Raw genomic sequence first — 55,750 nt, forward strand, 5'->3', positions numbered from 1 at the left:
CACTCGGTAGCGCTGGTGACCTGCTCTCCGAACCGAGCCGAACCCGGCCTGCCCTGCCCGCTCGACAAGTAGCCCCGCGGAAGGACTTTGGTCCCGTCGCCGGCATGGCCGAAGGTCCTCGGGCTCACTCCAGGGGGGCACCGTACTTGGTAAGCCACAGCTTCTCGTACTCCGGCCCGAGCATCGCGGCGTAGTCCCGCATCCGCTGAGCCACCCGCAGCTCCTCGGCATCCTCAACGTCATCCATCCAGTCAGCCATGACCTACTCCATCCCCGGGGTGTACTTGCGGCGCCGGGACGGCGCGGCCTGAGCCGGCTTCTGGACCAGAGCCAGCATCTTGTCCGCCTGCTGCCGAGACTGGCGAGCCTCAGCAATCGTAGGGTGGAGGACGAACACACCGTGGCGATTACCGCCCGGAATCATCTCCATGCGCTTTTGTTTCGATGGATTTCTCGCACACTTCGAAACTTCGAGAACATTTTGAAGTGGATCCTGACCTCGTGTTCGCCCGTGACGGCTTCAAGCTGCACCGGGGCGAGGCAGGGGGCCCACAGGACCCCGAGAAGGTCTCTGCCCGCTGGAGGACTCTGCGGACGCGTCTGGGGCTGCCGGAGGACTTCCGTATCCACGACTGGCGGCACAGTAAGGTCACGAACGATCTGGAGGCCGGGGAGAACCCCGTAGAGGTCTCCGCGAACGTCCGGCACCACTCGCCGGGCTACACCATGGCCCGGTACGGCCACAGCAGGAAGAACGGGGCGCGGCGACTGGCCGCGTCCAGCGCGGGCCGTCTCGGCCTGTCCGCCCTGGTCTAGGGCAAGATCGCTGGGCTGTTGGTCACGTGGTTGGTCACGCCACACCCCAGAAATGCAAAAAACCCCAGATCAACTGGAGTCTCTGCTGGTGTCCGAGGGGGGACTTGAACCCCCACGCCCGATAAAGGGCACTAGCACCTCAAGCTAGCGCGTCTGCCATTCCGCCACCCGGACAAGGTGGTCGGCCGCGGTTTCCCGTGGCGACAAGGACAACCATAGCAAAGCTTCGGAGTGCTCCCCGCCCATATAAATGGTGGTCAGCAGCCTGCGGGGCGGCGCACCGGGCGTCGGACTCCCGTGCGGCCGTCGGGCGCACAGCCTGTTGCGCTGCTGGTACGCGCAGTGCAACACGCCGTGCGCCCGACGGGCCCGATGGAGTCACGGGCAGTGGGTCACGCGCGGAGTCACGGGCAGTGGATGACCTGGCCCGCGTAGGAGAGGTTGCCGCCGAAGCCGAAGAGCAGGACGGGGGCGCCCGAGGGGATCTCGCCGCGCTCGACCAGCTTGGAGAGGGCCATCGGAATGCTGCCGGCCGAGGTGTTGCCCGAGTCGACGACGTCGCGGGCGACGACCGCGTTGACGGCTCCGATCTTGGCGGCGAGCGGCTCGATGATGCGCAGGTTCGCCTGGTGCAGGACGACTCCGGCGAGGTCCTCCGGGGTGATCCCGGCGCGCTCGCAGGCCTTGCGCGCGAGCGGCGGCAGCTGGGTCGTGGCCCAGCGGTAGACGGACTGACCCTCCTGGGCGAAGACCGGCGGGCTGCCCTCGATGCGGACGGCATGGCCCATCTCCGGTACCGAGCCCCACAGAACGGGGCCGATGCCCGGCTCCTCGCAGGCCTCGACGACCGCGGCGCCCGCGCCGTCACCGGTGAGCACGCAGGTGGTGCGGTCGCTCCAGTCGGTGATCTCGGTCATCTTGTCGGCGCCGATGACCAGCGCGCGGGTGGCGGACCCGGCGCGGATGGCGTGGTCGGCGGTGGCCAGGGCGTGCGTGAAGCCCGAGCAGACGACGTTGATGTCCATCACGGCGGGGTTGCCGCCCATGCCGAGCTTGGCGGCGACGCGGGCCGCCATGTTGGGCGAGCGGTCGATCGCGGTCGAGGTCGCGACGAGAACGAGGTCGATGTCGTCGGGGGTCAGCCCCGCGCTCGCCAGGGCCTTGCCCGCGGCCTGGAAGGCCAGCTCGTCCACGGGCTCGTCGGGACCGGCCATGCGGCGGGTCTTGATCCCCACCCGGGAGAGGATCCACTCGTCGTTCGTGTCGACCATGGCCGCGAGGTCCTCGTTGGTGATCACTTTCGCGGGCTGGTAGTGCCCCAGAGCCACCACGCGTGAACCGGTCATGGGCAGGATCCCCCTCGTACGGCAGTCAGGATCACCCAGCTTCGCCTGCTACTGACCGGTACGGGGGCGCGTGACCCGACAGGTTCGTGCGGCGGAATTTGGAGATTCCGGAGGATCTTCCTGCGGAGCACGTGTATGGAGCGATACGGGAGAATGGACCTGACAGGCCGGTGCCGGCCTCCGGACCGGCGAGAACGAGAGAACGGGTGGGCTGATCACCATGGGACGGGTCACCGAGCGTCGCCGCGTCGTCCGGATCCGGGACGGGGTGGTCGGGACGCGCCCGGACACCCTGGTCGCCGAGGAACCGCTGGAGATCCGGCTGAACGGGAAGCCGCTGGCGATCACCATGCGCACCCCCGGCGACGACTTCGCCTTGGCGGTGGGCTTCCTGGTGAGCGAGGGCGTGCTGGCGCACGCCTCGGACGTCCGCGCGGTGACCTACTGCGAGGGTCAGGCCGAGGACGGCAGCAACACCTACAACATCGTCAACGTCCAGCTCGCCGCCGGGGTTCCGGTACCGGACATCACACTGGAGCGGAACGTCTACACGACGTCCTCCTGCGGGCTGTGCGGCAAGGCCAGCCTGGACGCGGTGCGCACGGCGAGCCGCTTCCCGGACATCGGCGCGGACCCGCTGCGCATAGCGGCGGACCTCCTCACGGAACTGCCGGACCGGCTGCGCGCCGCGCAGAAGGTGTTCGACAGCACCGGCGGGCTGCACGCGGCCGGGTTGTTCACGGCGACGGGCGAACTGGTGGACGTGCGCGAGGACGTGGGCCGCCACAACGCGGTGGACAAGATCGTCGGTCGGGCGCTGCGCGAGGGTCGGCTGCCGCTGGCCGGGTCGGTGCTGCTGGTGTCGGGCCGGGCCTCCTTCGAACTGGCGCAGAAGGCGGTGATGGCCGGGATCCCGATGCTGGCCGCCGTCTCCGCGCCCTCCTCGCTCGCCGTGGACCTCGCGGTCGAGTCGGGACTCACCCTGGTCGGCTTCCTGCGCGGCCGGAACATGAACGTCTACGCGGGCGAGGAACGGATCCTGCTGCCCGAGCCCCGGTAGCGGCGCGGACCATCACCGCGGGACCGCCACTGCGGACCGCCACTGCGGACACTGCTACGGACCACTGCTACGGACCAAGACTGCCGACCACCACTCGGGAAAGTTAGAAGGTATCACGCAAACTATTGCCCTTCGCTGCGATGGAGTTATATCCTCTAACCATCGATTGAGCCACTAAGTGAGGGGAACTCCATGTCCGACATCCGCCGCCAGGGCGGCATCCGCGCCGCCCTGTTAGCCGCGCCGCTCGCCATCGGCCTGCTCGGGACCACCGCGGCCCCCGCCGGGGCGGCCTCCGTGTCCGACCTCCACCTCCGGCCCGCCGGGTCGCTGACCTGCCGCGGGGTCGGCGTCGACCCCGACGCCCGCGTGCGACACCGGGCCGAGATCCTCATCGACGCACCACTGAGCACGGTCTGGAAGCTCCAGAGCGACGTCGAAGGCTGGCCCGCCTGGCAGGCTCCCGTGACCACTGCCGAACGCCTCGACCACGGCCCCCTCCGCAGGGGCTCGGCCTTCCGGTGGACCACACCGGTGCCCCCCAACCCGACTCCGGCACGGAGCCTGGAGATCACCTCGACGATCGAACAGCTCAGCCCTCGTTCCTGCATACGCTGGACGGGACCCGCGGTCGGCGAGGGACTGCACATCGACGGCGTGCACGTGTGGACCTTCACCGCGACCCGCGACGGGGTCCGGGTCACCACCGAGGAGACCCATACCGGCCCCCAGGTCGACGCCGACGTCCCCACGGCGACCGCCCTCCTCCGCCAGGGCCTCGAAGCGTGGCTGAAGGACCTCAAGACCACCGCCGAAGCCGGGGCCACCACCGAAGCCGGAGCCGGAGCCGGAGCCGGAGCCGGATCCGACCGCGGCGTGTCAGCGCTGATCCGAGGGGGGCCGTGACGGGAGCGTCGGCCGGGCGGCGTATTCGTCGGTGAGGATGCTGCAGGTGCACCAGTCACCCGCGCACGGAGCGCCCGCTTCGGCTCCATAGGGGCCGAGACCGGCCATGACCGCGAGCACCTGCGCACGTTCCGGGGCGCTCAGCACCGGGAGCGCCGACCGGGGCGAGAGCTGCCAACCGGTCGGGGCATCGTCCACGTCAGCGATGACCTGCGCGTCGTTGAACAGGGTGTACAGGGGATGCTCGGGAAAGTCATTGAGGCGCAGGACCAGCCAACGCCCCTCGACCCGCGCCGCGTAGAGGAAAACACCGGTGCCCGTGCTGTGCCACGCGACCTGCGCGGGCACCGCGGGGAGACCGCTCATCACCAGAGCTCCGGGGTCGGGAGGGACTGACCGAACGGCTCGGCGCACGGTCGGCCGGCCAGCCGATCGGTCAGCCATCCGGCCAGCCGATCAGTCAGTCGGCCGGCCAGCCGATCGGTCAGTCGGTCAGTCGGTCAGTCGGTCGGTCAGTCGGTCGGTCGTCGGTCCCACGGCTAGAGTCTGCGGCCGCGGGCGGTCTTCTTCGGGGCGGGGGGCTCGATGCGGTGCAGGTCGAGGGCGTCCGGCGGGAGGGCGATGCCGGGGCCGCCGGCCAGGGCCCAGTCGACGATGTCGTCGGTCGCGGTGTCGTCCATGACCCAGCCGAACCAGGTCGCGCGGGCGCCCCTGCGGCGGGCCTCGGTCGCGGGCTGCACGACGATCACGTTGGCCTGCGCGCAGGGGCCGAGGCAGTCGACGGTACGGACGGCGAGGCGGCCTTCGGAGTCCTCGGCGGCCGCGCGGAGCCGGGCCAGTTGACCGGCGTGGTCGGTCCCGGGGTTCTTGCGCGGGTCGCCGCAGCAGCAGCCGCGGCACACCACCAGGGTGCAGGGGCGTTCGGCGCGGGCGGAGTGGGGGCGTATCCAGGTCACCGACGCACGTTACCGGGCCCCGGGGGCGGGGTGTTGGGCCGTACGGGAGACCTCCACCACACGGTCGGAGGGGAGTTCGGGGTCCGCGTCGGCCGCCCGGCGGCGGGCGAGCACGGCGCAGACCATCAGCTGCATCTGGTGGAAGAGCATCAGCGGGAGCACCGCGAGGCTCGCCTGCGCCCCGAACAGCACGCTGGCCATCGGGAGTCCGGCCGCCAGGCTCTTCTTGGACCCGGCGAACTGGATGGCGATCCGGTCCGCCCGGTCGAAGCCGAGGCGGCCGGCGCCGTACCAGGTGACCAGCAGCATGACGGTGAGCAGCGCCGCTTCGACCGCCATCAGGGCGCCGAGCCGTGCCACGCTCACCTGGTGCCAGATCCCGGCGACCATGCCCGCGCTGAAGGCGGCGTAGACGACGAGCAGGATCGAGCCGCGGTCGACGTAGCCGAGGACCGCCCGGTTGCGGGTGAGGAAGCCGCCGACCCAGCGGCGGAGCGACTGACCGAGGAGGAACGGCAACAGCAACTGCAGGACGATCTTCAGCAGGGAGTCGAGGGAGAAGCCGCCCGCGTCGTGGCCGAGCAGCCCGGCCGCGAGGAGCGGGGTCAGGAAGATGCCGGCGAGGCTGGAGAAGGATCCGGCGCACATGGCGGCGGGCACGTTGCCGCGGGCTATGGAGGTGAAGGCGATCGAGGACTGGATCGTCGAGGGGACCAGGCAGAGGAAGAGCAGGCCGCTGTAGAGCGGGGGTGTCAGGAGGGTGGGGACCAGGGCCCGAGCGGCCAGGCCGAGCACGGGGAAGAGGACGAAGGTGCAGGCCAGGACGGCGAGGTGGAGCCGCCAGTGGCGCAGGCCGTCGAGGGCCTCGCGGGTGGACAGCCGGGCCCCGTAGAGGAAGAAGAGGAGCGCGACGGCGGCCGTGGAGGCACCGTCCGCGACGGGCGCGGCCGCGCCGCGGGCGGGCAGCAGCGCGGCGAGGGCGACGGTGGCGAGCAGGGCCAGGACGTAGGGGTCCAGCGGGAGCCAGGAGGGCAGCGTGGGCATCTGCGGGCGGCGGCGCATGGCGGTACTCACTCACTTGCTCTCGGGCACTGGTTGTCAGGCACTTGCTGTCGGGCACTTGCTGTCGGGCGGGGTCGCGGCCGGGTGGTCGCGCCGCTCCTTCATGGTCGGGGGCACGGTGGCCATCGGGAAACATGCACACCGCTCTGACTGTCATCACGATTTGCGATAGCGTGGAGAGCCATGACCGGTATGACGGGCATGTACGACCCGGTGCAGTTGCGTACGTTCCTCACGGTGGCCCAGACGCTGAGCTTCACGCAGGCCGCCGGGCGCCTCGGGGTGCGCCAGTCCACGGTGAGCCAGCACGTGCGGCGGCTGGAGGAGGCCACGGGGCGGCCGCTGTTCCTGAGGGACACGCACCGCGTGGAGCTGACCGAGGACGGCGAGGCGTTGCTCGGCTTCGCCCGGACCATCCTGGCGGCGCACGAGCGGGCGGCCGCCTTCTTCAGCGGGACCCGGCTGCGCGGGCGCCTGCGGTTCGGGGCGTCGGAAGACTTCGTGCAGACCCGGCTGCCGGAGATCCTGGAGGGGTTCCGGCACGAGCACCCCGAGGTGGACCTGGAGCTGTCGGTGGAGCTGTCCGGGACCTTGCACGAGCGCTTGGACGCGGGGCGCCTCGATCTGGTGCTGGCCAAGCGGCGCGGGCCGGGGGACGAGCGGGGGCGGCTCGTCTGGCGGGACCGGATGGTGTGGATCGGTGCGGCCGGGCTGCGAGTGGATCCGGACCGGCCGGTCCCGTTGATCGTCTACCCGCCGCCCGGGATCACCCGGGCCCGGGCGCTGGAGGTCCTGGAGCGGGACGGGCGCGCGTGGCGGATCGCGTGTACGAGCGGCAGCCTGAGCGGTCTGATCGCGGCGGCCCGGGCCGGGCTCGGAGTGATGGCCCACACCCGCGGGCTGATTCCGCCCGGCCTGGTCCCGGTCGCGGACCGTGCGGGGCTGCCGGAGCTGGGGCGGGTGGAGTTCGCGCTGCTCCAGGGGCGCCGCCCGACCCCCGCCGCGGACGCCCTGGCCACCGCCATCCTCACCGGCCCGGCCCGCCTGACCCGCCCGGACTGACGCCCCCACCGGGAGGCCCCCGTGAACATGAGCGACGTCGGCAACGCCTATTTCCTCTACTCCGTGATCGCCGGGTTCGACCGGATCGCGGACGACCTCGCCGAGTTCCTCGACCTCCCGCGACGCTCGGTCCACCGTTTCGACGAGTCCGGACAGCCTGGTTTCGTGTAGGCCGAGTCGCCGTCGTAGCGGGCGACCGGGCCGCGCCGCTGTTCGGCGCCGCGGATCCCCGAGAACCGGGCACGGCCGCCCCCCGTACGAACGGCCGTGCCCGCTCGGCCCCCGTTACCGGGCCGCCCGGCGGGGACGTGGCGTGCGGGGGCGCGATCAGCAGGCGCTCACGTATCCGACCCAGTCCAGGGGTGCGTGACGGTCCTCGCTGTAGCCGCCGGGCGAGGTCCAGCCGAGGCGGCCGCTGCGGTCGTAGAACTTCATGCGGTAGTTGGACGGCTGCTGGTTCTGCCAGGAGCCCGTGCCCCACCAGGGGTTGCCCACCTTCCCGCACTCGTACATCCGCACGAGTGCGCCCTCGAAGTTCTCGTACTGGTACAGACATGCCCAGCCGCGGTAGCAGGGTTCCCCGAGGATGCCCGCGTCCGAGACCTCGCGAGCCTGCCTCTCGCCCGGCAGGGGCAGGATCAGCGAGGCCTTGTGATCGAGGTCGATCTTGTTCACGCCCACCTGCTCGCCGCCGGTGGCCCGCAGCGCCGCGTCGATCCGGCGCTGGAGCTCATCGGCCTGGCTGTCGTTCAGACCCGCCGTGCGGGCCTGTGCCGCGAACGGGGCCCGTGCCTGCTCGGCCGTGTTGCCTGCTGCCGCCTGTGCCGGGCCCGCCATGGCCACTGCTCCGAGAAGTACGGCGCCGAGTGCGGTCAGCCGCGTACGCATGCGCATCGATGACATGGGTCTCCTGTCGTTGTCCGATGGGCCGGTCCCGGTGGGCGTGACGCACGCACAGAGCCGGGCCGGGCTCGGGGCAGGGAGCTCGTTCGGCGCCCCGTCCCGCCGAGAACCCTTCGCGGGACGGGAGTTGGCCGGGAGCCACCGGACACGAGTGCGCTGGTCAGGACGCTCGAAGTCGCGGACAACGGTGTTGTCCGCGGACAACCCGCCCGCGAAGGGCCGACCGGCGATCCCGGCCGATCTTCAGCCAGTGACGCAGTTCCTGACTCCTGATGCCGGTGGAGGTGCGGCCGGTAGCTGGCTGACCGCCCGGTCGACGGCAACGGCCACTGCGGGAAGTGCGACGGGGGGCATCCTCATCCCGCTCGTGCTCGGTGCGCTGACCATGGGTGGGGCGTTCGCCTCCCATGCGGTCAGGGACTCCGCGCGCTGCGGAAACGCCGACAGGCGCGCGTGCGCCGGCACGCCGCCGTGGGGGCACGGGTACCGCAGGACGAACTGCTCCGTCCGCTCGCGCCCCGCCACCCGTGCGCGCAGCGCGCAGGTCTCGTGGAGATTCGCCGCAGGTCTTCCCCGTGGGGGCGTTCGCGCCTTGGTACTCCCCGCTGACCAGTGATGATGGCGGCGAAAGCGGTCTCCCGGACCCCCTCCCCCCGGGACCCGACCTGGGGTACCGTCACCGGCGCTGTACGGAGCGGAGTCGTGCCGAGAGGAGTCGGCTGTGCGCGAGATGACCGTCCCACCCGTCGTGACGGCCGCGCCCGTCGGGGGCCTGGCCGATGCCGTCTTCCAGTACGCCCGCGAGGACCCGGACCGGGTGGTGCTCGGCCGCAAGACCGACGGGGTTTGGCAGGACGTCACCTCGGCGCAGCTGTGCGCGCAGGTGCTGGAGCTGGCGAAGGGCCTGCTGGCGCAGGGGATCCGCTTCGGTGACCGGGTCGGCATCATGGCGCGCACCCGGTACGAGTGGACCCTCTTCGACTTCGCGCTCTGGGCGGTCGGCGCGCAGCCCGTGCCCGTCTACCCCACGGCCGCCGCCGACCAGGCGTACTGGATCCTCTTCGATTCCGGATGCACGGCCGTGGTGGTCGAGGACGAGAACCAGGCGATGACGGTGGGTTCGGTGATCGAGGGCCTGCCGCAGCTGCAACGGCTGTGGCAGCTGGACGCGGGCGCCCTGGACCAGCTGGTCGCGGACGGGCGGGGGGTGTCGGACGACGTCGTGCACCGCCACCGCGGCGCGGTCACCCCGGACGCCGTGGCCACGGTCATCTACACCTCGGGCACCACCGGCCGCCCCAAAGGCTGCGTGCTGACCCACGCCAATTTCATGTACGAGGCGGACACCCTGGTGACCCGCTGGGAGTCGGTGTTCCGGGCGAAGTCGGGCGAGGAGCCCTCCACCCTCCTCTTCCTCCCGCTCGCCCACGTCTTCGGGCGGATGGTGGAGGTCGCGGCGATCCGGTCCCGGGTCAAGCTCGGGCACCAGCCGGTGCTGGCAGCGGCCGAGCTGATGCCCGACCTGGCGGCGTTCCGGCCGACGTTCGTGCTGGGGGTTCCGTACGTCTTCGAGAAGGTGTTCGCGGCGGCTCGGCGCAAGGCGGAGGCGGAGGGGCGCACCGGTCCCTTCGACCGGGCGGTGGAGACGGCCGTGCGCTACGCCGAGGCCCGTGAGCAGAAGGCGTTCGGCAGCGGTCCCGGCCCGTCGGCGACGTTGCGGATGGAGCACCAGCTCTTCGACAAGCTGGTGTACGGGAAGGTCCGCGAGGCGCTGGGTGGCCGCATCCGCTACGCGATGTCGGGCGGCTCCGCGATGTCGCGGCGGCTCGGGCTGTTCTTCGACGGCGCGGGGGTCACCGTCTTCGAGGGCTACGGGCTGACCGAGTCCTGCGCCGCGGCGACCGCCAATCCGCCGGGGGCGACGAAGTACGGGACGGTGGGCCACCCGATCCCGGGCACCTCGGTGCACATCGCGGACGACGGAGAGGTCTGGCTGAGCGGGGCGCACGTCTTCTCGGGCTACCTCAACGACCCGCCGTCGAGCGGAGCCGCGCTGCGCGGGGGCTGGTTGGCGACCGGGGACCTGGGGCGGCTCGACGCGGACGGCTACCTCACGATCACCGGGCGGAAGAAGGAGATCCTGGTGACCTCCAACGGGAAGTCGGTTTCGCCGACGGTGTTGGAGGAGCGTGTGCGGGCGCACCCGCTGGTGTCGCAGTGCGTGCTGGTGGGCAACGACCGCCCGTACATCGCCGCGCTGCTGACACTGGACATGGAGGGGGTCGCGCACTGGTTGGCGATGCGCGGCCGCCCGCAGCTGCCCCCGGCCGAGCTGGTGCGGGACGAGGACCTGATGGCGGAGGTGCGGCGGGCGGTGGTGACCGCCAACACCCGGGTGTCACAGGCGGAGTCGATCCGTACCTTCCGGCTGCTGCCCGAGCAGTTCAGCGAGGAGCGGGGGTTGCTGACCCCTTCGCTCAAGCTCAAGCGGCGGGCGATCGAGGCGGCGTACGAGCAGGAGGTGGCGGCGCTCTACCAGCGCTGACGGGCTCCCCCACGGCACCCCAACGGCAACCTGACGGTTCGTCATTTTACTTGTCATTGATATTGACGAGTCGTCAGGTGCCGCACAGAATGCGGGGATTCCGACCGGAGGGGACTCCATCCATGCTGCGTCCGATCCGCACCCTCGCCGCTGCCGCGGCGGTCCTCGCGCTCGTCTCCGCCTGCAACTCCGCTGCCAAGAACACCTCCTCGCCCTCCGGTACGGGCTCGACCACGAGCGCCGGAGCCGCCCGCGGGGTGAGCGGCACCTCGATCAAGGTCGGCGGCATCGTGTCGATGACCTCCGCCAGCGGCTACAGCAAGAAGGACACCGACCTCGGGGCGAAGGCGCGCTACCTGCGGGCCAACGCGGAGGGCGGGGTGAACGGACGGAAGATCGACTACATCGGCGCGGAGGACGACGGCCAGGACCCCGCCAAGAACCTGGCGGCCGCCCGCAAACTGGTGCAGCAGGACAAGGTGTTCGCCGTCTCCCCGATGAGCTCGGTGACCTTCTCCGGCGCCGATTTCCTGGAGCAGCAGAAGGTCCCCACCTTCGGCTGGGGCACCACGCCCGCCTTCTGCGGACCGAAGCACATCTACGGCTTCAACGGCTGCCTGGTCCCCACCCCCGGCGGCACCCTGAACCAGACCTGGCCCGAGGGCATCGGCCAGGTCCTGGGCGGGGCGAAGGGCAAGTCCGTCGCCGTCATCGCCAATGACAGCGACGCGGGCAAGTTCGGCGTGCGGACCTTCTCGCAGGGCTTCGCGAGCGCCGGCTTCACCGTCTCCTACGCCAAGGCGAGCGTACCGGGCACGGCCGTGCCGAGCGACTGGTCGGCGTACGTCAAAGACATCCTCTCCGCCAACGGCGGCAAGGCGCCCGACGCCGTCGTCTCCGTGATGCAGACCCCGAACAACATCGGGCTGTTCACCGCCCTCAAGCGCGCCGGCTACCAGGGGCTGCTGTCCGACCCGACCGACTACGACCCGGGGTTGCTCGCCAAGGACGCGACCAAGCAGGCCCTCGACGGGGTGTACGTCCTGCTCCAGTTCGAGCCCTTCGAGTCGCCGGACGCGAAGATGGCGCAGTTCAAGGCCGACATCAAGGCCGCCTCGGGCGGCAAGGAAGTCCCCCTGAACATGCACATGTTGACCGGGTACATGTCGGCGGACCTCTTCGTGTCGATCGCGCGGAAGGCGGGCCGGGAGCTGACCGTGGACTCCTTCCAGGCCGCCGCCCAGGGCTTCTCCGACACCGGGACCCTGGTCGGCGACCGGGCCGAGCCGCTGGGGCAGAAGAACAGCTTCGGCTGCGGGGCGCTCGTACAGCTCAAGAACGGGGCGTACGAGGTCTCCGTACCGTTCAAGTGCTACGAACCCATCCCCTTCAAGTAGGGGCAGCCCCATGGTCGATCTGCTCCTCTTCGTACTGAGCGGTCTGGTCTCCGGCGCCCTCTACGCGCTGCTGGCCACCGGGCTGGTGCTGTCCTACTCGGCCTCCGGCCTCTTCAACTTCGCGCACGGCGCCACCGCCTACCTGTGCGCGCTCACCTTCTACGAGCTGCACTCGGGGCTCGGTTGGCCGGCCGTCCCGGCGGCCCTGCTCGTCGTCCTCGTCCTGGCCCCCGGTCTCGGCTGGGGGCTGGACCGGCTGATGTTCCGGCGCCTCGCCCGGGTCGGGGAGAGCGCGCAGATCGTCGCGACCATCGGGCTGCTGGTCGCGCTGCCCGCCGCCGGGCTGTGGGCGGTGGGCCTGCTGGCGGACGCGGGCGCCGACGTGGTGCCCGCGGAGAACCAGTTCGGGCTGCCCGGAGTGGGTCCCAGCCCCGCGCGGTCCTGGGAACCGCTGCCCGGGGTCGGCATCGACTCCGACCAGCTGATCACCTGGGTGGTGACGGCCGTGGTGGCGGTGGCCCTGTGGGTGCTGATGCGCCACACCCGGCTCGGGCTGCGGCTGCGCGCCTGCGTCGACGACCGCTCGCTGACCGAGCTGCGCGGGATCGGCGCCGACCGCCTCTCCTCGATCGCGTGGATGATCGCCTCGGGACTGGCCGGGCTCGCCGGGGTGCTCGCCACTCCCCTGCTCGGCCTGTCCGCGCACGACATCACCCTGTTCCTCTTCGTCTCCGCGACGGCCGCGGTCATCGGGCGGTTCGTCTCCGTACCGCTCGCCTTCGCGGGCGGGCTGGGCCTGGGCGTCCTGCAGAACCTGGTCGCCGGGTACGCGACCTTCACCGACCGGATCACGGGCTTTCGGACGGCGGTCCCCTTCCTGATCCTCTTCGTCGGGCTGCTGGTGCTGACCCGGCGGGCCCGGACGGCCGGCACCGCCGCGGCCGACGCGCCCCCGCCGGACCACCTGGCGGGAGCCCCGTGGCGGCGGCGCTGGGGGCCGTGGGCGGCGGGCGCGGTGCTCGTCTGCGTGGCGCTGTACACCGTGACCACGCCGTTCTGGAGCGGGCTGATCGCCCAAGGGCTGGCGATCGCGCTGGTGTTCATGTCCTTCACCGTGCTCACCGGGCTCGGCTCGATGGTCTCGCTCGCCCAGGCCACCTTTGTGACCGGCGCGGCGCTGGTGGCCGGGCTGCTGATGAGCCACGGCTGGCCCTTCTTCCTGGCCCTGGCGGCCGGCACCGTCGCGGCCGCCGCCCTCGGCGCGCTCGTCGCGCTCCCCGCGCTGCGGCTCGGCGGCCGGTCGCTGGCGCTGGCGACCCTCGCGCTGGCCTTCCTGGCCGACCAGGTCCTCTTCCAGCTGCCGTGGCTGCGCAACGGGGACACCGGCTGGGCCGTGCCGCGGCCCGTGTTCGGGCCGGTGGACCTCTCCGACGACCGGGCGATGGGCGTGGCGCTGATGGTGCTGGTGGCGCTGGTGGCCGCCGCCCTGAGCGCGCTGCGCGGCTCCCCGTCGGGGCGGGCGATGCTCGCCGTACGGTCCGCCCCCGCGGCGGCCGTGGCCTCGGGGGTGTCCGTGCTGCGCACCAAGCTGCTGCTGTGCACGGTGTCGGCGGGGCTGGCCGGCTTCGGGGGCGTGCTCTACGCCTCGTACAACACCCGGATCACGGCGACCGACTTCACCGCGCTGACCGGGCTGGTGTGGCTGGCCGTGGTGGTGGCGGCGGGGGTGCGCAGGCCGCAGTACGCGGTGGTCGCCGGGCTCGTCTTCGCGGTGGCTCCGCGGGTCCTGGCGGACTACGTGACCACCTCGACCTATCTGCCGGTGATCCTCTTCGGGCTGGCCGGGGTCGCCCTCGCCAACGATCCGGACGGGTACTGCGCGGCGCTCCCGGGCCGCCTCGCCCGCCGGCGCGCGGCCGCCCGTACAGCGGCCGCGGCCGCGGCGACGGCGGATCCCGCACCCGGTGCGGCGGCGGAGCCCGCGCCCCGCGCGCCCGACCCGGACGCCGCCCTCCAACTGCGCGGGGTGCACGCCGGCTACGACGGCGCGGCCGTGCTGCACGGGGTGGACCTCACCGTGCGGCGCGGGGAGATCCTGGCCGTGCTCGGTCCCAACGGCGCCGGGAAGAGCACCGCCTGCAAGGTCGCCGCCGGGCTGCTCGGGGCCTCGGGCGGGGCCGTGTACGTCGGCGGGCGCGACGCGACCCGCGACGGACCCGTGCGCCGGGCCCGGGCCGGGGTGCTGCTGGCACCGGAGGGGCGCGGGATCTTCCCCTCGCTCACCATCGAGGAGAACCTCGCCCTGTACCTCCCCGACGCCCGCGCCCGACAGGCCGTGTACGCGCGCTTCCCCCGGCTGCGCGAGCGCCGCGCGCTGGCCGCCGGGTCCCTCTCCGGCGGGGAGCAGCAGATGCTCGCGCTCGCCCCGCTGCTCCAGCGACCGCCCGAGGTGCTGATCGCGGACGAGCCCTCGCTCGGGCTCGCGCCCCGGGTGGTGGAGGAGGTGTACGGGCTGCTCGCCGAACTGCGCGACGCGGGCACGGCGCTGCTGCTGGTGGAGGAGAAGGCGGCCGAGATCCTCGGCATCGCCGACACCGTCGCCTACCTGTCCCAGGGCCGGGTCTCCTGGTGCGGACCGCGCACCGAGGTGGAGGCGGACCGGCTCACCGAGGCCTACCTGGGGATCGGCACATGACACGGATCACGACGGCGGGAGCGACCCGGGCCCCCGCGCCGGACGGGGGCCCGTACGTCCTGGAGGCCCGCGGGGTCAGCGTGCGCTTCGGCGGGGTCCGGGCGCTGACCGGGGTATCGCTCGGCGTCCGGGCGGGCGAGGTGTGCGGGCTGATCGGGCCGAACGGGGCGGGCAAGACCACCCTCTTCGACGTCCTGTCGGGCATCCGGCGGCCGGACGACGGCCGGTTGCTGCTCGACGGGGCGGACGTCACCCGCCGCTCCCCCGTCTGGCGCGCCCGGCACGGGATGCGCCGCACCTTCCAGCGCCAGCAGCTCTTCGGACAGCTCAGCGTCGCCGACAACCTGTTGGTGGCCCAGGAGTGGCGGGGCGGGGGCGGCGGGCTCGTCGCGGACCTGGTCGGCTCGCCGACCAGGCGCCGCCGCGAGCGCGAGCGGCGGGCGCGGGCGGAGCGGGTGCTGGCCGACTGCGGGCTCGGGGCGCTCGGGGCGCAGTACGCGGGCGGCCTGCCGGTGGGCCGGGCCCGCATGGTGGAGCTGGCCCGGGCCGTCGCGGACCCGCCCCGCGTGCTGCTGCTGGACGAGCCCGCCTCGGGGATGTCGGCGCCGGAGCGGGAGCAGCTGGCCGCGGTGGTGCGCCGGCTGGCCGCGGAGGAGGGGTGCGCGGTGCTGCTGGTCGAGCACAACGTGGCGTTCGTGATGGAGCTGTGTGCCCGGGTGGTGGTGCTGGACCTGGGAACGGTGCTGGCCGAGGGCACGGCGGCGCGGGTGCGGGCGGACCCGCGGGTCCGGGAGGCCTACCTGGGCGGCGCGTGAGGCGGCGGGGCGCGTGGGGCGGGAATAGAGTGCCCGCGCGGCCGGTTGTCGCCGCTCGTACGGCACCTCGGGCCCGTACGACCGAGGGGCCCGCGCGGGTTCCGTACGACCGCAGCACCGCACCAACCGCACCGAGTCGAGGGAACGACCAGACGTGAACCAGGTCCCCACCATCAAGCTCAACAACGGCACGCTCATGCCCCAGCTCGGCTACGGCGTCTGGCAGATCCCGGACGCCGAGGCCGAGCGGGCCGTCGGGAGCGCCCTGGAAGCCGGGTACCGCAGCATCGACACGGCCTCGATCTACGGCAACGAGGCCGGCACCGGCAAGGCGCTCGCCGCCTCGGGCCTGCCCCGCGAGGAGCTGTTCGTCACCACGAAGCTGTGGAACGGGCCGTCCGAGACCTGGGGCCGCGACAACGTCCTGCGCGAGTTCGACTCCTCGCTCGCCAAGCTCGGCCTGGACCACGTCGACCTGTACCTGATCCACTGGCCGCGCCCGATGCGCGAGGACTACCTCGCCATCTGGAAGACCTTCGAGGAGATCGCCGCGAGCGGCCGCGCCAAGGCCGTCGGCGTCTCCAACTTCGGGCAGCCGCAGCTGGCGCGCCTCGCCGCCGAGAGCTCCCTGGTCCCGGCCGTCAACCAGGTCGAGCTGCACCCGCTCTTCGCCCAGGCCGAGCTGCGCGCCGTGCACGCCGACCTCGGGATCGCCACCGAGGCCTGGTCCCCGCTGGGCCAGGGCAAGGAACTGCTGACCCTGCCGGCGGTCGCCGCGGTCGCCGCCAAGCACGGGCGCACCGGCGCCCAGGTGGTGCTGCGCTGGCACCTCCAGCTCGGGAACGTCGTGATCCCGAAGTCGGTCACCCCGGCCCGCATCCGCGAGAACCTGGACGTCTTCGGCTTCGAGCTGGACGCCGAGGACCTCGCCGCGCTCGACGCGCTGTCCACGGCGGGCGGGCGGATCGGCCCCGACCCGGTCGGCTTCGACGCCTGAGCCGCGTGTACCTCATCCGGAACGTCGCCAGCGGTCTGCTGCTGGAGGTCGAGGGCACGTGGCGGGTGCGCGTCGGGCCACAGGGGCCGCCGCCCCTGCCGGACGCCCAGCGGTGGGAGGTCGCGCCGGTGCACAGCGGCGGCGCGGTCTTCCACGTGGTGAGCGCGCTGAACGGCAAGCGGCTCGACGTCGCGAACGCCTCGACGGAGAGCGGCGCCCGGGTCCAGCTGTGGCGGGCGAACGCCTTCGGCGCGCAGGAGTGGCTCGTCGAGGAACACCTGGACGCGCCGGGCGTGGTCTCCCTGGTCGCCTGCATCAGCGGGCTGCCGTTGGAGGCCGCCGAGGACGGCCGGGCCCGCCAGGCCGAGGACACCGACTCGCCGGCCCAGTGGTGGCGGTTGGAGCCCGTGTGACGTCCGCGGGGCGGGGCGGCGCCACCGGCTCCGCCCCGCCCCGCGGTCCTCACGCCCGGGCGAAGGCCAGGACCCGGTAGCCGGGATCCGCGCGCGGCCGGTCCGGATCGGGCAGCGCCGCCAGCTCCGCCGCGAGCTGCGCCGCCGTGACCCCGCGCGGGCCGACCCGCGAGGCGAAGCGGCCGGCGAGCAGGTCGGCCGCGGCCTGGCGCGGGGTGCGGCCCTGGCCGTGGCCGGTGAAGGCGGCCCCCGCGTACGGGCGCAGGCCCGCCGCGGCGGCGTACGCCGTCACGTCCGCGCTCGCATCGGCCGGAGCCGGGGTCAGGTGCGGGGCGAGCACCGCGTCGATGTCGCTGCCCACGTCGTGCGCGGCGTCCTTGTCCACGGTCGTCACGAACGCCCCGCCGGGGCGCAGCACCCGGGCCGCTTCGGCGACCAGAGCCTCCACCGCGCCCGGTGCGCGCAGCAGGTGCAGCAGCCACACGGCGCCGACCGCGTCCAGCGCGGCCGTGCGCACGGGCAGCCGGGTGCCGGAGGCGAGGATCACGGGGACCCCGCGCTCCGCGGCCCGCGCGGCCATCCCGTACGAGCTGTCCGCCCCGAAGACCCGCAGGCCCGGCCGGGCGAGCCGGGCGGTGACGATGCCCGTGCCGCAGCCGAGGTCCAGCAGGGTGCGGGTGCCGGGCGGCAGCAGGCCGAGGAGGGCTTCGGCGGCGGCCTCGGCGCGCGGGGCTCCGCCGCGGGTGGCGTCGTAGTCCCGGGCCTGCGCGTCGTAGTCCAGCAGCGGTTTCGCCAGGTGGGCCGGATGGGGTGGGTGGGCCGGCATCAGCTCGCGCCGTGGGCGGGGGCGAGGGCCTGTACGCGCTCGGCGAGTGCGAAGTCGGTCTCGGTCACCGCGTCGCCGGCGCTGTGGGTGTTCACCGCCAGGCGGACCGTGTTGTAGCCCAGGCTCAGGTCGGAGTGGTGGTTCAACTCGTCCTGGACGGCGGCGATGTGGGCGACCAGGGCGCTGGCCGCGATGTGCGTGCCGAGCCGGTACGTGCGGACGATCCGGTCGTCCTCGAAGGCCCAGCCGGGGAGTTCCCGCAACCGGTCCTCGATCTCCTTCTGCGACAGCGGCTGACTCGACATGCGCCGGCTCCTTTGTCCCCGTGACGTGGAGTCAAGGTTCGCACAGCGCACGCCGGAGCGAACCGTTCGTGCGGTGGCGCGCCCGGGTTAACGTCACTCGTATGACGACGTCCGTGGGACCCCTGCTCCGCTCCTGGCGGGAGCGGCGCGGCATCAGCCAGCTGGAGCTGGCCGGCCGCGCCGATTCTTCCGCCCGGCACATCAGTTTCGTCGAGACCGGCCGGTCCCGGCCGAGCGAGGAGATGGTGGTCCGGCTGGCCGAGCGGCTCGACGTGCCGGTGCGCGAGCGCAACGCCCTGCTGCTGGCCGCCGGTTACGCGCCGCGTTACCCGCACACCCCCCTGGACGCGCCGCAGATGGCGGCGCTGCGGGAGGGGCTGGATCGGATACTGGCCGCCTACGAGCCCTATCCGGCGCTGGTGGTGGACGGTACGTACACGGTCGTCGCGGCCAACCGGGGCATCGCCGTCCTGCTGGACGGGCTGCCGGAGCACCTGCTCGCGCCGCCGCTGAACGCGATGCGGATCACCTTGCACCCGCAGGGGCTGGCGCCGCGGATCCAGAACCTCGTGGAGTGGCGGGGGCACCTGCTGGCCCAGATGGAGCGGCAGGTCGCGCTGGCCCGTTCGGAGCCGCTGCGCGCGCTGTACGAGGAGGTGGCGGCGTACCCCGTCGCGGGTCACTCCGATCCCATGGACCCGGGGGATCCCGCCGACCCTGCGGCGGCGCCCTTCGCGCTCCCGCTGCGGATCGTGCACGAGGGGCAGCCGCTGTCCTTCGTCTCGACCATCGCCACCTTCAACACGCCCATGGACGTGACCGTCGCCGAGCTGGCCATCGAGACCCTGCTGCCGGCCGATCCGGCGACGGCGAAGTACCTGCGTTCACTGGGTACTTGAGGTCCTCGTCACCCACTGGAGGACGGCGAAGGCGGCGACGACCGCGGCCTGCGCCGGGATCCACACCAGCCCGGCGGTCGTCGGGTCGAACCACAGGGCGAGCGAGAGCAGACTCAGCACCACCCAGGCGCAGTTGATCTCGATGACCGCCATGACCAGGGCCGGGGCCGGCCGGCCGCGGGCGGCGAGCAGGCCGACGGCCGCGCCGTACCCGGCCAGCAGGACGCCGAGCACCAGCAGCGGGGTGCGCTCCACCCCGAGCAGCTGGGCGAGCGGTCCGGCGAGGAGGGCGTAGGCCAGCCCGTTGGTGCCGGTGACGACGGCGTCCAGGGCCAGGACCCGGCGCAGCGGGGTGAGCGGCGCGCGGGTGGTGAGCGGGGTCGCGGACATGACGGATCAGCCTCCGTGGGGTCGGGGAGTTCGGGCGGGGCGGCGGGTACGGGTCCCGGAAGCCGGCTCCCGGGCCGCAGTGCGGCGGCCCGGGAGCCGGTGCCCCCACTCTCCCGTCCGCCGCCCGCCGGGTCGATTACCCCGCGGGTCATGCCCGCCGGACACCCCCTACGCCGCGGCGCCGACCGTTTCCCGGGCAGCCGCGGCCTCGCCCGTCAGGATCTTGAGGCGGCCCGCGAAGAAGACCATGACCGCGCCCGTGGCGATCACCGCGGCGCCCTGCCAGAGGAAGTTCAGGCTCTGGCCGATCACCGCGTCGAGCCGGGGCAGCTGGGCGCCGATCGCGTCGCCGGTGGCGGCGGCGAGGAACCAGACACCCATCATCTGATTGGTGAAGGCGCGGGGCGCCAGCTTGGTGGTGACCGAGAGGCCGACCGGGCTCAGGCACATCTCGCCCATGACCTGGATCACATAGACCCCGACCAGCCACATCAGGGAGACCTTCACCCCGGTGGAGGCGATGGCGGCGGCGCCCGACATGACCACGAAGGAGGCACCGGTCAGCAGCAGGGCCAGGCCGAACTTGAGCGGCGTGCTCATGTGACGGCCGCGGCGCACCCAGAACGCGGCGAACACGGGGGCCAGGACGATCACGAACAGGCTGGGCAGGGACTGGGTCCAGCTCGCCGGCACGTGCCGGCCCAGCAGGCTCAGGTCGGTCTTCTGGGCGGCGAAGAGGTTCAGCTCGTTGCCCATCTGGTCGTAGACGAGCCAGAAGAGGGTGGCGGCCAGGAAGAGCCAGACGTAGGCGCGCAGCCGGATCCGCTCGACCGGGGTGATCTTGGGGCTGCGGTACATCGAGAGGAGCACGCCCGCCGGGACGACGACGGCGACGAGGGTGAGCACGAAGGTGATGTTGTCGATGCTCAGAGCGTGCCCGGCGGCCAGCAGGGCGATCAGGACGGCGGTGAAGACGACGCCGTAGGTGCCGGTGCGGCGCACCCGGCGGCGCTCGGCCGGGGTCAGCCGGACCACCGGCTCGGCGCGCAGCTGCGCGGTGAGGCGGCGGCCGCCGAGGACGTACTGGAGCAGGCCGAGGGCCATGCCGACGGCGGCGGCGCCGAAGCCCAGGTGCCAGTTGACCTCCTCGCCGAGGTAGCCGACGACGATCGGGGCGATGACCGCGCCGAGGTTGATACCCATGTAGAAGATCGAGTAGCCCGCGTCGCGCCGCTGGTCGTCGTCGGCGGCGTAGAGCCGGCCGACGAGTGCGGAGATGTTGGGCTTGAGCAGGCCGGTGCCGATGACGATCAGGACCAGGCCCGGCCAGACGAAGGCCGGGTCGGGGACGGCCATCAGGACGTGCCCGGCCATGATGACGACGCCGCCCCACAGGACGGCGCGGCGGGCGCCGAGGAAGCGGTCGGCGATCCAGCCGCCCGGGAGCGCCAGCAGCGAGATCATCGCCATGTAGACGCCTTCGACGGCCTCGGCGGTGCCCTCGTGGAGGCCCATGCCGCCGTGGCCGCGCGAGGCGGCGAGGAAGTGGACCAGGATGGCGACCATGCCGTAGAGGCTGAAGCGCTCCCACAGCTCGGCGAGCACGAGGGTGGCCAGTCCACGGGGGTGGCGGCCCCGGCCCGCACCGGTGGCGGGCGCGCCCGCCCGCCGGTCCGGCTCGGGCGCGCGACCCTGCTTCTGCATATCCATCGATCCGTTCACATATTCAGTGCAGCGCCCCGGTGGGGCGTCCCGGATCGTCCTTTCGGTCGGCGCGGGGGCATGCGCAACGCCCCGGACCGTTGGGCCCGGGGCGTTCGTCGTGCGTGCGGCTCCGGCGTGGGCAGGAGGTCCCGGTGGGCTCAGCCGAGGTCGGCCAGGCTCAGCCCGGCCTGGGCCGCGGCGGCCTGCACGGTCTGCTCCAGCAGGACGGCGATGGTCATCGGGCCGACGCCGCCGGGGACCGGGGTGATCAGCGAGGCGCGCGCGGCGGCCGACTCGAAGTGCACGTCGCCGCGGTTGCCGTCGTAGCCGGCGTCCAGGACCACCGCGCCGGGCTTGATGTCCTCGCCGCGGATGAACTCGGCCTTGCCGACGGCGGCGACCAGCACGTCCGCCTGGCGGATGATCGAGGGGAGGTCCTCGGTGCGGGAGTGGCAGTAGGTGACGGTGGCGTTCTGCCCGAGCAGCAGCATCCCGGCGGGCTTGCCCAGGATCGCGCTGCGGCCGACGACCACGGCGTGCTTGCCGGCCAGGTCGACCTCGTACGCGGCGAGCAGCCGCATGATCCCGCCCGGGGTGCAGGACACGAAGCCCGGCAGCCCGAAGCCCATGGCGGCGAAGGAGTGCATGGTGACGCCGTCGACGTCCTTGCCCGGGGCGATGGCCTCGAAGGCGGCGCGCTCGTCGATGTGGTGCGGCACCGGGTGCTGCAACAGGATGCCGCTGACCTCGGGGTCCACCGAGAGCGCGGTGAGGGTGGTCACCAGCTCCTCGGTCGTGGTGGAGGCCGGGAGCTCGACGTGGCGGGAGGTGATGCCCGCCTTGGCGCAACGGTTCTGCTTCATGCGTACGTACGTCACGGACGCGGGGTCCTCGCCGACCAGGACGGTCGCGAGGCAGGGGGCGGTGCCGGTGCGGCGGGTCAGCTCGGCGGCGAGGGCGCCGGTGCGCTCCGAGATGCGGCGGGCGAGGGCGGTGCCGTCCATCAGCTCGGCGGTACGGTCCTGTGCCGGAACGGTCTGGGCAGTCGTCACGGGGTCTCCTGAACGTCGCTGCGGGATCGCGGATCGCCCAGGCGCGCGGCAGTCGACGGAGCGGGACACCTCGGTGCCGCACTGCGTCGGGCCGCTCCCCGGTGGTGATCCACCCAAGCGCCAGTCACGGCCCGCCGACCACTGTAGTCGAAACCCGAGGTCGGCCACGAGGCGGAGAATCGAGTGGATCACAAGGGGTGCAGCTGGGACGATCGCGGCATGACACCTCATTTCGATCAGCTCGTCGCCGAAGCCGAGTCCGTGTCCGTGGACGGCTGGGAGTTCTCCTGGCTAGACGGCCGGGCGACCGAGCAGCGCCCCTCCTGGGGCTACCAGAGGCTGCTGGGCGAGCGCCTGGCGGGCGCAGGGGCCGCCCTGGACATCCAGACCGGCGGGGGCGAGGTGCTCGCCGGAGCGGGCCCCCTGCCGCCGCTGATGGTGGCCACCGAGTCGTGGCCGCCGAACGTCGACAAGGCGACCCGGCTGCTGCACCCGAAGGGCGCGGTCGTGGTCTCGGACCCGGACGAGCCGCCGCTGCCCTTCGGCGACGAGGCCTTCGACCTGGTGAGCAGCCGGCACCCGGTGACCGTCTGGTGGGACGAGATCGCCCGCGTGCTGCGGCCCGGCGGCCGCTATTTCTCCCAGCAGGTCGGACCGGCGAGCGTCTTCGAGCTCGTCGAGTACTTCCTCGGGCCGCAGCCGCAGGAGGTCCGGCGCGGCCGGCACCCCGACGACGCGGTGGCCGCCGCGGCCGCCGCCGGGCTGGAGGTGGTCGACCTGCGGTCGGAAAAGCTGCGTACCGAGTTCCACGACATCGGAGCCGTGATCTACTTCCTGCGGAAGGTCATCTGGATGGTGCCCGGCTTCACGGTCCACCAGTACCGGGACCGGCTCCGTGAGCTCCACGAACGGATCGAGCGCGAGGGCCCGTTCGTTGCGAACACCGCCCGATTCCTCATCGAGGCCCGCAAACCGGGACGATGAAAGGGGCCGACGAATTCGCGGCCGAAAGGTTGCACGGACACAGCGTGGCGCAGGTCACTCAATTCATGGCGTAACGAATCGACTCGGGCATGCGATGAACCGACAGGTGTCCTCGCGCGGCGCCGGAATAACGACCCCCCTCGGGCTCGTTCCACGAGTTCGCGCGATGATGTCCCGTCCCGCCCTTATATCTGCCGCAACGAGAGGCTCCTTGTGTCGCTCAGCCCGTCCCGTACGTTCCCTCCGGAGATCGCCGAATCCGAGGCCCTGGTCGCGCTCGTAGAGCGTGGCCGCGAGCAGGGTCACATCAACGGTGACGACGTGCGCCAGGCCTTCGAGGCCGGCCGCATCCCGGTGGACCAGTGGAAGCGGGTCCTGCGCAGCCTGAACCAGGTCCTGGACGAGGAGGGCGTCGCGCTGCACGTCAGCGCCGCCCCGGCCGCGAAGGCCCCCGCCAAGAAGGCCCGCAAGGCGGCGGCCGCGCCGGCCCGCACCGTGACCAAGAAGGCCGCCGCGCCGCGCCCCATCGGCGCGCGCAAGACCGCGGCCACCGCCACGGCGGCGGCGATATCCGCTCCGTCGGCCTCCGTGACCGAGGAGGAGGCGGCGGCCGAGGCCGCGGCCGAGCCGAAGAAGCGGACGGTCAAGAAGACCGCTGCGAAGAAGGCGACGGCCACCAAGAAGACCGCCGCCACGAAGAAGGGCGCCAAGGACGGCGACGAGGGCGAGACCCCCGCGGCCGAGGGCGAGGAGTGGGCCGAGGAGGACCTCGCCAACGAGGCGGAGGAGACCACCCCCGCGAAGGCGGGCACCCAGGGCTTCGTGCTGTCGGACGACGACGAGGACGACGCCCCGGCCCAGACGGTCATGGTGGCCGGCGCCACCGCCGACCCGGTCAAGGACTACCTCAAGCTGATCGGCAAGGTGCCGCTGCTCAACGCCGAGCAGGAGGTCGAGCTCGCCAAGCGCATCGAGGCGGGCCTCTTCTCCGAGTACAAGCTCGAAGAGGAGGAGGACCACAAGCCCGCGTTCAAGCGCGAGCTGGAGATCCTCGTCGAGGACGGGCGCCGGGCCAAGAACCACCTGCTGGAGGCCAACCTCCGCCTCGTGGTCTCGCTGGCCAAGCGCTACACCGGCCGCGGCATGCTCTTCCTGGACCTGATCCAGGAGGGCAACGTCGGTCTGATCCGCGCGGTGGAGAAGTTCGACTACACCAAGGGCTTCAAGTTCTCCACGTACGCCACGTGGTGGATCCGCCAGGCGATCACCCGCGCCATGGCCGACCAGTCGCGCACCATCCGCATCCCGGTGCACATGGTCGAGATCATCAACAAGCTCGCCCGCGTGCAGCGCCAGATGCTCCAGGACCTGGGCCGCGAGCCCACCCCGGAGGAGCTGGGCAAGGAACTCGACATGACCCCCGAGAAGGTCATCGAGGTCCAGAAGTACGGCCGCGAGCCGATCTCGCTCCACACCCCGCTGGGTGAGGAGGGCGACAGCGAGTTCGGTGACCTCATCGAGGACTCCGAGGCGGTCGTCCCGGCCGACGCGGTCTCCTTCACCTTCCTCCAGGAGCAGCTCCAGTCCATCCTGGGCACGCTCTCGGAGCGCGAGGCGGGCGTGGTCTCCATGCGCTACGGCCTCAACGACGGCCAGCCGAAGACGCTGGACGAGATCGGTCGGGTGTACGGGGTCACCCGTGAGCGCATCCGCCAGATCGAGTCCAAGACCATGTCGAAGCTGCGCCACCCGTCGCGCTCCCAGGTGCTGCGCGACTACCTCGACTAAGAGGTCCGCGCGAAAGCCCGCGCCGTACCGGCCGCCCGCGTCGCAGTTCGCGACACGGGCCGGCGGTACGGCGCGGGCTTTCGCGCGCCCGGGCCTACGCCCGGGGCCTACTGCCGCGCGCCGGACGCCCGCTGCTTGCGGGCCGACATGACGGCGTGGACGAGCACGCCCGCGAAGAGGAAGAGCACGCCCTGGTAGACGGCCTCGTACCCGGAGCCCGCGACCAGCCACATCGAGAAGCCGAAGGCCACGGCGGCCAGGATCCCGTCCCGGACGAGCCTGCCCGGGGCCACCCGCTCGCCCTGGCCGGACACCAGGAAGTAGATCTGCGCGGCGGTGGACAGCAGGTAGGGCACGGTCGCCGTGAAGGTGGTGACCAGGACCAGGACCTCGAAGACCCCCTGGGTGCCCGAGGTGTAGTTGTAGACGGTCAGCGCCGAGGCCAGCACGACGGTGACGACCACGCCGACCACCGGTACCCCGCGGCTCCTGCGTGCGAACGCCTTCGGGAAGAGGCCGTCCTTCGCCGCCGCGTACGGGGTCTGCGCGCTGAGCAGGGTCCAGCCGTTGAGCGCGCCGACCATCGAGACCACGGCGGCGCAGGCGACGAGGGTGCCGCCCCAGGTGCCGCCGAACATGGCGTTCACGGCGTCGGTGAAGGGCGCGGCGGAGGAGACGAGGGTGTCGTGGGCCACCAGGCCGAAGACGGCCACCGTCCCCAGCAGGTAGACGGTGGCGGCGCCGAGCGTGCCCAGGATGGTCGCGCGCCCGACGTTGCGGGCCGGGTCGCGGACCTCGCCCGCGCTGACCGCGGCCGATTCCACGCCGAGGTAGGAGAAGAGCAGGATCGCGGCGGCGGCGGAGACGGCGCCGATCGCGCTCTGGTCGGTGCCCCGGAAGGGCCCGAGGTTGGCGGGGTCGAAGAAGAAGAGTCCACCCACCGCCACCAGCAGGAGCGGAGCGAACTTCAGCACGGTGGCCACGAGCTGGACCGCTCCGACGTAGCGGGTGCCCGCCAGATTGGCGAGGGCGGGCAGCCACTGCACAGCGAGGGCACCCAGGCACATCGACCACGTGTGCGAGCCGACGGCGGGGAAGAGCACCGTGAGGTAGCCGACCGCGGCCACGGCCAGCGCCGCGTTGGAGACCCAGGTGGTGATCCAGTAGCTCCACGCCGCGAGGAACCCGGCGAAGTCACCGAAGGCGGCGCGGGCGTAGACGTACGGGCCCCCGGTCTGCGGGAGCCGCCCGGCCAGGCGGCCGAAGACCAGGGCGAGGGCGATCGCGCCGAGGCTGAGGACCCCGAAGGCGACCAGGCTGATCGTGCCGAAGGGGGCGACCGAGGCGGGGAGGAGGAAGATCCCCCCGCCGACGATGTTCCCCATCACCAGGCAGGTGGCGACGGGGAGGCCGAAGCGGCGCGCGTGCGGGCTCGCACCGGATCCGGGCTGGTCAGAGGTGTTCACGGCAGGGGTGGTGGTGCTCACGGGTGGTACGCCTCGGTCGTTTCATATGGTGGACAGGGGGCAGGTCGACACATGCTCCGGCACGGCAAAGGCCGCACCAAATCAGTGCTTTTCGTCCTGTCCGACCACCTGCACGGAAGGAAGTGTTCCGCTTCCGACGCCCTCAGACCGGTGATCTTCCTCCGGGCGCCGGTCCGCCACCGGGGCCCGGTCCGCCACCGGGACCTGCGGACCGTCCTCGGCCTCCCGCAGCCAGCGCCGCAGCAGCGCGTGCACCGACTCCGCGCCGACGAGGTCCTCCTCCGGTTCGGTCAGCACCGTGGGCCACATCAGGAACGGGTGCCCCTGCTCTCCACCCAGCCCGCCGTGCGAGCCGATCTGCTCCTCGAAGGCGTGCACCGCGCCGGTCGCCGGGTCGTACGCCGAATTCACCATGATGTCGGCGACGTGCGGGAAGGAGTCCGTGCGCCGGACGGCCTCGGCCGCGCCCGGGCCGAAGGCGGCCAGCAGCTCCTCCGCCTCCCCCGGTACCGAGAGCCGCGCCACCGCCCCGCCCGGCCCCAGCACCTGGCCGTCCACCAGCAGGAAGCCCACGCCCGGGTGCTCGGCCAGGGTGCGCAGCAGCGCCGGGTGGTCGCGCTCGATCCGCTCCCGGGTCGCCCGGCCCGGCACCGCCGGGAAGGAGACCAGGCCCAGGTTGCCCGAGGCCAGCACCACCGGTTCCGGACCGCGCGCCGGACGGGCCTGCTCGCCCTCCTCCACCGGGCGGTGCAGGGCGGTCAGCACCGCGGCCCGGGCCTCGGCCCCGCTGTGGGTGCGGCCCGCCCGGCGGGGCACCGGGAGCCCGCAGCCGGCCCGGACCAGGTCCTTCAGCGTGAGCCCGTACTCCCCCAGAAAGGTCTCGCCCGGGCTCTGGCCGTGGTCGGACAGGAGCACGACCCGGTAGTCGCGGGGCGCGTGCTCGGTGACCCGGGCGATCAGCGCGAGGCTGCGGTCGAGCCGGGCGAGCACCTGGTCGGTGTCGTGGCCGTGCGGCCCCGAGTGGTGGGCCACCTCGTCGTAGGCCACCAGGTCGGCGTAGACCGCGGCGCGCCCCGCGAGCACGTCCCCGATCACCGCGGCCACCACCACGTCCCGCTCCACCACCGTCGCGAAGGCCCGGATCACCGGGTACAGCCCGCCGCGCGAGACCCTGGGACGCGCCCCGCGCAGCCGCGCCCGCACCGACTGGCCGATCTCCCGCGCCACCTCGGCGGCGAAGGACAGGAAGGTGCGCACCGCATTGGCCGGGTCGGAGAAATAGGCGAAGTACCCGGCCCGGGACCGGTTGCCGGGCCCGCGCCGGGCCGACACCGACAGCACCAGCGCGAGCTGGTCCGCGCCGCCGCTGAAGAGGTTCCCGCGGCTGGCGCCGTCGAGGGCGAGCAGCCCGCGCTCACCCGTACGGGCGCTCGCCCGGCGCTCCAGCGCGGCGGCGCTGCTGGGCCGGTTGCAGACCACGACCTCGCCGGTGTCCTTCTCGTACCAGCGGAAGGCGGGCACGTCGAAGGTGGAGCCGTGCAGGATGCCGAGCTGGCTGGCGCCGGTCTGGCTCGACCAGTCGGTGCGCCAGGACGTGACCCGGTGGCTGCGGTCCAGCCACCCGGCCACCGTCGGCATCAGTCCGGCGCCGGCCGCGCGCCGCAGCGCCTCGTACCCGACGCCGTCGAGCTGGAGGAAGACCAGTCCGGGCGCGGATTCGGCGGCGCCGGGCGCGCCCCGGCGCCCCTGGCGGCGGCGCTTGCGGTCGGCCAGCCGGTAGAGCCGTCGGCGGTAGGCCCCGTCGTCGCGCACGGCCAGCGCGGTGGAGGTGGCGGAGGCGACCGCGGACATCACGGCGGCCACGACGACCGCGGTCTCGGGGGCGGCCTCGCCGCGGCCGTTCGGGATCAGGTAGAGGGCGAGCAGCAGCAGCGAGCCGTTGAGGAAGAACACCAGCAGGCCGAGCACCAGTGCCGGCACCAGGAGCAGGGCCCGGACCACGACGGGCCAGACCAGAGCGCTGAGCAGGCCGAAGGCTCCGGCGCCCCAGGCGGCGGTGAGCCCGATCCGGGTGATGCTGTCGCCGCCCGCGCCCCCGGGGTCCGGTTGGAGGTGGAAGTCCGGCAGGACCGCGGCCAACGCCAGCATGGTCAGGGTGGACACCGCCCAGACGAGGAGCACCCGCGCCAGGGCGCTGCCCGCGGTCCGCCATCGGCCTCGCAGCACGCCGTACCCACCTCGTGTCCCGGCCCGCGCCGAGCTCGCGGGCCCCGCCCCAGCGTCGCACAGCGAAGGTGACCGGGTCGGGTGACGCGGAAGGCGTACGGGCGTACGGACGGCGGCCCGGGCGCGCCGGGGCGACGGGGCGTCAGGCGCCCGGCGTCACGTGCCGTCGTAGCCCGCGGTCGGCATCGACATCCTGCGGTGCACCTCGGCCTTCATCCCCGAGGTGTACGCGGGCTCCTCGTGTCCGGCGCTCTCCAGCCGGACGCCGCGCCGCTCGCACTCGGCGGTGAACTCCTCGACCGAGCGCAGCGCCCGGCGCAGGACCCGGTGGTTGGGCACGACGAACAGGTCCACCTGCCCGGAGTCGACGTCGGACCACAGCCCGCAGTGATCGGCGCGCAGCCCGTAGACCAGCAGCTTCCGGGTCACGACGTAGCCGTGGTCGGCGGCCCAGCGGGCGCACATGGCGTGCTGGGTGCGGGTGTCCACGACGAAGGGGTCGGCGTCCAGTTCCTCGAGCGGGGTCAGGCTGGCGATTGCGGCGACGCGCAGCTCATCCATGCCGACCGACCCTACTCCGATCCGGCCGCCACGAGGAGGGGGCCTTCGGCCACTGCGGGCGCGGGAGTGCGGGCGGTTCGGCCGGTGACCGCCTAGGCTCGCAGGGGACGTCCGGGGTAGGAGCCCTCCGGGACGGGGCCGAGGCAGGGAGGGTCCGGGGTGCCGGTGGAGATCACGTGGTGGGGGCATGCCACCTGCACGGTCGAGGATTCCGGGGTGCGGCTGCTGACCGATCCGCTGTTCGCGCGGCGCCTCGCCCACCTGCGGCGCCGGCGCGGCGCGGTGCCGCCCGCGGAGGCGGCCGTCGCGGACGCGGTGCTCGTGTCGCACCTGCACGCCGACCACCTGCACCTGCCCTCCCTGGCCCAATTGGCGCCGGGTACCCGGCTGGTGGTGCCGCGCGGGGCGCGGCGGGCCGTGCCGGGGCTCGCACGGGTCGCGGGTGCGCGCCGGCTGCGGGTGACCGAGGTGGCACCGGGCGAGGAGACCTCCGTGGGGCGGGTCCGGGTCCGGGCGGTCGCCGCGCGGCACGACGGACGGCGGCTGCCGTTCGGTCCGCAGCTCGCGCCGGCGCTCGGGTACGTGGTGACGGGTGCGGCGACGACGTACTTCGCCGGGGACACCGGGCTCTTCGACACGATCGCCGAGGAGGTCGGACCGGTGGACGTGGCGCTGCTCCCGGTCGGCGGCTGGGGCCCGTACCTGGGTCCGGGGCACCTGGACCCGGGGCGGGCGGCGCGGGCGCTGGCCCTGTTGGCGCCCGCGGCGGCGGTGCCGGTGCACTACGGGACGTACTGGCCGATCGGCATGGACGCGGTGCGCCCGCACGAGTTCCACGCTCCGGGCGAGGAGTTCGCGCGGGCGGCCGGGCTGCGGGCGCCGGGGGTGGCCGTGCGGGTGCCGGGGCACGGGGAGCGGGTGCGGCTGCCGTGATCCTGCACGAGGCGGTGCACCAGATGCAGCAGGTGCAGCAGGTGCCGACGGAGAGCACCCAGCAGGTGGTGGGCTATCCGGCGTTGTTCGTGCTGGTGGCGCTCGGGGCGCTGGTGCCGGTGATCCCGACCGGGGCGCTGGTGAGTTCGGCGGCCGTGGTGGCCTTCCACCAGCGGTCGCTGCCCTTCGGGGTGGTGCTGGTGTGCGGTGTGGCGGCGCTGGGGGCGTTCCTCGGGGACGTCGCGCTGTACTGGCTCGGGCAGCGCGGGGTCCGCTCGCGCAGCGGCTCGCGGTGGTTGGAGGCCCTGCGCGGGCGGGCCACCCCGGAGCGGCTGGAGCAGGCGACGAGGAGGCTGGACGAGCACGGGGTGCTGGTGCTGGTGGTGTCGCGGCTGGTTCCGGCCGGGCGGATCCCGGTGATGCTCGCGTGTCTGCTGGCCCGCTTGCCGCTGGCCCGGTTCGCGCGCGGGGACGCGCCCGCGTGTCTGGCGTGGGCGGCGACCTACGGCCTGATCGGGATCGTGGGCGGGTCGCTCTTCTCCGAACCGTGGAAGGGCGTGGCCCTCGCGGTCGGCCTCACCCTGCTGGTCAGCGCTGCCCCGGCGGTGTGGCGCCGGGCCCGGGGCGGGGCGGAGCACGGGACGGCCTGACCGGTCCGCCCCGACCTCCTAGAGGGAGCGGGAGGAGCCGATGGGCAGGTCCCAGAGGTCTTCCCGGGGCAGGGCGGCGCGGCTCCAGGCGGTGCGGGCGCGCAGCAGCGGCTCCAGGACCGGTTCGGCGGACAGCACGAAGGTGGCCCAGTGCATCGGGGCCATCCGGCGGGCGCCGAGGTCGAGGCAGGCCTGTACGGCCTCCTCCGGGTCCGCGTGCACGTCGCGCAGCCACCAGCGCGGGGCGTAGGCGCCGATCGGCAGCAGGGCCAGGTCGATGCCGGGGTGGCGGCGGCCGATCTCGCCGAACCAGTGCCCGTAGCCGGTGTCGCCCGCGAAGTAGACCGTCTTGCCCACGGCGAGATCGGTCAGGACCCAGCCGCCCCACAGGGTCCGGCAGGTGTCCAACAGGGAGCGCTTGGACCAGTGGTGGGCGGGGACGAAGTCGAAGCGGACGTCGCCCAGTTCGACGGATTCCCACCAGTCCAGCTCGGTGACCCGGGTGAACCCGCGGCGGCGGCACCAGCGGGCGAGTCCGGCCGGGACGAACAGGGCGGTGTGCCGGGGCAGCCGTTTGAGGGTGGCCGCGTCGAGGTGGTCGTAGTGGTTGTGGCTGATCACGACGGCGTCGACGGACGGCAGGTCCTCCCAGCGGACCCCGACGGGGGTCAGCCGGGCGGGCGTGCCGAGGATCCGGCGGGACCAGACCGGGTCGGTGAGCACGGTCAGCCCGCCCAGCCGCAGCACCCAGCTGGCGTGCCCGGCCCAGGTGACGGCGACGGTGCCGGGGGCGGCGGCGGGCAGCGGCCCGGGCTCGTAGGGCAGGTCGGGGATCCCCCGCAAGCCCTCGGGCCGGGGTCGCAGCGCGCCCTCGCGCGCGAGCCGCGCGAACGCGCGCAGCCCGGGCAGCGGGGTGGTCAGCCGGTCGGCGAAGGACCGCGGCCACCGCCGCACCTCCCCCAGGGCCCGTACGTCCCCGGGCGCCCGAGCCTCCCCGGGCGTCCGCCCTTCCCCCGACGGTCGTGCCCCCCGCGACGGCCCCGGCCCGCCGGGGCGCGCCGGTCCCCGGCCACCGGGGCCGTGCGCCGCGGGGGCGCCCTCGCGGTGTTCCGTCCGATCCCTCATCAAGGACTCTCCGTTCACCGGCACGTCGGGTGCGGGGTGGGTCGGTGGCGCGGCGGCGGCCGGGCGGGCCGGTCGGATCAGGTCAGCTCGGCGAGCACCGAGGCGAACCGGTCCAGGGACCGCCGTACGTGCGGGAGTGCGAGGGGGTCGGGGGCCAGCAGGGCGGCGAGCCGCTCCTCGGGAGTGGCGCCCAGCAGCGGGCCGGTCGACAGGCGGAAGCGCAGCGCGCCCAGTTCGTCGTCGAAGCGCTGTCCGCCGGGCGCGGGGGCACCGAGCCGGGCCCCCAGGTGGTCCTCCAGTTCCATGGCGTCGCCCACGCCGTGCCGGGCGAGTCCGGCGCGCAGCGGGGTCAGGTCGGCGTAGAGGTGGCGCCCCGCGCGCGGGGGCCGGGCCAGGGCCCCGACGGCGAGCAGCTCGCGGTGCGCGGCCGCGGCCACCGCCGCGTGCAGGGCGGCGGCGGAGCGGGTGCGGGCGACGACGGCGGCCGGTTCGTCCAGGGCGTGCGCGGCGGCCACGGCGACGGGGCCCGCGACGAGCGCGCCGGTGGCGGTGAGCACGTCGAGCGTACGGGCGCGCAGCCAGGTGCCGCGCGGGGTGCCGGGGAAGCGCACGACGGCTGCGGGCCATCCCCCGGGCAGCAGTGCGCCGGACAGGTCGAGCAGCACGGCGGCCTGGTCGGGCAGCATCTCGGCGGGGCTGAGGACCGCGTCCTCGTGGGGTCGGTGCAGGGTGTCGCGCCAGGTCTCGTCGCTGATCACGAACAGCCCGGCGGACTCGGCCGCCTCGCACGCCTCGCGCAGGACCTCCGGCGGCGGCACGGTCGCGGTGGGGTCGTCGGCCACCGACAGGAGCAGCACCCGGGGGTCGCCGCCCTCGGCGCGCACCCGCCGTACGGTCTCCAGCAGGGCGTAGGGGTCGGGCACGCCGCCGCATTCCGCGGGGGTGGGCACGTGGTAGGCGCGCCGTCCCAGCAGGCGGACCTGTGGGGTCCACCAGGCGGGACACGGGCGGGGCAGCAGCACGTCCCCGCCGTACGCGCCGAGCAGGGCGAGCAGCAGTGCGGGCCCGCCCGGTCCGGCGGCCACGGCGTCCGGCTCGACCGGCAGGCCGCGCCGCGCCCAATGGCGGCAGGCGGCCTCGCGCACGGCCGCGCCGCCGCCCGGCGGCTCGGGGGCCGAGCGGCCCGCGGCGGCCGCGAGGACGGCGGTGAGTTCCGGCAGCACGGGCAGGCCCGGTTCCGGGGCCGGGGGCCCGTACCGGACCGGACCACGTCCTTCTGCCGCCGTGCGCCGCATCCCCGCCACCGCCTGCACCACCGCTTCCGTCCCGACCTCCGGCGGCCGGCCGCCACGGCCGACCCGACCTTTATACGGTCCTTTGATCCGATCTGCCGCTCATCTGGATGTCCCACCTACCGCGCGCCTCGCGCACCCGCACGGTCGGCGCGGCCCCGGGCCGGCTCAGCCCGCGCGCCCGACGAGCGCCAGCAGCCGCGTCTGCGCGTCCGCGCCCGCCGGCACCTCCAGCGCGGCGGCGTACGCCCCGCCGGCCGCCAGCCCGTCGGCGTACGGCATGACCTCCTTGATCGAGAACTCGACGAGGCCGTCCGGTAGCCGGTCGTCGGCCCCGATGCCCCGCGCGAGGTCCCAGGCGTGCACGACACAGTCGGCGGTCAGCTCCGAGCAGTACGCCGCCGCGCCCGTCGGCCCGTAGGAGAGCCGCACGGTCCGCTCCAGCGCGCCGGGGGCGGTGAAGGCGGCGTGGGCGGCGGCCGCGGCCAGCTCCCAGGCGGCGCCCGGGTCCGCGCCGAGCACGTCACCGGAGAGGGCGTCGCCGACCTCCTCGACGGTCCGCCCCTCGGTCACCAGCGGCGGGATCCAGAGCTGCTCGCCGGTGACGTGGTTGACCAGCTCCCGCACGGTCCAGTCGGTGCAGGGGGTCGGCCCGTCCCACTGCCCGTCGTCGATCCTGCGCACGTACGCGCCGAAGAGTTCCAGCGCCTTCGCGTGCTGATCCAGCAGCGCGTCCGGCCGATGTCCTCCCACGGGTCCCACCGTCCTCTCACAAGGCGCTCCGCCTCCTGTGGCCCACTGTCCTCGCACCTCGTTTCCCCGGCTACCGGACCACTCGATCCCCTTTCCCCGCAAGGATCGCGTCCACATGGCAATACGCATATCTCATACTCCGACATGATCCTCTACGGTGGTGACAACGCCTTCGCCACCGCTGCGAGAGCGCTTCGCGACCGCTGCGAGACCACTTCGACGCCGAGGAGTCACCGCCATGGAGAGCGCGCCCGAGACCGCCCGCGACACCGTCCACACCGTCCGCGAGAGCGCCGTCTACACCCACGGGCACCACGAATCGGTCCTGCGCTCGCACCGCTGGCGCACCGCCGCGAACTCGGCCGCCTACCTGACCGGATCGCTGCGTCCGGGCATGAGCGTCCTGGACGTCGGGTGCGGGCCGGGCACGATCACCGCCGACCTGGCGGAACTGGTCGCGCCCGGCCGGGTCACCGCCGTGGACGCCGCCGAGGGCGTCGTCGCCCAGGCCCGGGAGTACGCGCGGGAACGCGGGCTGCACGGCATCGAGTTCGCCGCGGCCGACGTGCACGCGCTGGACTTCCCCGACGACTCCTTCGACGTGGTCCACGCCCACCAGGTGCTGCAGCACGTGGGCGATCCGGTCCGGGCCCTGCGCGAGATGCGGCGCGTCTGCCGCCCCGGCGGAATCGTCGCCGTGCGCGACGCCGACTACGCGGCGATGACGTGGTTCCCCGAGGTGGCGGGCCTGGACGACTGGCAGGACCTGTACCAGCGGGTGGCCCGCGGCAACGGCGGCGAGCCGGACGCCGGGCGGCGCCTGCTGTCCTGGGCGAAGGCGGCCGGCTTCACCGACATCACGGCGACGGCCACCTCGTGGTGCTACGCGACGCCGGAGGAGGTGGCGTGGTGGAGCGGGCTGTGGGCCGACCGCACGACGGCGTCCTCGTACGCCCGCGTCGCCACGGAGGGCGGCCACGCCGCGGCCGCCGGCCTGGCCGGGATCGCCGCGGCGTGGCGCGCCTGGGGCGCGGAGCCCGATGCCTGGTTCTCGGTCCTGAACGGCGAGATCCTGTGCCGCGTCTGACGGACCTCGCGGCCGACCCCGCGGCCGACCCCGCCGGCCGGCCGCGGCCCGTCCCGGCCCGTCAGGTCCGGGACGGGCGCATGCGGAAGTCGTAGCGGCGGGGCAGCGGGCGGTCGGTCAGGGTCGTCCACACCTCGCCCAGTTCCTCGTCCCCCTCGCGCAGGTCCGCCACCTCGAAGCCCTCCTCGAAGACCCGCAGTGCCGCGCCCACATGGCCCTCCGCCGCCAGCATCCGGGCGGCCAGCAGCAGGAAGCGGCCCTGTTCGCGCAGGGCGGGGCGCAGCCGCTCCCAGACCGCGCGGGCCCGGTCCGGACGGCCCGCCGACAGCAGCGCGGTCATCGCCTCCCGACCCAGGGCGGCCTCGGCCGCCGTCCAGGCGGCGCCGCCCCGGCTCTCCTGCGCCAGGTCCTCGAAGGCCTCCGCGTACCGCTCGGCCGCCCGCTCCTTGTCGCCCGCGAGCCGGTCCGCGACCGCCATGCAGCGCAGCAGCGGCCAGCGCGAGGGGGCCAGCGCCAGGCCGCGCTCCCAACTGCGCACCGCCTGGGCCACGTCGCCCGCGTGCCACTGCGCGACGCCGAGGTGGTATTCGGTCAGCGGGTCCGCCGGGGCCGTCTCCAGCATGTCCCGCCAGTGCGCGGCGACCAGGCTCGGCCCGGGCGGGGCCACCCGGCGCGGGCTCGGGAACACCCCCGTGCGCCACAGCTCCAGCCACGGTTCCTGGGCCTCCCCCAGGTCCGCTTCGCCGAAGGGGGTGCCGGGCAGTTCGTGCCCGCCGCACAGCACCTCCAGCGCGCCCCAGCCCGACCCGGCGGCGATGCGCTCCTGCGGTGCGTGGTCGGCGTACGGCCGCCACTGCGCGTACGCCGCGTCCACCCGCTCCCGGGGCAGCGCCGCCTCCAGCGCCCGCCCGGCCTCGCCCCGGGCCGCCGCCCAGTCGTCGCCGTGCACCGCTGCGGCCTCCGCGGCCAGCGGCCCGTAAGCCTCCAGCCAGCTGAACTCGCTCCCGCCGTCCAGCCGTACGTGCTCCAGCTGGGTCCGCGCGAGCCCGGCCTGGATCTCCGCGTACCCCGGCGTCCCTGGCTCGGTCAGCCACTCCTGCCAGCGCCGGCCGCCCCGCCCCGCGCCCCACACGAAGAGCTTGCGCCCGCGCAGCCGCGCGGTGGAGGTCTGCGCCAGCCCGTACCCCCCGTCGTCGAGCGAGGCGATCCAGGGCCGGTCCCCCTCGGCCACCTCGTAGAAGTAGTCGGCGGGGTACTCGCCGCGCAGCGGGTAGGTACGGTCCGCGCCCTCCCAGCGCGGTACGGGGATCCGGCGCAGTGCGCGCTCGTAGCCGAAGTGCCAGGCCTCGTCGGCCGGAGCCAGCACCCGGGTGCCGGAGTCCTCCGGGACGGCGATGTTGGACCACCAGTACACGGGCGCGGGCCGCTCGTGCGGGTTGCGCACCCGGACGCCGACGAAGAGGAACTCCGAGTCCTCGGGCAGCCACAGGTCCACCTGGAACGGCAGGTCGCGCAACCGCTCCCACTCCCACATGCGGAGCATGGTGGTGCCGTCGGGCGCGGGGAGGAGCGCCGCGTGCAGCGGGGCGCAGGACAAGGTGGTGTGTCCGGTGGCGCCGATGTTCCACTCGATGCCGCCGGAGAACCAGGCCCCGTTGAGGGCGAAGGCCGCGGGCTGGAACACCGGGTTTCGGTAGAGCAGTTCGCGTCCGGTCGCCAGGTGGACGATCGAGTGGACGCGGCCGCCGAGGGAGGGCAGCACGGTGACCCGCAGGTGGGCGTTCTCCAGCACGACGGACTCGAACTCGCCCTGCGCGCGTTCGCGTCGATAGCCGTCGAGCATCCTGACCGGCAGCAGCGATCTGAGCGGCTCGTAGCCGATCTGCCGGACCATCTCGCGGGGCAGACCGCCCTGGGAGCGCTCGTCGAGCGCGTGGACCTCGGCGGGCCCGCCCAGGGTGGGCAGCGGGTTCTCGGGCCCCAACGGGGCTGCGGGCAGCGTCACTACGGAGCGTCGGACGATCGTGGCCATGAGGGAAATGGAACACGCCACGGCGACCGAAGCACAGCCATACGGCGGATCACACCCGGTCAGGATTACGCAAAGGCCCCGGCCACCAGGTCGGCGAGGAGCGCACCCGCACTGGCGTCCGGGTCGAGGTCGGGGTCGTAGACGGTGACGCCCAGCCCGACGCAGCGCGGGGACTTCACGAGGACGGCGAGCAGCTCGCCCAGTTCGTCCGGGAGCAGCCCGCCCGGCTCGGGGCTGTCCACGGCGGGCATCACCCCCGGGTCCAGCGCGTCGGCGTCCAGGTGCACCCAGAAGCCGTCGGTGACCGGCGGCCGCAGTCCCTCCAGCGCGACCCGCGCCACCGGCCCGGCACCGGCCTCGCGGATCTGCCCGACGGTGACGGCCATGATCCCGGCGGCGGCCAGTTCGGGGAGGTCCGCGTCCCCGTCCCGGAGCCCGAAGAGCCGTACGTCCTCGTCCCGCAGGTACGGCGAGCGGCCCTCGATGTCGCTGAGGTCGGCCTGCCCGCGCCCGGTGGCCAGGGCCAGCTCCTCCCCCGCGGCCGCCCCGACCGGGCCGTTCAGCTCCTCGTTGCCGGGATGGCGGAAGTCGGCGGAGCCGTCGATGGCGGCCAGCCCGAACCGGCCGAGCCGGCGCATCGCGAGGCAGGCACCGAGCTGGATCGAGCAGTCCCCGCCGAGGACGACCGGGAACTCCCCGGCCCGTAGGTGCTTCTCGATCCGGTCGGCGAGGACGACGGTGTAGGCGGCGAGGGAGCGGGCGTGGAAGACGCCGTCGCCCTCCCGCCAGTCACCGAGGTCGTAGCGCGGCGGTACGACGACCCCGCCTTCGCGCGCGCCGAGCCGGGCCAGCAGGCCCTGTTCGCGCAGCGCCCCGGCGAGTTTGTGGACCCCGGGCACGGCGCCGGGGACGGGAGGGCGTAGACCGAGGTTGGACGGGGCGTCGAGGAGCACGATCGTTCGCATCTCCTCATCCTGCGTGATGCGGGACCGTCGGGTCGAGCATCTCCCGGGTGATGGCCCAGCGTTCGTGGTCGCGCCAGGCTCCGTCGACGTGCAGGAAGGCGGGTGAGAGGCCCTCCAGCCGCAGGCCGAGGCGGCGTACGAGCGCGAGCGAGGCGGTGTTGCCGGGTTGGACGTTCGCCTCCAGCCGGTGCAGGCCGAGCCCGTCTCCGGTGGGCGCGCCGGGAGCGCTGAGCGCGTGCCGGAGCAGCAGCCCGAGCCCTTCGGTCAGCAGGCCCCGGCCGGCGGCGTGCGCGAAGGCGCCGTAGCCCAGGGCCCCGCACTGGAACGCCCCGGGGGGCCCAAGGCGAGGTAGCGAGGAGCCGGATCGGGATCGGGAACAGTGACATCGGCGGCGACACGCTCGGCTCCGGACATCCGCCCAGGCTAAGGGGGGCTCCACTCAGGCGCGCAGCTCCAGGCGCGGCACGTCCCCGCGCGCGAAGCCGAAGGTCTGTGCGTACAGGGACAGTTCGGCCTCCAGCGCGCGGACCAAGGTGTCGGCCCGGCGGAACCCGTGCCCCTCGCCCTCGAAGGCGAGGTAGGCGTGGGGCACCGAGCGCCCGCGCATGGCGGCGAGGAAGCGTTCGGCCTGTGCGGGCGGGCACACCGCGTCGTCCAGGCCCTGGAGCAGCACGAAGGGTGCGGTGATCCGGTCGGCGCGGGCCAGCGGCGAGCGGTCGCGGCAGCGGACGGCCAGGGCCTCGGGCGGCCCGGCGAGGCCGTCGACGTAGCGCGATTCCAGGTCGTGGGTCTCGGCGGCGAAGCCGGTGAGGTCGAGGACCGGGTAGATGACCGTGCCGCAGGCGTAGAGGTCGGTCGCGGCCAGCGAGGCCGCCGCGGTCCAACCGCCCGCGCTGCCGCCCCGGATGGCGAGCCGCCGCGGGTCGGCGGTGCCCTCGGTGGCCAGCGCGCGGGCCACCGCGGCGCAGTCGTCCACGTCGACCACGCCCCACTGTTCGCGCAGCCGCTCGCGGTAGGCCCGCCCGTAGCCGGTGGAACCGCCGTAGTTGACCTCGGCCACCCCGATGCCGCGGGAGGTGAAGTAGGCGATGTGCAGGTCGAGCACGGGCGGCACGTGGTCGGTGGGGCCGCCGTGCGCCCACACCACGTACGGCGGGAGCTCGTCGGCGGGGGCCCGCAGGGTGGGGTGGTGGGGCGGGTAGACGTGGGCGTGGATCTCGTGGTCGTCGGGGCCGAGGAAGGTCCGGCTCTGCGGCTCCGGGTAGTACGCCGGGTCCACCGGGCCGGGCCGGCGGGCGCCGCCCTCGGTGGCCACGGGCCGGGCGTGGCCGCTCGCCGTGTCCAGCTCGACCACCTCGTACGGGCTGCGCGGGCTGGCCGCGACGCCGTAGACGCGGGTGCCGTGCGCGGCGAGGGTGGGCTGCCAGGCGGTCCAGGGTCCGGCCGCGTCCACCAGGTCGCCGGTCTCCGGGTCGAGGAGGCCGAGCACCGAGGAGCCCTGCCCGTGCAGGACGGCGACGGTCCCTTCCGCCAGGGGTGCGAGCCATGCAAGGCCCGGCTTCCAGAGCGGGCCGCCGAACTCCTCCTCGCGCGGACACAGGTTGACGGGGGCCCCGCCGGTGGGGCTCACCCGGTACGGGTTCCACCAGCCGCCCCGGTCGCTGACCGCCAACAGGCTGCCGTCGGCGGCCCATTCGACCTGGGCGACGGCCTCGTCGGGGCCGCCGAGCACGGTGCGGACACCGGTGAGGCCGCCCTCGGCGGTGATCTCGGCCAGCAGCAGTTCGGTCCCGTCCCAGGGCATCCGCGGATGGTCCCAGACCAGCCAGGCGGCCCGCCGCCCGTCCGGCGAGAGCCGCGCGCCGGTGCTGAACCGGTTTCGGTCGTCGGTCAGTTCACGCACCGCCGAGCGGTCCTCGGCGGCGGATCCGTCCAGCGGTACGGCCGCCAGGACCCGGCGCACATCGGTCGGCGCGGGCCCGGTGAACTCCTCCATGACGCACCACACGGCGCCCTCGCGCAGCACCGGGTCCACCCAGCGCAGCCCGGCGCCGATCACGCCGAGGGGGGTCAGCGGGCGGGGTCGGGTGCCGGGCGCGTCCGGCTCGTACGCGTACATCCGCTGGTCGGCGAAGTGCGTGAAGACGATCAACGGGCCTTTGCCGGCGCCGCGTTCGCGGCCCGCCCAGGGCCGGCCGCCGTATTCGGTGAAGCCGCTGCGCACGTTCCACGGCGCGGGCAGCGCGGGGGCGGCGGGGCCGCCGTCGGCCGGTCGGCGGACCAGGGTGCGGCGGCCGCCCTCGTCCGGTCGCGGTTCGGTCCACCACACCTCGGCGCCGACCGTGCCCAGGTATTCGGGCCGGCCGTCGTGCGCGGCGGCGAGCGCGGCGGCGATGGGCGAGGGCCACGTGCCGTAGGGCGCGGTCGGCACGGCGGGCTGCGCGGGTACGGAGGGTGCCATCACAAGGTCCGCAGCGCGCGGTCGAGGACCTTGACCCCGAAGTGCAGGGCCTCGACGGGGACCCGTTCGTCCACCCCGTGGAAGAGCGACCAGTAGTCGAAGCCGGGGGGCAGCTTGAGCGGGGAGTAGCCGTAGCCGGTGATGCCGAGGCGGGAGAAGTGCTTGGCGTCGGTGCCGCCCGCCATGCAGAAGGGGACGACCCGCCCCTCGGGGTCGAAGTGCTCGACGGCCTCCCGCAGGACGTCGAACGTCCGTCCCTGGAACGGCGCTTCGAGGGCCACCTCGCGGTGGTGGAAGTCCCAGTCGACGTCGGGGCCGGTGAGCGCGTCCAAGGTCGCGTGGAACTCCGCCTCGCCGCCGGGCAGCGTCCGGCCGTCGATGTAGGCGGTGGCGTGCCCCGGGATGACGTTCACCTTGTAACCGGCGCTGAGCATGCTGGGGTTGGAGCTGTTGCGCAAGGTCCCCTCGACGAGCGCGCGGATCGGGCCCAGCCGCCCGAGGAGCGCGTCGAGATCGAATCCGGGGTCCCGCGGGTCGACGGACATCCCCTGGTGCGCGGCGAGTTCGGTGAGGCAGGCCGCGACGGTGTCGGTGATCCGCACGGGCCATTCGTGCGCGCCGATCCGGGCGACCGCGGCGGCGAGCCGGGTGACGGCATTGGCCCGGTTCGGCTTGGATCCGTGTCCCGCGGTGCCGCGGGCGGTCAACTTGAGCCAGGCGGTGCCGCGTTCACCGGCCGCGACGGGGTAGAGGGGGCCGCCGGTTCCGGCGTGGACGGTGAAGGCCCCCGATTCACTGATCCCTTCCGTACAGCCCTCGAAGAGGTCCGCGTGCCGGCGGACGAGGAAGTCGGAGCCGTCGACGGCGCTGTCCTCCTCGTCGGCGGTGAAGGCGATCACGACGTCGCGGCGCGGTCCGACCCCGGCCCGGGCCCAGGCCCGGACGACGGCGAGGATCATCGCGTCCATGTTCTTCATGTCGACGGCCCCGCGGCCCCACACCACCCCGTCGCGGACCTCGCCGGAGAAGGGGTCCACGCTCCAGTCGGCCGCCTCGGCGGGCACGACGTCCAGGTGGCCGTGGACGAGCAGCGCGGCGGCCGCGGGATCGGTGCCCGCGATCCGGGCGACCACGTTGGTGCGGCCCGCGGTGCGCTCCAGGAGTACGGGCTCCAGCCCGGCGGCGGCGAGGCGTTCGGCGGCGTACTCGGCGGCCGGGCGTTCCCGGCAGTCGCCGCCGCCGCGGTTGGTGGTGTCGATGCGGATGAGGCCGGAGGTGAACTCGACGACCTCGTCGAGCGCCAGCCGGTCGACGGCCGTCCCGTCCCTCACGTCCATCGGGTCCATAGGATCCAGAACCTGTTCCATGTCACCCATACTGCTCCTCCACCGCTGCGGAGACGATCGTCGTGACCGTCTTGAAGGTCCGGATCCCCTCGTACATCGCCCCGCTGGCGTAGGCGATCCTGCGCTCCCCGGACCGCTCGACCCCCGGCACGACGGTCGCGGCCATCGCCAGGTGCTCGGCGTCGAACTCGACCTCGACGGTGAAGGGGCCGCCGGCCACCGGTTCGTGGCGCACGGCGAGGCCGGTGGCCGCCTTGGCGGCGGAGCGGATGTCGGCGGCGGTCCGGGCGGGGGTGCGGCACACCGCGGCGTAGCGCGAGACGTGGTCCTTGACGGCGACGGTCCGGGCGCCGGGGGCGTATCCGGCCGCGTCCGCGCAGGTCAGGTCGTCGCCGGTGACCAGGACGACGGGGACGCCGTATTCGGCGACCACGAGGGAGTTGAGCCGCCCCTCGCTCGCCCGGACACCGTTCACCCATACCCCGGTGATCGAGTTGGCGAGGTAGGTGTGGGCGAGGACGCCCTCCTCGCCCGCGCCGGTGTGGTAGCCGACGAAGGCGATCCCGTCGACGTCCCCGTGCTGGACCCCTTCGACCATGGAGAGGGCCTTGTGGCGGCCGGTGAGCATCTGGACGCGCTCGTCGAGCCGCTCCAGCAGCAGGTTGCGCATGGTCCAGTGGGCTTCGTTGACGAGCACTTCGTCGGCGCCGCCGTCGAAGAAGCCGAGGGCGGCCGCGTTCACGTCGGAGGTGAACAGGGCGCGGCAGCGCTCCCACTGGGGGGTGCCGGGCAGGACGTCCGCGGGCCAGGTGACGCCGGTGGCGCCTTCCATGTCGGCGGAGACGAGGATCTTCATCAGGGCCCCCGGGCGGTCGGTCGCGACGCAGGGGCCCCAGCCTATCCACGGCCCCCGCCCGCGCCCAGGGTGCGGCGCGCCGGTCGGCGCCGGTCCGGGAAGTCCACTCGAACCGGTGAGCCGCCCAGGGCGTGCCCACCGGTCCGCGGGGGCCGGTACTAGCCCTTCTCGACCTCGGCGGCCAGGTTCGCCAGGACACTGTCGTAGATGCGGCCCAGGCCCTTGGGCGCGAAGGTCCGCTCGAAGAAGCCGCCGATGCCGCCGGCGCCGTTCCACACGGTGCTGACCACGGCCCTGGACTTGCCCTCGCCCGAGGGGGTGACGGTCCAGGTGGTGACCATGGAGGAGTTGCGGTCCTTCTCCACGAGCTGCCCGTCGGTGGGCTCGGTGACCTCCAGCAGGCAGTCGCGCACGCGCTTGCTGGTGGCCTGGAGCTTCCAGTGGACCAAGGTGCCCTCGCCGTCGCCGCCCTCGCGCACCTCGTACTCGCTGAAGTGCTCGGGGAGCAGCTTGCCCCGGGTGCCGCTGTAGTCCGCCAGCGCGTCGAACACGGATTCCGCGTCAGCCGCGATGATCCGCTCCGTGGTGGCCTCGACCTGCGCCATAGCTGTTCCTCCAGCAGTTGTGTTCACTCGTCCTGCGCAAGCCAATCACCTCCGCCCCGGCCGCCCAAATCCGCCGCCGGGCCGGCGCGGGCGCCGCGGCCGTACTCCATCTGCGGCCGGGCCCGCCGCTGAAGCGTCATCAGATCGGGCCAATACGTCGCACAATCCCGTCTTCCCCCCTCCGGTTCCGGGACGATTCCGCCCAGAACCCTCGGCTGGGAGGCCCCATGATCCGCCCCTTGACGAAGCGCGCCGCGGTGCTGCTGTCCGTCGCCACCGTCGCCACCGCCCTCGCGAGCCCGGTCACCGCCGCGGCCCCCACCGCTGCGGCACTGCGCTGGACCGACTGCAAGACCGCGCGCTACCCGACCCTGCAGTGCGCTTCCCTCGCGGTCCCGCTGGACCACGAACGGCCCGCCGGTCGGCAGATCTCACTGGCCCTCACCCGGGTTCCGCACACCGCCAGGACCTCCCAGGGCCCCCTGTTGGTCAATCCCGGCGGCCCCGGCGGCAGCGGGCGCTCCCTCGCCGGGTACGTCGCCTCCGCGCTCCCCAAGGCGGTGGCCGCGCAGTTCGACGTCATCGGCTTCGACCCGCGCGGCGTCGGCAGGAGCGAACCGACCCTGGACTGCGGCGCGGGCCACTTCAAGCCCGTGCGCCCGGACTCCGTCCCCCTCGACCCGGCCGTCGAGCAGGCCAACCTGGAGCGGGTGAAGTCCTTCGCCGAGTCCTGCCGGACCAAGCACGCGGACGTCCTGCCCTACATCGACACCGTGTCCGCCGCGCGCGACATCGAGCTGCTGCGGGTCGCCCTGGGCGCGCCGCGGATCAGCTACTTCGGCTACTCCTACGGGACCTACCTGGGCGCCGTGTACGCGAAGCAGCACCCGGAGCGCGTGCACCGGCTGGTGCTGGACTCCATCGTCGACCCCGGAGGGGTCTGGTACGGCGACAACCTCGCGCAGGACCGGGCCTTCGACGCCCGCCACAAGGCCTTCCTGGCCTGGGTGGCCCGGCACGACGCCACCTACCACCTGGGCACCGATCCGGCGCGGGTCGAGCGGCGCTGGTACGCCATGCGCGAGGACCTGCGCACCACCCCGGCGGGCGGGAAGGTGGGCCCGGCCGAGCTGGAGGACACCTTCATGCCGGGCGGCTACTACAACGGCTACTGGCCGAACCTCGCGGAGGCCTTCGCCGCCTACGCGGAGCGCGGCGAGACCAAGCCCCTGGTGGCCGCCTACGAGAAGTTCGGCGCGGTGGAACCCTCGGCGGGCAACAGCTACAGCGTCTACACGGCGGTCCAGTGCCGGGACTCGGCCTGGCCGAAGGACTGGAACCGCTGGCGCGCCGACATGTGGCGCACGCACGCCGAGGCGCCCTTCATGACCTGGAACAACGCCTGGTACAACGCCCCGTGCGCCTTCTGGCCGACCGAGCAGCTGGCCGCGCCGGACATCACCAACGCCGAACTGCCGCCCGCGCTGCTCTTCCAGGCCACCTTGGACGCGGCGACCCCCTTCGAGGGCGGGAAGAGCATGCACGAGAAGCTCAAGAACTCGGCCCTGGTCGTCGAGGAGGGCGGCGGCAACCACGGCATCGCGCTGAGCGGCAACACCTGCCTGGACGAGAAGCTGGCCACCTACCTGACGACGGGCAGGGCGGCCGACGCCACCTGCGCCGCCCGCCCCGACCCCCAGCCGGCCGCGGCCACCCGCGCCGTCGCGCCCACGGCCGGCGGCGCGGCCCTGCACGGGATGCTGGGCTTCCGCGGCTAGGCCGTCCCAGGGGCCCCTTCAGACGGGGGCGTCCAGCTCCCGCAGGGCCCGCGTCGCGGCCACCGCGAGGCGGGGATGGGACTGGGCCCGGGTCAGCACGTCCCGGGCCCGCGGGTCGGCGAGGGCGCCCAGCCCCTCCACGCAGGCGAGCGCCACCCGCCAGTACGGATCGTGCGGCCCCAGCAGCCGGGCCAGCGTGGCGATCAGGGCGGGAGCGGATTCGGGGGCCCGCAGCGCCACCAGGAGCCGGACCGGGTGCAGCGCGTAGGCCGTGCGCAGTTCGTTGGTGGCCAGGGCCGCCGCCGCGCGGGCGGTCCGGGGGTCGTTCAGCACCGCCAGGGCCTGCGCGGCGGCCTCGCAGCGCGGCGGGTCCCGGTGGTTGAGCAGCAGCACCAGGGACTCGAAGGCCCGCCGGTCACCGGCCAGCCCCAGCCGGTACGCCGCCAGCTCGCGGGCCCACAGCGGGCGGCCCGCCGCCGTCAGGGACGCGGCCAGGGCGTCCGGCCGCGCCGTCAACAGCGCCTCGTACTCCGGCGCTTGGTCCGCCTCTTCCCGCAGCCGCTCCAGCACGTTCACCCGACCACCCTAGGGCGGTCGGGGCGGGCAGGAGCGGCGTACGTCACATCTCCCGCGCTCTGGCCAACGGGTTACCGACGAGTTACTGTCCTTCTCAACACGTACGAGGGCGGCCTGGTGACGCAGCCGCCCCCGTGTCTGTCGGTCCGGTGCTCCGATCTCTTCGGGTACCGATGTTCTTACGGCGCGGCCCCGGGACAGGGTCCGCCGCTCTCCGCCCCCGCACGGCACCGCCCTGCACGGCATCCGCCCGCCCGGGCCCAGGCCCGTACCGGCGCCCCGCCCCGCACGGCATCCGGCGCGCCCCAGCCGCGCGCCCTCCCTCAGTCGTCACTCTTCACTGGAGTCCCGCGATGGACCGTCAGTCCAGTCAGCCCACCCCGTCCCCTTCCGGCTCCGCCGCCCTGCAGACGATCGCCGTCGTCGGTCTCGGCACCATGGGCGCCGGCATCGCCGAGGTCCTCGCCCGGGCCGGCCGCGAGGTCATCGGCATCGACACCGACGAGAGCGCCGCCCGGCGGGCCACCGCCGCCCTGGCCTCCGCCACCGCCCGCTCGGTCGCCCGCGAGCAGCTCACCGAGCAGGAGCGGGACGCCGTCCTCTCCCGCTTCCGCACCTTCGGCGAGCTGTCGGCCGCCGCCGACGCCGATCTCGTCATCGAGGTCGTCCCGGAGTCCTACGAGCTGAAGCAGCAGGTCTTCGCCGCGCTGGACACGATCGTGCGCCCCGACACCATCCTCGCCACCGGCACGAACGCGCTGTCCGTGACCCGGCTCGCGGCCGAGTCGCTGCGCCCCGAGCGGGTGCTGGGCCTGCACTTCTTCAACCCGGCCCCGGCCATGAAGCTCGTCGAGATCGTCTCCTGCGTGCTCACCGCGCCGACCGCCGTCGCGGCGGTCACGGCGCTCGCCCGCGAGCTCGGCAAGGAGCCCGTGGCGGTCGGCGACCGGCCCGGTTTCGTCGCGGACGGGCTGCTCTTCGGCTACCTGAACCAGGCCGCCGCCATGTACGAGGCCAAGTACGCCTCCCGCGAGGACATCGACGCGGCCATGAAGCTGGGCTGCGGCCTGCCGATGGGCCCGCTGGCCCTGCTCGACCTGATCGGCGTCGACACCGCCCGTACGGTCCTGGAGGCCATGTACGCCTCCTCCGGCGACCGCCTGCACGCCCCGGCCCCCATCCTCGGCCACCTCGCGGAGGCCGGTCTGACCGGCCGCAAGTCCGGACGCGGCTTCTACACGTACGAGGCCCAGGGCAGCCCGGTCATCGTGCGCGACCTGCAGACCCCGCTGGACGGGTCCGTCATCGCCTCCAGCCGTCCCGTGTCCACGGTCGGCGTGGCCGGTTCCGGCACGATGGCCAGCGGTATCGCCCAGGTCTTCGCACAGGCGGGCTACTCCGTGGTGCTGGCGGCCCGCAGCCAGGACAAGGCGGACGCCGCGAAGGCCGCGATCGGCACGTCCCTGGCCCGCGCGGTGAACAAGGGCCGGCTGACGGCCGAGGCCGCCGAGCGGACCCTGGAGCGGATCTCCCCGGCCGGTTCGCTGGACGCCTTCGCCGAGGTGGACATGGCCGTCGAGGCGGTCGCCGAGGACCTGGCGGTCAAGCAGGAGCTCTTCGCGACCCTGGACAAGGTCTGCCGGCCGGGGGCGGTGCTCGCGACGACCACCTCGTCCCTGCCCGTGATCGCGATCGCCCGCGCGACCTCGCGCCCGCAGGACGTGATCGGCATGCACTTCTTCAACCCGGCCCCGGCCATGAAGCTCGTCGAGGTGGTCCGTACGGTCCTGACGGCCGACGACGTGCACGCCACGGTCCGCGGGATCTGCCTGAAGGTGCGCAAGCACCCGGTGGACTGCGGGGACCGCGCCGGCTTCATCGTGAACGCGCTCCTGTTCCCGTACCTGAACAACGCGATCAAGATGGTCGAGCAGCACTACGCGAGCCTGGACGAGATCGACGCCGCGATGAAGCTGGGCGGCGGGTACCCGATGGGTCCCTTCGAACTGCTCGACGTGGTCGGTCTGGACGTCTCCCTCGCCATCGAGAAGGTCCTCCACAAGGAGTTCCGGGACCCGGGCCTGGCCCCCTCCCCGCTCCTGGAGCACCTCGTCGCCGCGGGCTGCCTCGGCCGGAAGACCGGCCGCGGTTTCCGTGAGTACGCCCGCCGGTAGGCCACGGCCCGACCGGCGGGCATCCGAGCCGGATGCGTGGGGAGGGCTGCTCGGGACTGCCGGACCCTCACGGCGGGACATACCCACCGAGCCTTGTGCGGGCCCTCCCCCGCATCCACCCCCGTCCCCGGCCCCACAGGCGCGCCCCGCCGCGCGAATGAAGTACTTTCGGTCTATGTCCCAGCCCGCCAAGACCTCGCCCCGCGCCGCCTCGGCCTCCGACGCCCCGGAGAGCCCCGCGGGTACCAAGGCGGCCGCCCAGCGCCTCAAGATGCGCCGCGAGCTGGCCGCCGCGGCCATGGAGCTGTTCGCGACGAAGGGGTACGAGGCCACCACCGTCGACGAGATCGCCGCGAGGGCGGGGGTCGCGCGGCGGACCTTCTTCCGCCACTTCCGGTCCAAGGAAGAGGCGATCTTCCCGGACCACGACGACACCCTGACCCGGGCCGAGGCGGTCCTGGACGTGGCCCCGGCGCACGAGCACCCGCTCGACACGGTGTGCCGCGGGATCAAGGAAGTCATGAAGATGTACGCCGCCTCCCCGGCGGTGTCGGTGGAGCGCTACCGGCTGACCCGCGAGGTCCCGGCGCTGCGGGAGCGCGAGATCGCTTCGGTGGCGCGCTACGAGCGGCTGTTCACGCGGTACCTGCTGGCCCACTTCGACGAGCAGGACCACCACGCCGGCAACGATGATCCACTGCTGGCCGAGGTGGCCGCCTCCGCGGTGGTCACCGCCCACAACCACGTGCTGCGGCGCTGGCTGCGGGCGGGCGGCCAGGGGGACGTGGAGGGCCAGCTGGACCACGCCTTCTCGATCGTGCGCAAGACCTTCGGTTCCGGGATCGGCGCGGGGCGCTCCCAGGCCGGGGCGCCGGCGCAGGCCGCCGCCGTCCGCACCGAGGGCGAGGTACTGGTCGCGGTGGCCCGTACGGACGCGCCGCTCGACGAGGTCATGCGCACGATCGAAGAGGCGTTGCGCAACAGATAGTCGACAGACAGCCGACAGACAGTCGCTTCGACAGTCGCTCCTGTCACAAGGGCCGCTCCCATGGTGGGGGCGGCCCTTTCGTTGTGTCCACCTTGCCCCTACTCGTGGGTAACTCTGATCGATCATCGCTCATCCGTGCAGGTCAATCGGCAAATGAGAGAAGTTTTTGGCACGCAGTGCCTTGCCGAGTGACACGGGGTGCCATACGTTGAATCTCGTCCGGATGTCCCCGCGATCCACGCCCACCACGGCACGGAGCGCGCCCCGGACGCCTGCGTCACAGGCACCCTCCGCGCCACCCGCGCGTCGCCACGCACCACCCCCGCCGGACCGACGGCACACGCTCAGCACCCTCACCTTCAGTACCCGCAGCACCACCACCCTCGCTCTTGCTCCACCTTCGTTGACCCCTCAGCGTTCCCTCAGCGCTCAGCCGGAGGCACCACCGTGAAGGACATCCTGGACGCGATCCAGTCGCAGGCCGCGACGGCCGCCGACTTCGCGGCCCTGCCGCTCCCCGAGTCCTACCGCGCGATCACCGTGCACAAGGACGAGACCGAGATGTTCGCGGGACTCACCACCCGCGAGAAGGACCCGCGCAAGTCCCTGCACCTGGACCAGGTCCCGGTGCCCGAACTCGGCCCGGGCGAAGCCCTGGTGGCCGTCATGGCCTCCTCGGTCAACTACAACTCCGTGTGGACCTCGATCTTCGAGCCCGTGTCCACCTTCAGCTTCCTGGAGCGCTACGGGCGCCTCTCCGAGCTGACCAAGCGGCACGACCTGCCGTACCACGTGATCGGTTCCGACCTCGCGGGCGTCGTCCTGCGCACCGGCCCCGGCGTCAACGCCTGGCGGCCCGGCGACGAGGTCGTCGCGCACTGCCTCTCGGTCGAGCTGGAGTCCTCGGACGGCCACAACGACACGATGCTCGACCCCGAGCAGCGGATCTGGGGCTTCGAGACCAACTTCGGCGGCCTGGCCGAGATCGCGCTCGTCAAGTCCAACCAGCTGATGCCCAAGCCGGACCACCTCAGCTGGGAGGAGGCCGCCTCCCCGGGCCTGGTCAACTCCACCGCCTACCGCCAGCTGGTCTCCCGCAACGGCGCCGGCATGAAGCAGGGCGACAACGTCCTGATCTGGGGCGCCAGCGGTGGACTCGGCTCCTACGCCACGCAGTTCGCCCTGGCCGGCGGCGCGAACCCGATCTGCGTCGTCTCCAGCGAGCAGAAGGCGGACATCTGCCGCGCGATGGGCGCGACGTCGATCATCGACCGCAACGCCGAGGGCTACAAGTTCTGGAGCGACGAGCACACCCAGGACCCGCGCGAGTGGAAGCGCTTCGGCAAGCGCATCCGCGAACTGACCGGCGGCGAGGACATCGACATCGTCTTCGAACACCCGGGCCGCGAGACCTTCGGCGCCAGCGTCTACGTCACCCGCAAGGGCGGCACCATCACCACCTGCGCCTCCACCTCGGGCTACATGCACGAGTACGACAACCGCTACCTGTGGATGTCGCTCAAGCGCATCATCGGCTCGCACTTCGCGAACTACCGCGAGGCGTGGGAGGCCAACCGCCTGGTCGCCAAGGGCAAGATCCACCCCACCCTGTCGAAGGTGTACTCCCTGGAGGACACCGGCCAGGCCGCCTACGACGTCCACCGCAACCTGCACCAGGGCAAGGTCGGTGTCCTCGCACTGGCCCCCACCGAGGGGCTCGGCGTGCGCGACCACGAGATGCGCGAGACGCACCTCGACGCCATCAACCGTTTCCGCAACGTCTGAGACGCCAAAGGGCTTAAGGATCGCTTGAGATGACAGAGCGCCAGAAGGACCGGCCGTGGCTCATGCGGACGTACGCCGGTCACTCCACGGCCGAGGCGTCCAACGAGTTGTACCGCCGCAACCTCGCCAAGGGCCAGACGGGTCTGTCGGTCGCCTTCGACCTGCCGACGCAGACCGGATACGACCCCGACCACATCCTCGCCCGCGGCGAGGTCGGCCGGGTCGGCGTTCCCGTCTCCCATCTCGGCGACATGCGGCGGCTGTTCCAGGACATCCCCCTGGAGCAGATGAACACCTCGATGACGATCAACGCCACCGCCATGTGGCTGCTGGCGCTCTACCAAGTGGCCGCCGAGGAGCAGGGGGCGGACATCGCCCAGCTCCAGGGCACCACGCAGAACGACATCGTCAAGGAGTACCTCTCGCGCGGGACGCACGTCTTCCCGCCCGGGCCCTCGCTCCGACTGACGACGGACATGATCGCGTACACGGTCAACCACATCCCGAAGTGGAACCCGATCAACATCTGCAGCTACCACCTGCAGGAGGCCGGGGCCACTCCGGTCCAGGAGATCTCGTACGCGATGTCCACGGCCATCGCCGTGCTGGACTCGGTCCGCGATTCGGGCCAGGTCCCGGCGGAGCGCTTCGGTGAAGTCGTCGCCCGCATCTCCTTCTTCGTGAACGCGGGCGTCCGCTTCATCGAGGAGATGTGCAAGATGCGCGCCTTCGGCCGGATCTGGGACCGGGTCACCCGCGAGCGCTACGGCATCGAGAACGACAAGCAGCGCCGCTTCCGGTACGGCGTCCAGGTCAACTCCCTCGGACTGACCGAGGCGCAGCCGGAGAACAACGTCCAGCGGATCGTGCTGGAGATGCTGGCGGTGACCCTCTCCAAGGACGCCCGCGCCCGCGCCGTGCAGCTGCCCGCCTGGAACGAGGCGCTGGGCCTGCCCCGGCCCTGGGACCAGCAGTGGTCGCTGCGCATCCAGCAGGTGCTCGCGCTGGAGAGCGACCTGCTGGAGTACGAGGACATCTTCGCGGGCTCGCACGTCATCGAGGCCAAGGTGGACTCCCTGGTCGACGAGTGCATGGCGGAGATCGAGCGGATCCAGGAGATGGGCGGGGCCATGGCCGCCGTCGAGTCCGGCTACCTGAAGTCCCAGCTGGTCTCCTCGCACGCCGAGCGGCGGGCCCGGATCGAGGACGGCGAGGACAAGATCGTCGGCGTCAACTGCTTCCAGCAGACCGAGCCGAACCCGCTGACCGCCGACCTGGACGGCGCGATCATGACGGTGGACGGCGCGGTGGAAGCGCTGACCGTCGAGCGCATCGGGCGCTGGCGCGCGGAGCGCGAGGAGTCCTCGGACCGGCAGGGCGAGGGCGATCCCTTCGTCTTCCCCACCACCCGGCAGGCCCTGGACCGGCTCAAGGAGGCCGCGGCCGGGACCGAGAACCTGATGGAGGCCACCTTGGAGTGCGCCCGCGCCGGTGTCACCACCGGCGAGTGGTCCACCGCCCTGCGCGAGGTCTTCGGCGAGTTCCGGGCGCCGACCGGGGTCTCCTCGGCGCCGGTCGCGGTCACCGCCGAGCCGGGCACGCCGATGGCGGAGGTCCGCGCCAAGGTGACCCGTACCGCCGAGGACCTGGGCGCCGGGCGGCTGCGACTGCTGGTCGGCAAGCCGGGCCTGGACGGACACTCCAACGGGGCCGAGCAGATCGCCGTACGGGCCCGCGACGCCGGGTTCGAGGTGGTCTACCAGGGCATCCGGCTCACCCCCGAGGAGATCTCCGCGGCCGCGCTGGCCGAGGACGTGCACTGCGTGGGGCTGTCGATCCTGTCCGGCTCGCACTGCGCGCTGGTCCCCGACGTCCTGGAACGCCTCCGGGCGGCGGGGGCGGGTGACATCCCCGTCATCGTCGGGGGCATCATTCCGAACGCCGATGCCGTCACCCTGAAGGCGGCCGGCGTCGCCGCCGTCTTCACCCCGAAGGACTTCGGCATCACGGAGATCATCGGCCGTATCGTCGACGAGATCCGCAAGGCGAACAAGCTCCACCCACTAGAGAACGTCGCAAGCACGGAGGTCCCCGCATGACCACGCCCCCTTCCCCGGTCAACCGGCTGCGGCCGCGCCGCTCCTGCCTCGCGGTGCCGGGTTCCAACCCGCGCTTCCTGGAGAAGGCCCAGGGCCTGCCGGCCGACCAGGTCTTCCTCGACCTGGAGGACGCCTGCGCCCCGCTCGCCAAGGAGGGCGCCCGCCACACGATCGTGGACGCGCTCAACAACGGCGACTGGACCGGCAAGACCCGGGTCGTGCGGGTGAACGACTGGACCACGCACTGGACCTACCGCGACGTGATCACGGTCGTCGAGGGCGCGGGCCAGAACCTCGACTGCATCATGCTGCCGAAGGTCCAGGACGCCCAGCAGGTGGTGGCCCTCGACCTGCTGCTGACGCAGATCGAGAAGACCATGGGCTTCGAGGTCGGCAAGATCGGCATCGAGGCGCAGATCGAGAACGCCAAGGGCCTGGTGAACGTCGACGCGATCGCCGCCGCCTCGCCGCGCCTGGAGACCATCATCTTCGGCCCGGCCGACTTCATGGCCTCGATCAACATGAAGTCGCTGGTCGTGGGCATGCAGCCGCCCGGCTACGGCGCGGACGCCTACCACTACATCCTGATGCGGATCCTGATGGCGGCCCGCATGCACGACCTCCAGGCGATCGACGGCCCCTTCCTCCAGATCAAGAACGTGGACGGCTACCGCGAGGTCGCCGGCCGCGCCGCCGCCCTCGGCTTCGACGGCAAGTGGGTCCTGCACCCCGGTCAGGTGGACGCGGCGAACGAGGTCTTCTCCCCCTCGCAGGAGGACTACGACCACGCCGAGCTGATCCTCGACGCCTACGACTGGTGCACCTCGGAGGCCGGCGGCAAGAAGGGCTCCGCGATGCTCGGCGACGAGATGATCGACGAGGCCAGCCGCAAGATGGCGCTGGTCATCTCCGGCAAGGGGCGCGCCGCGGGCATGCGGCGCACCACCAAGTTCGAGATCCCGGAGGGTTAGGCACCATGCAGTTCGGACGCACCTACGAAGAGTTCGAGATCGGCGCGGTCTACAAGCACTGGCCCGGAAAGACGGTCACCGAGTACGACGACCACCTCTTCTGCCTGCTGACCATGAACCACCACCCGCTGCACATGGACAGCAACTACGCCGAGAACACGACCGATTTCGGCAAGAACGTGGTCGTGGGCAACTACATCTACTCGTTGCTGCTCGGCATGTCCGTGCCGGACGTCTCCGGGAAGGCCATCGCCAACCTGGAGATCGAGTCGCTGCGGCACGTGGCGCCGACCTTCCACGGCGACACGCTCTACGGCGAGACCACGGTCCTCGACAAGACCCCGTCGAAGTCGAAGGACGACCGCGGCATCGTCTACGTCGAGACCAAGGGATACAAGCAGGACGGCACCCTCGTCTGCGTCTTCCGGCGCAAGGTGATGGTCCCGACCGAGACGTACATCACGGAGCGCGGCGGCGAGCAGCCCGGCCGGCCCACGCTGAAGGAACAGGGGAAGTAGCACCATGGCCCGACTTGCCCAGACCGCCGGCCTCAACGATGTCCAGCGGGAGATCCTCAAGACCGTCCGCGAGTTCGTCGACAAGGAGATCATCCCGGTCGCGACCCAGCTGGAGCACCGCGACGAGTACCCGCAGCAGATCGTCGACGGCCTCAAGGAACTCGGCCTCTTCGGCCTGATGATCCCGGAGGAGTACGGCGGTCTCGGTGAGTCCCTGCTCACCTACGCGCTGTGCGTGGAGGAGATCGCGCGGGGCTGGATGTCCGTCTCGGGCATCATCAACACCCACTTCATCGTGGCGTACATGATCAAGCAGCACGGCACCCAGGAGCAGAAGGACCACTTCCTGCCGCGGATGGCGGCGGGCGAGATCCGCGGCGCGTTCTCGATGTCCGAGCCGGGTCTGGGTTCCGACGTGTCGGCCATCACCTCCAAGGCGGTGAAGGACGGCGACGAGTACGTCCTGAACGGCCAGAAGATGTGGCTGACGAACGGCGGCACCTCCACGCTCGTCGCCGTCCTCGTGCGCAGTGACGAAGGCCACCCGGAGGGCACGGCCCCCCACAAGTCGATGACGACCTTCTTGATCGAGAAGGAGGCCGGTTTCGGCGAGGTGCGTCCCGGCCTGACCATCCCGGGCAAGATCGACAAGATGGGCTACAAGGGCGTCGACACGACCGAGATGATCATGGACGGCCTGCGCATTCCGGCCAATCGGGTCCTTGGTGGGACAACCGGCCGAGGGTTTTACCAAATGATGGACGGGGTCGAGGTCGGCCGTGTCAACGTGGCGGCACGTGGCTGTGGCGTCGCTCAGCGTGCGTTCGAGTTGGGTGTCTCATATGCCCAGCAACGTCACACTTTCGGCAAGGCCATCGCCGAGCACCAGGCGATCCAGTTCAAGCTGGCCGAGATGGCTACCAAGGTCGAGGCCGCCCATGCGATGATGGTCAATGCAGCACGCAAAAAGGACTCCGGGGAACGAAACGACCTCGAAGCAGGGATGGCGAAGTACCTCGCCTCCGAGTACTGCAAGGAGGTGGTCGAGGACGCCTTCCGCATTCACGGCGGCTACGGCTTCTCGAAGGAATACGAGATCGAGCGCCTCTACCGGGAGGCCCCGATGTTGCTGATCGGTGAAGGTACCGCCGAGATCCAAAAAATGATCATTGGGCGACGCCTGCTCGAGGAGTACCGGCTCCAGGGCTGAAAGTCCGCCTTTTCCCCGAAATGTCCGAATCATTTCGGGGAAAAGGTCACATCCAGTCACTGGCCGACGGACATCGACTCGGCTTCTGGCTTGCCCAGTTGTTGCGTGCAACCGATAGCATTCCAGTAAAGCCGCCGTCCCGTCCCCCAGTTTGCGGCGCGGCAATCACCCGCTACGAAGGTCATCCATGCCCCACAGCCAAACCTCTGCACCTCGCGTCGGCCTCCTCGGTGGACGCCTCGCGCGCGGAGCATCGCCGTGGCTTCTGCCGACCGTCGCCACCGCTGCGCTCAGCCTCACCCGGGCCCGCAAGTCCGGCCGCTGGGCCGCCGTGGCCGTGCCCACCACTGC

General features: G+C 72.9%; 50 protein-coding genes, 1 tRNA gene, 1 pseudogene and 1 riboswitch (1 of these 53 cut by a window edge). Of the genes and pseudogenes, 26 read left to right on the forward strand and 26 right to left on the reverse strand.

The genetic code is table 11. The features are described from left to right. Positions 1–124: 124 nt before the first annotated feature. On the reverse strand, positions 125–259 hold the full coding sequence (locus ACIBEA_RS13185) for a hypothetical protein (protein ID WP_399260161.1): 135 nt from the start codon (positions 257–259) through the stop codon (positions 125–127). A gap of 227 nt (positions 260–486) precedes the next feature. On the opposite strand from ACIBEA_RS13185, the gene ACIBEA_RS13190 reads away from it, so the two are divergent. After that, positions 487–816: a hypothetical protein gene (locus ACIBEA_RS13190; protein WP_399260162.1), complete on the forward strand. Its 330-nt coding sequence runs from the start codon at positions 487–489 to the stop codon at positions 814–816. Between the two features lie 86 nt (positions 817–902). Here ACIBEA_RS13190 and ACIBEA_RS13195 read toward each other — a convergent pair. Then, positions 903–990: transfer RNA gene (locus ACIBEA_RS13195), tRNA-Leu, on the reverse strand. 230 nt (positions 991–1,220) lie between these two features. After that, a complete protein-coding gene (locus ACIBEA_RS13200) occupies positions 1,221–2,162 on the reverse strand; it encodes a beta-ketoacyl-ACP synthase III (RefSeq protein ID WP_399260164.1) in 942 nt (313 codons plus the stop codon). A 220-nt stretch (positions 2,163–2,382) separates the two neighbouring features. On the opposite strand from ACIBEA_RS13200, the gene fdhD reads away from it, so the two are divergent. Together fdhD and ACIBEA_RS13210 are read left to right on the forward strand one after the other, a co-directional pair. Further along, the gene (gene fdhD, locus ACIBEA_RS13205; protein WP_399260166.1) at positions 2,383–3,222 is read left to right on the forward strand and encodes a formate dehydrogenase accessory sulfurtransferase FdhD; all 840 of its coding nucleotides are present in this window, start codon (positions 2,383–2,385) and stop codon (positions 3,220–3,222) included. 192 nt (positions 3,223–3,414) lie between these two features. Beyond that, entirely contained in the window at positions 3,415–4,128 is a 714-nt protein-coding gene (locus ACIBEA_RS13210) for an SRPBCC family protein (RefSeq protein WP_399260168.1), read from the forward strand. On the opposite strand, the gene ACIBEA_RS13215 is transcribed toward ACIBEA_RS13210, so the two are convergent. The 3 genes from ACIBEA_RS13215 to ACIBEA_RS13225 form a co-directional block, all read right to left on the reverse strand. Next, positions 4,102–4,494, reverse strand: coding sequence for a hypothetical protein (locus tag ACIBEA_RS13215; protein ID WP_399260169.1), 393 nt, complete (start codon positions 4,492–4,494; stop codon positions 4,102–4,104). The genes ACIBEA_RS13210 and ACIBEA_RS13215 overlap by 27 nt on opposite strands. Before the next feature lie 173 nt (positions 4,495–4,667). Continuing rightward, entirely contained in the window at positions 4,668–5,084 is a 417-nt protein-coding gene (locus ACIBEA_RS13220; protein WP_399260171.1) for a (2Fe-2S) ferredoxin domain-containing protein, read from the reverse strand. 9 nt (positions 5,085–5,093) lie between these two features. After that, positions 5,094–6,146: a bile acid:sodium symporter family protein gene (locus ACIBEA_RS13225; protein WP_399260803.1), complete on the reverse strand. Its 1,053-nt coding sequence runs from the start codon at positions 6,144–6,146 to the stop codon at positions 5,094–5,096. 201 nt (positions 6,147–6,347) lie between these two features. Here ACIBEA_RS13225 and ACIBEA_RS13230 point away from each other — a divergent pair, with 201 nt between their 5' ends. Then, on the forward strand, positions 6,348–7,208 hold the full coding sequence (locus tag ACIBEA_RS13230; RefSeq protein ID WP_399260805.1) for a LysR family transcriptional regulator: 861 nt from the start codon (positions 6,348–6,350) through the stop codon (positions 7,206–7,208). Positions 7,209–7,229: 21 nt separating this feature from the next. Further along, positions 7,230–7,379 carry a hypothetical protein gene (locus ACIBEA_RS13235; protein WP_399260173.1) on the forward strand — a complete coding sequence of 50 codons (150 nt, stop codon included), beginning with the start codon at positions 7,230–7,232 and terminating at the stop codon, positions 7,377–7,379. 156 nt (positions 7,380–7,535) lie between these two features. On the opposite strand, the gene ACIBEA_RS13240 is transcribed toward ACIBEA_RS13235, so the two are convergent. Beyond that, entirely contained in the window at positions 7,536–8,111 is a 576-nt protein-coding gene (locus ACIBEA_RS13240) for a hypothetical protein (protein ID WP_399260175.1), read from the reverse strand. Between the two features lie 721 nt (positions 8,112–8,832). On the opposite strand from ACIBEA_RS13240, the gene ACIBEA_RS13245 reads away from it, so the two are divergent. From ACIBEA_RS13245 to ACIBEA_RS13270, 6 genes are all read left to right on the forward strand, one after another. Continuing rightward, positions 8,833–10,656, forward strand: a complete 1,824-nt coding sequence (locus tag ACIBEA_RS13245; RefSeq protein ID WP_399260177.1) for an AMP-dependent synthetase/ligase — start codon at positions 8,833–8,835, stop codon at positions 10,654–10,656. Positions 10,657–10,778: 122 nt separating this feature from the next. Continuing rightward, the gene (locus tag ACIBEA_RS13250) at positions 10,779–12,053 is read left to right on the forward strand and encodes an ABC transporter substrate-binding protein (protein WP_399260179.1); all 1,275 of its coding nucleotides are present in this window, start codon (positions 10,779–10,781) and stop codon (positions 12,051–12,053) included. Positions 12,054–12,063: 10 nt separating this feature from the next. Continuing rightward, positions 12,064–14,748: an ATP-binding cassette domain-containing protein gene (locus tag ACIBEA_RS13255; RefSeq protein WP_399260181.1), complete on the forward strand. Its 2,685-nt coding sequence runs from the start codon at positions 12,064–12,066 to the stop codon at positions 14,746–14,748. Further along, positions 14,745–15,563 (forward strand): ABC transporter ATP-binding protein, encoded by an 819-nt coding sequence (locus ACIBEA_RS13260; protein WP_399260183.1) that lies wholly within the window; start codon positions 14,745–14,747, stop codon positions 15,561–15,563. Before ACIBEA_RS13255 ends, ACIBEA_RS13260 begins: the two co-directional genes overlap by 4 nt. A 154-nt stretch (positions 15,564–15,717) precedes the next feature. Beyond that, the gene (locus ACIBEA_RS13265) at positions 15,718–16,560 is read left to right on the forward strand and encodes an aldo/keto reductase (RefSeq protein ID WP_399260185.1); all 843 of its coding nucleotides are present in this window, start codon (positions 15,718–15,720) and stop codon (positions 16,558–16,560) included. A gap of 5 nt (positions 16,561–16,565) precedes the next feature. Beyond that, positions 16,566–16,973: an RICIN domain-containing protein gene (locus ACIBEA_RS13270; RefSeq protein ID WP_354383167.1), complete on the forward strand. Its 408-nt coding sequence runs from the start codon at positions 16,566–16,568 to the stop codon at positions 16,971–16,973. A gap of 49 nt (positions 16,974–17,022) precedes the next feature. On the opposite strand, the gene ACIBEA_RS13275 is transcribed toward ACIBEA_RS13270, so the two are convergent. Together ACIBEA_RS13275 and ACIBEA_RS13280 are read right to left on the reverse strand one after the other, a co-directional pair. Continuing rightward, positions 17,023–17,757 carry a class I SAM-dependent methyltransferase gene (locus ACIBEA_RS13275; protein ID WP_399260807.1) on the reverse strand — a complete coding sequence of 245 codons (735 nt, stop codon included), beginning with the start codon at positions 17,755–17,757 and terminating at the stop codon, positions 17,023–17,025. A gap of 41 nt (positions 17,758–17,798) precedes the next feature. Beyond that, a complete protein-coding gene (locus ACIBEA_RS13280; RefSeq protein ID WP_399260187.1) occupies positions 17,799–18,104 on the reverse strand; it encodes a 4a-hydroxytetrahydrobiopterin dehydratase in 306 nt (101 codons plus the stop codon). A gap of 101 nt (positions 18,105–18,205) precedes the next feature. Here ACIBEA_RS13280 and ACIBEA_RS13285 point away from each other — a divergent pair, with 101 nt between their 5' ends. Further along, complete coding sequence (locus ACIBEA_RS13285) at positions 18,206–19,003, forward strand: helix-turn-helix domain-containing protein (protein WP_399260189.1); 798 nt, start codon at positions 18,206–18,208, stop codon at positions 19,001–19,003. On the opposite strand, the gene ACIBEA_RS13290 is transcribed toward ACIBEA_RS13285, so the two are convergent. From ACIBEA_RS13290 to ACIBEA_RS13300, 3 genes are all read right to left on the reverse strand, one after another. Further along, entirely contained in the window at positions 18,989–19,393 is a 405-nt protein-coding gene (locus ACIBEA_RS13290) for a hypothetical protein (protein ID WP_399260191.1), read from the reverse strand. The two genes, ACIBEA_RS13285 and ACIBEA_RS13290, sit on opposite strands and share 15 nt — an antisense overlap. 168 nt (positions 19,394–19,561) lie before the next feature. Beyond that, positions 19,562–21,097: a peptide MFS transporter gene (locus ACIBEA_RS13295; RefSeq protein ID WP_399260193.1), complete on the reverse strand. Its 1,536-nt coding sequence runs from the start codon at positions 21,095–21,097 to the stop codon at positions 19,562–19,564. A 158-nt stretch (positions 21,098–21,255) separates the two neighbouring features. Further along, positions 21,256–22,101, reverse strand: a complete 846-nt coding sequence (locus ACIBEA_RS13300) for a bifunctional 5,10-methylenetetrahydrofolate dehydrogenase/5,10-methenyltetrahydrofolate cyclohydrolase (protein WP_399260809.1) — start codon at positions 22,099–22,101, stop codon at positions 21,256–21,258. Between the two features lie 76 nt (positions 22,102–22,177). Further along, positions 22,178–22,287: riboswitch (ZMP/ZTP riboswitch) on the reverse strand. 81 nt (positions 22,288–22,368) lie between these two features. Between ACIBEA_RS13300 and ACIBEA_RS13305 the strand changes: the two genes are divergently transcribed. Both ACIBEA_RS13305 and ACIBEA_RS13310 read left to right on the forward strand, forming a co-directional pair. Next, a complete protein-coding gene (locus tag ACIBEA_RS13305) occupies positions 22,369–23,133 on the forward strand; it encodes a class I SAM-dependent methyltransferase (RefSeq protein WP_399260195.1) in 765 nt (254 codons plus the stop codon). 213 nt (positions 23,134–23,346) lie between these two features. After that, complete coding sequence (locus tag ACIBEA_RS13310; protein ID WP_399260197.1) at positions 23,347–24,921, forward strand: RNA polymerase sigma factor; 1,575 nt, start codon at positions 23,347–23,349, stop codon at positions 24,919–24,921. A 107-nt stretch (positions 24,922–25,028) separates the two neighbouring features. Here ACIBEA_RS13310 and ACIBEA_RS13315 read toward each other — a convergent pair whose 3' ends face one another. The 3 genes from ACIBEA_RS13315 to ACIBEA_RS13325 all read right to left on the reverse strand — a co-directional run bounded on the left by ACIBEA_RS13315 (position 25,029) and on the right by ACIBEA_RS13325 (position 29,195). Next, positions 25,029–26,408: an amino acid permease gene (locus tag ACIBEA_RS13315; protein ID WP_399260199.1), complete on the reverse strand. Its 1,380-nt coding sequence runs from the start codon at positions 26,406–26,408 to the stop codon at positions 25,029–25,031. Positions 26,409–26,489: 81 nt separating this feature from the next. Then, the gene (locus ACIBEA_RS13320; RefSeq protein WP_399260201.1) at positions 26,490–28,634 is read right to left on the reverse strand and encodes a phage holin family protein; all 2,145 of its coding nucleotides are present in this window, start codon (positions 28,632–28,634) and stop codon (positions 26,490–26,492) included. A gap of 156 nt (positions 28,635–28,790) precedes the next feature. Next, complete coding sequence (locus ACIBEA_RS13325; RefSeq protein WP_399260203.1) at positions 28,791–29,195, reverse strand: hypothetical protein; 405 nt, start codon at positions 29,193–29,195, stop codon at positions 28,791–28,793. A gap of 159 nt (positions 29,196–29,354) precedes the next feature. On the opposite strand from ACIBEA_RS13325, the gene ACIBEA_RS13330 reads away from it, so the two are divergent. Further along, positions 29,355–30,128, forward strand: coding sequence for an MBL fold metallo-hydrolase (locus tag ACIBEA_RS13330; protein ID WP_399260205.1), 774 nt, complete (start codon positions 29,355–29,357; stop codon positions 30,126–30,128). A 23-nt stretch (positions 30,129–30,151) separates the two neighbouring features. After that, complete coding sequence (locus tag ACIBEA_RS13335) at positions 30,152–30,778, forward strand: DedA family protein (protein ID WP_399260810.1); 627 nt, start codon at positions 30,152–30,154, stop codon at positions 30,776–30,778. Positions 30,779–30,796: 18 nt separating this feature from the next. Here the strand turns inward: ACIBEA_RS13335 and ACIBEA_RS13340 are convergent, their stop codons facing one another. From ACIBEA_RS13340 to ACIBEA_RS13350, 3 genes are all read right to left on the reverse strand, one after another. Then, positions 30,797–31,903, reverse strand: coding sequence for an MBL fold metallo-hydrolase (locus ACIBEA_RS13340; protein ID WP_399260208.1), 1,107 nt, complete (start codon positions 31,901–31,903; stop codon positions 30,797–30,799). A gap of 77 nt (positions 31,904–31,980) precedes the next feature. Further along, the gene (locus ACIBEA_RS13345; RefSeq protein ID WP_399260812.1) at positions 31,981–33,198 is read right to left on the reverse strand and encodes an aminotransferase class I/II-fold pyridoxal phosphate-dependent enzyme; all 1,218 of its coding nucleotides are present in this window, start codon (positions 33,196–33,198) and stop codon (positions 31,981–31,983) included. A gap of 165 nt (positions 33,199–33,363) precedes the next feature. Continuing rightward, complete coding sequence (locus ACIBEA_RS13350) at positions 33,364–33,948, reverse strand: TIGR03086 family metal-binding protein (RefSeq protein WP_399260210.1); 585 nt, start codon at positions 33,946–33,948, stop codon at positions 33,364–33,366. A 238-nt stretch (positions 33,949–34,186) separates the two neighbouring features. On the opposite strand from ACIBEA_RS13350, the gene ACIBEA_RS13355 reads away from it, so the two are divergent. After that, positions 34,187–35,035, forward strand: coding sequence for a class I SAM-dependent methyltransferase (locus ACIBEA_RS13355; protein WP_399260212.1), 849 nt, complete (start codon positions 34,187–34,189; stop codon positions 35,033–35,035). Positions 35,036–35,096: 61 nt separating this feature from the next. Here ACIBEA_RS13355 and ACIBEA_RS13360 read toward each other — a convergent pair whose 3' ends face one another. The 7 genes and pseudogenes from ACIBEA_RS13360 to ACIBEA_RS13390 all read right to left on the reverse strand — a co-directional run bounded on the left by ACIBEA_RS13360 (position 35,097) and on the right by ACIBEA_RS13390 (position 43,300). Beyond that, positions 35,097–37,067 carry a DUF5107 domain-containing protein gene (locus tag ACIBEA_RS13360; protein WP_399260214.1) on the reverse strand — a complete coding sequence of 657 codons (1,971 nt, stop codon included), beginning with the start codon at positions 37,065–37,067 and terminating at the stop codon, positions 35,097–35,099. A 65-nt stretch (positions 37,068–37,132) separates the two neighbouring features. Beyond that, positions 37,133–38,032 (reverse strand): arginase family protein, encoded by a 900-nt coding sequence (locus ACIBEA_RS13365; protein ID WP_399260216.1) that lies wholly within the window; start codon positions 38,030–38,032, stop codon positions 37,133–37,135. Positions 38,033–38,036: 4 nt separating this feature from the next. Continuing rightward, positions 38,037–38,363 (reverse strand): annotated as a pseudogene (locus ACIBEA_RS13370) (GNAT family N-acetyltransferase); the annotation flags it as partial. A 108-nt stretch (positions 38,364–38,471) separates the two neighbouring features. Continuing rightward, positions 38,472–40,493 carry a prolyl oligopeptidase family serine peptidase gene (locus ACIBEA_RS13375; protein WP_399260218.1) on the reverse strand — a complete coding sequence of 674 codons (2,022 nt, stop codon included), beginning with the start codon at positions 40,491–40,493 and terminating at the stop codon, positions 38,472–38,474. Next, a complete protein-coding gene (locus ACIBEA_RS13380) occupies positions 40,493–41,830 on the reverse strand; it encodes a M20/M25/M40 family metallo-hydrolase (RefSeq protein WP_399260813.1) in 1,338 nt (445 codons plus the stop codon). Before ACIBEA_RS13380 ends, ACIBEA_RS13375 begins: the two co-directional genes overlap by 1 nt. Before the next feature lie 31 nt (positions 41,831–41,861). Continuing rightward, positions 41,862–42,695, reverse strand: a complete 834-nt coding sequence (locus ACIBEA_RS13385) for a M55 family metallopeptidase (RefSeq protein WP_399260220.1) — start codon at positions 42,693–42,695, stop codon at positions 41,862–41,864. Between the two features lie 158 nt (positions 42,696–42,853). Then, positions 42,854–43,300 (reverse strand): SRPBCC family protein, encoded by a 447-nt coding sequence (locus ACIBEA_RS13390; RefSeq protein WP_399260221.1) that lies wholly within the window; start codon positions 43,298–43,300, stop codon positions 42,854–42,856. 227 nt (positions 43,301–43,527) lie between these two features. Between ACIBEA_RS13390 and ACIBEA_RS13395 the strand changes: the two genes are divergently transcribed. Next, the gene (locus ACIBEA_RS13395) at positions 43,528–45,078 is read left to right on the forward strand and encodes an alpha/beta hydrolase (protein WP_399260223.1); all 1,551 of its coding nucleotides are present in this window, start codon (positions 43,528–43,530) and stop codon (positions 45,076–45,078) included. Between the two features lie 18 nt (positions 45,079–45,096). Here the strand turns inward: ACIBEA_RS13395 and ACIBEA_RS13400 are convergent, their stop codons facing one another. Then, positions 45,097–45,654: a HEAT repeat domain-containing protein gene (locus ACIBEA_RS13400; protein WP_399260225.1), complete on the reverse strand. Its 558-nt coding sequence runs from the start codon at positions 45,652–45,654 to the stop codon at positions 45,097–45,099. Positions 45,655–46,007: 353 nt separating this feature from the next. On the opposite strand from ACIBEA_RS13400, the gene ACIBEA_RS13405 reads away from it, so the two are divergent. The 8 genes from ACIBEA_RS13405 to ACIBEA_RS13440 form a co-directional block, all read left to right on the forward strand. Further along, positions 46,008–47,828, forward strand: a complete 1,821-nt coding sequence (locus tag ACIBEA_RS13405) for a 3-hydroxyacyl-CoA dehydrogenase family protein (RefSeq protein WP_399260227.1) — start codon at positions 46,008–46,010, stop codon at positions 47,826–47,828. A gap of 175 nt (positions 47,829–48,003) precedes the next feature. Continuing rightward, a complete protein-coding gene (locus ACIBEA_RS13410) occupies positions 48,004–48,816 on the forward strand; it encodes a TetR family transcriptional regulator (protein WP_399260229.1) in 813 nt (270 codons plus the stop codon). A gap of 447 nt (positions 48,817–49,263) precedes the next feature. Then, positions 49,264–50,601 carry a crotonyl-CoA carboxylase/reductase gene (gene ccrA, locus ACIBEA_RS13415; protein ID WP_399260231.1) on the forward strand — a complete coding sequence of 446 codons (1,338 nt, stop codon included), beginning with the start codon at positions 49,264–49,266 and terminating at the stop codon, positions 50,599–50,601. 29 nt (positions 50,602–50,630) lie between these two features. Beyond that, positions 50,631–52,700, forward strand: coding sequence for a protein meaA (locus tag ACIBEA_RS13420; protein WP_399260233.1), 2,070 nt, complete (start codon positions 50,631–50,633; stop codon positions 52,698–52,700). Continuing rightward, a complete protein-coding gene (locus tag ACIBEA_RS13425) occupies positions 52,697–53,671 on the forward strand; it encodes an HpcH/HpaI aldolase/citrate lyase family protein (protein ID WP_399260235.1) in 975 nt (324 codons plus the stop codon). Before ACIBEA_RS13420 ends, ACIBEA_RS13425 begins: the two co-directional genes overlap by 4 nt. 5 nt (positions 53,672–53,676) lie before the next feature. Next, complete coding sequence (locus ACIBEA_RS13430; RefSeq protein ID WP_354383139.1) at positions 53,677–54,189, forward strand: MaoC family dehydratase; 513 nt, start codon at positions 53,677–53,679, stop codon at positions 54,187–54,189. A 4-nt stretch (positions 54,190–54,193) separates the two neighbouring features. Then, positions 54,194–55,399 (forward strand): acyl-CoA dehydrogenase family protein, encoded by a 1,206-nt coding sequence (locus tag ACIBEA_RS13435; RefSeq protein ID WP_399260237.1) that lies wholly within the window; start codon positions 54,194–54,196, stop codon positions 55,397–55,399. A 187-nt stretch (positions 55,400–55,586) separates the two neighbouring features. Beyond that, positions 55,587–55,750, forward strand: the beginning of a protein-coding gene (locus ACIBEA_RS13440; protein ID WP_330333490.1) for a phosphatidylserine decarboxylase. 493 nt of this gene lie beyond the right edge of the window; the window shows 164 of its 657 coding nt (coding positions 1–164); its start codon is at positions 55,587–55,589; the stop codon falls past the right edge of the window.

It is taken from the genome of Streptomyces sp. NPDC051555 (assembly GCF_044454405.1).
In the GTDB taxonomy this organism is placed as follows: Bacteria; Actinomycetota; Actinomycetes; order Streptomycetales; family Streptomycetaceae; genus Streptomyces.

Excerpts from the sequence above, each read along its gene's own strand:
- ACIBEA_RS13185 (WP_399260161.1), bottom strand. The coding sequence starts at position 259 with ATGGCTGACTGGATGGATGACGTTGAGGATGCCGAGGAGCTGCGGGTG.
- ACIBEA_RS13200 (WP_399260164.1), bottom strand. The coding sequence starts at position 2,162 with ATGACCGGTTCACGCGTGGTGGCTCTGGGGCACTACCAGCCCGCGAAA.
- fdhD (WP_399260166.1), top strand. The coding sequence starts at position 2,383 with ATGGGACGGGTCACCGAGCGTCGCCGCGTCGTCCGGATCCGGGACGGG.
- ACIBEA_RS13210 (WP_399260168.1), top strand. The coding sequence starts at position 3,415 with ATGTCCGACATCCGCCGCCAGGGCGGCATCCGCGCCGCCCTGTTAGCC.
- ACIBEA_RS13215 (WP_399260169.1), bottom strand. The coding sequence starts at position 4,494 with ATGAGCGGTCTCCCCGCGGTGCCCGCGCAGGTCGCGTGGCACAGCACG.
- ACIBEA_RS13225 (WP_399260803.1), bottom strand. The coding sequence starts at position 6,146 with ATGCGCCGCCGCCCGCAGATGCCCACGCTGCCCTCCTGGCTCCCGCTG.
- ACIBEA_RS13230 (WP_399260805.1), top strand. The coding sequence starts at position 6,348 with ATGTACGACCCGGTGCAGTTGCGTACGTTCCTCACGGTGGCCCAGACG.
- ACIBEA_RS13240 (WP_399260175.1), bottom strand. The coding sequence starts at position 8,111 with ATGTCATCGATGCGCATGCGTACGCGGCTGACCGCACTCGGCGCCGTA.
- ACIBEA_RS13250 (WP_399260179.1), top strand. The coding sequence starts at position 10,779 with ATGCTGCGTCCGATCCGCACCCTCGCCGCTGCCGCGGCGGTCCTCGCG.
- ACIBEA_RS13255 (WP_399260181.1), top strand. The coding sequence starts at position 12,064 with ATGGTCGATCTGCTCCTCTTCGTACTGAGCGGTCTGGTCTCCGGCGCC.
- ACIBEA_RS13260 (WP_399260183.1), top strand. The coding sequence starts at position 14,745 with ATGACACGGATCACGACGGCGGGAGCGACCCGGGCCCCCGCGCCGGAC.
- ACIBEA_RS13280 (WP_399260187.1), bottom strand. The coding sequence starts at position 18,104 with ATGTCGAGTCAGCCGCTGTCGCAGAAGGAGATCGAGGACCGGTTGCGG.
- ACIBEA_RS13285 (WP_399260189.1), top strand. The coding sequence starts at position 18,206 with ATGACGACGTCCGTGGGACCCCTGCTCCGCTCCTGGCGGGAGCGGCGC.
- ACIBEA_RS13290 (WP_399260191.1), bottom strand. The coding sequence starts at position 19,393 with ATGTCCGCGACCCCGCTCACCACCCGCGCGCCGCTCACCCCGCTGCGC.
- ACIBEA_RS13295 (WP_399260193.1), bottom strand. The coding sequence starts at position 21,097 with ATGCAGAAGCAGGGTCGCGCGCCCGAGCCGGACCGGCGGGCGGGCGCG.
- ACIBEA_RS13300 (WP_399260809.1), bottom strand. The coding sequence starts at position 22,101 with ATGGACGGCACCGCCCTCGCCCGCCGCATCTCGGAGCGCACCGGCGCC.
- ACIBEA_RS13305 (WP_399260195.1), top strand. The coding sequence starts at position 22,369 with ATGACACCTCATTTCGATCAGCTCGTCGCCGAAGCCGAGTCCGTGTCC.
- ACIBEA_RS13325 (WP_399260203.1), bottom strand. The coding sequence starts at position 29,195 with ATGGATGAGCTGCGCGTCGCCGCAATCGCCAGCCTGACCCCGCTCGAG.
- ACIBEA_RS13335 (WP_399260810.1), top strand. The coding sequence starts at position 30,152 with ATGCAGCAGGTGCAGCAGGTGCCGACGGAGAGCACCCAGCAGGTGGTG.
- ACIBEA_RS13340 (WP_399260208.1), bottom strand. The coding sequence starts at position 31,903 with ATGAGGGATCGGACGGAACACCGCGAGGGCGCCCCCGCGGCGCACGGC.
- ACIBEA_RS13345 (WP_399260812.1), bottom strand. The coding sequence starts at position 33,198 with ATGCGGCGCACGGCGGCAGAAGGACGTGGTCCGGTCCGGTACGGGCCC.
- ACIBEA_RS13355 (WP_399260212.1), top strand. The coding sequence starts at position 34,187 with ATGGAGAGCGCGCCCGAGACCGCCCGCGACACCGTCCACACCGTCCGC.
- ACIBEA_RS13360 (WP_399260214.1), bottom strand. The coding sequence starts at position 37,067 with ATGGCCACGATCGTCCGACGCTCCGTAGTGACGCTGCCCGCAGCCCCG.
- ACIBEA_RS13365 (WP_399260216.1), bottom strand. The coding sequence starts at position 38,032 with ATGCGAACGATCGTGCTCCTCGACGCCCCGTCCAACCTCGGTCTACGC.
- ACIBEA_RS13375 (WP_399260218.1), bottom strand. The coding sequence starts at position 40,493 with ATGGCACCCTCCGTACCCGCGCAGCCCGCCGTGCCGACCGCGCCCTAC.
- ACIBEA_RS13380 (WP_399260813.1), bottom strand. The coding sequence starts at position 41,830 with ATGGACGTGAGGGACGGGACGGCCGTCGACCGGCTGGCGCTCGACGAG.
- ACIBEA_RS13385 (WP_399260220.1), bottom strand. The coding sequence starts at position 42,695 with ATGAAGATCCTCGTCTCCGCCGACATGGAAGGCGCCACCGGCGTCACC.
- ACIBEA_RS13390 (WP_399260221.1), bottom strand. The coding sequence starts at position 43,300 with ATGGCGCAGGTCGAGGCCACCACGGAGCGGATCATCGCGGCTGACGCG.
- ACIBEA_RS13395 (WP_399260223.1), top strand. The coding sequence starts at position 43,528 with ATGATCCGCCCCTTGACGAAGCGCGCCGCGGTGCTGCTGTCCGTCGCC.
- ACIBEA_RS13405 (WP_399260227.1), top strand. The coding sequence starts at position 46,008 with ATGGACCGTCAGTCCAGTCAGCCCACCCCGTCCCCTTCCGGCTCCGCC.
- ACIBEA_RS13410 (WP_399260229.1), top strand. The coding sequence starts at position 48,004 with ATGTCCCAGCCCGCCAAGACCTCGCCCCGCGCCGCCTCGGCCTCCGAC.
- ACIBEA_RS13420 (WP_399260233.1), top strand. The coding sequence starts at position 50,631 with ATGACAGAGCGCCAGAAGGACCGGCCGTGGCTCATGCGGACGTACGCC.
- ACIBEA_RS13425 (WP_399260235.1), top strand. The coding sequence starts at position 52,697 with ATGACCACGCCCCCTTCCCCGGTCAACCGGCTGCGGCCGCGCCGCTCC.
- ACIBEA_RS13430 (WP_354383139.1), top strand. The coding sequence starts at position 53,677 with ATGCAGTTCGGACGCACCTACGAAGAGTTCGAGATCGGCGCGGTCTAC.
- ACIBEA_RS13435 (WP_399260237.1), top strand. The coding sequence starts at position 54,194 with ATGGCCCGACTTGCCCAGACCGCCGGCCTCAACGATGTCCAGCGGGAG.